Genomic DNA, 55,814 nt, shown 5'->3' on the forward strand with positions numbered 1-55,814 from the left:
AGACCTGGGGGCTGCGTGGGTAGCCCAGTGGGCCGTTTTCGAATCCGCTGGCCTGGTAGGCGGTGCGGATGGGGCCGTTCACACTGGCTTGAGCTCCTGTCGCTGGGGACCAGAGCACGGCACCGCCGGCAAAGTTTTGGTAGCACCCTCCGCCACTAAGCCCACAGACGACGCCGCCACGAGGTGCGCCAAGAGCTGGGTTGGCTGCTGCGGCGACACCAATGGCGTCAGCAGCCGGCGATCCGCTGCGGACAAACCGGTCCAGATCAGCAGTACTCCCGTTGAACACGTTTGAATCACCAGCGAAAGGCCCGGTACTGGAGTACTGCCAGACCTTGTATGCCGGCCAGCCATTCGGCAGGGCACCGGGGCCGGCCTGGCTGTAGGAAGCAATGTGCAGGGGATGGTTTGCAAAAGCGTTTGTGTTCCCGGTGCAGGTCCGCCACCAGTCAGCGGTGGTGTAGATCATCGGGACGCGCCCGGTGCGGGACTGGATGGTATTCGAGAAGTCCCTGATCCAGGCAATCATCTGGGCGGCGCTCATGTTGTAGCAGGTATTGCCCAGCTGAGGATACGGGTTGTACTCAATGTCCAGCAGCGGAGGAAGCGTCCGTCCGTCCGCCGACCAGCCCCCGCCGTTATTCACAAAATAATTCGCCTCGGCCGCGGCTGAGCCAACTGAGGGGATAGCGAAGTGGTAGGCGCCCCGCACCATTCCCACATTCCCCGAACCGTTGTACTGCTGGTTGTAGTAGGGGTTCTTGTAGTAGGTTCCTTCGGTTGCCTTGACGTAGGCAAAGCGGGACCCTTGGCGCCACGCGGAACCCCAGTCCACATTCTGTTGGTGGCTGCTGACATCCATGCCCTGGATGCCGGAGGGCATCCAGGTCGCGGCCAGCGCGGCGGCGGGAGCAGCCGCGGATGCTTCGCCGGACACCGCAGCGGCAGGGGCACCCGCCGCTGTGTCCGGAATCTGCAGCGGGTTTTCCAGCCCGGCTTCAGCATTAGCTTCCTGCTGTTCTTCCCCGGGGGTGGGGACCTGCGCATCGCCCGTAACCAGCAGCCGCTCCAAACCCTGACCCATGCGGGCCCCAAACACTCCCGCCTCCTCCTTGGCTGTCTCCGCCAGAGCGCGCGCGGCTGCAGTTGGGGATTCGGCAACGGAACCTTCTGCCGACGAATCTACGACGGGATCCGTAGCATCAGCCGAGGGCACCTCTGTGGCGGGCCCGACGGCAGATTCTAAAGGTGCCTGCACGGATTCGGAGCCAGTATATGCTGAGGACGGGGATGGTGCGGGTGAGGGCAGGGGCTCTGCTAAAGCGGGGGACAATCCACTGCAGACGAGGGCTCCGGTCAGGGCTGCACTCCCGAGCCAGCGGGTGAGCGATTTTATGTTCACAGTTACTCCAAATATTTGGCCCGCCATCGGGCCGGGGGTCATTGCAGACTATCGACAGCCGGGCGTTCATCGATAGGAACAACACGGGCATTTGATTCGGCGGGCCCTGTTTCGGACAGATAGACCTTTCCGCCGCTGTGACGCGCCGCACTCCCGATGTCTTGCAGGTTGCCGAAGAACGGCGTTATAGATCCTCACACCGAATCGTCGACCTCCACCCAGCTGGTTCCTGCAGTATTTCGACGCTTGAAAGTGTTGGGTCGGTACTGCAGGAAATTCGGGCAGCGCGCACTCCTTCGGCCCAGCTGGGCCCGCTGCTGCTAGCGGCATCAACTGGGAAGAAATAGATGGATTGGAGGATCAAGAACACCCCTGCCAATGCTGCGCGGAAGTGGGGGGTCTTGATAAACGAATCCCGCGTCCGTTGGAGATCAGAGCCTGAAGAGGCTGAAGTAGCCGCGATCAGCAGCGGTATGAGGGCCAGGAGGAACATCGACGGGGCCGTGCTGTAGCGGCTGAGGAAGAATTCCGACCATTTGTCAAGCGTATCGAATTCGGCGTATTTAAAATACGGTGCCGGATTGACAACGACGGCTGCTGCCCAAACAATACCGGAGGCGAGCAGCCATGTGATACCTGCAACCCGCTGTACACCAACTGAAAGCCGCATCACCAGGATAGCCACCACTGCAAAAGGTATGGCGCTGAGGATGATCGGGGCCGGACCGAAAGCCTGGATATGGTTTGAGATAACGGTACTGCTGCCAAAAGAGACCGCTGCACTGGAATTCAGAAAGTATCCATAAATAACCGACAAGATGTCCCAGTCTTGTCCCATGCCATCACGTTCTCTTGGGAACGCTAAAAGTGTGGTTATCTGACACACCACTCCGATGATGAAGCCGCCCTTAGCCCACCACAGGCTTTTGTCTTTAATGCGCCAGAGCAGGAGGGGGAGGAAGAGGACCGACTGAATCTCACTCAGTGCTCCCGCCAGCGCTGCTGCCGCCAGGACTAATTTCTGGGCAAACGTATCGGGATGCTTCAGGAGTACCCAAGGCATGAGCCAAAGCAGATACCAATGGAGATTGGCAGCGTTACCCATGGTTTCCAATGCGCCGGGTGCAACAAGCACGGGGATGGAAGCCCACGCAAGCCGGGCCGTCACATTAGACGTGAGAGCGGAAGTGCAGTAATACGTCAGAGCTGCGATGAGGCCAATGACAACACTGCACGCCGCCGTCAGTGCGACAGCATAAGCCTCCAACCCGAACACCGCCGCCACAAAGGCAACGATCAGCCGGGGCAAAAAGTGCAGATAACCGTCGTAGGGTGCAAGAAGGCCGGGTCCCTGCTCCAGGTACTCCTGCAGGAAAACGCGTCCGTCCTCAGCCCAAACTGTCCCGGAAGAAACGGCCGGGACACGGAAGAAGGCCAGCAGCGTCCCCGCGAGCCCGACTGCAATCAACATCATCCCCGGGGTGAGCTGGGGGGGACGGGTTCGCCGGCCTTTACCAGACACAGTACGGGGCCTCTCCTTGCGGTCGATTAACCCATTTACGACAGGGATCGGTGTCGGCATTCGGGCACTCGGACCTTTCGATAGCACCCGGACGCCCCAGGTTCAGTACTAGAGAATACCCTTTATGCTCCGCAGCGATGGCGCCGCACGGTCCGCGACGGGAGCGGCGAACCGCGAAGGCACGGCCGCAGCATTCCGGCCCACAGGCCGCGGAATCGCTGAACTGGGATCCAGATTCTTCCGGTGTGCGCCAAAACACTCCGCCTGCATTATGCTGGCCGGGGCTCATGATCCGCGCCCAGGAATCCAGCTGATGCCGCTGTTTCACAGCGCTGCACCAGGTTTTGTCATCACGTTGAAAGATTGATAAATGGCCGAATACGCACACCTGTCGGTGCAGGCAAAGCGAATTTCCCGCATAACACTGGGTGAGCTTTTCGACCCTAGAAGCAATTCCCTGAATGCAATCCGACTGGTTCTTGCGTCTCTTGTGGTCGTTTCACATTCATGGGTTATCGGCCGGGTTGGGGACGAGCCTTCTCTGGGCGGAAGACCCCTGGGAGCCTGGGCTGTCCTTGGGTTTTTCGGTATTTCCGGCTACCTCATTACCCGCAGCCGTTTCAATGGGCAGTCGGCAGCCCGCTTTCTCCGGGCCCGTTTCCTCCGGATATATCCTGGATTTCTGGCCGCCCTGCTCATGGTTGCCTTTGTGTTTGCCCCATTGTCGGTCGTTCTTGGGTCTGAGGGGTCACTCGAATTTAGTGACTCGCTGATGTACGTCGTTCGTAATCTGCTCTTATACCCACCGTTCCTCTCTCAGACCAGCATCGGTACCACGCTGGCGGAAGGAGAAATATGGAACGGTGCCCTCTGGAGCCTCTTCTGGGAAGCGTGCTGCTACCTCGGCGTCGGCGTCCTGGGTACCGCCGCGCTGCGGGCCCGAAGCAGCGCCCTGTTGCTGCTCATTTTCCTGGGTTCGACTGCCGCGGCATTGGCTGCACACATGGGACTGGTTCCGCCCAGCGAACTCACCCTCGCTCCTGCGCTCATGGCGGCCTTCAGCGGAGGTGCCCTGATGTACATACATGCGCGGAGAATCAGGGTTGTGCCTGCCGTGTCCATCTCTGCGGCCGTGCTCGCATTGTCCGTCGTCACCAACACTGCAACCGTTCTGGCGCCGCTTCCATTTGCAGTGCTTATCTTCGTCCTTGGCTCCGTCTTACCGCTGAGGCGGGTAGGAGCCAAACGCGACCTTTCCTACGGCATCTACATTTACGGGGTGCCGGTCCAGAACCTCTTCGAAGTTGCGCTTCCGGACCTTTCCCTGCCCGTCTATCTCTTCGTTACGTTTGCATGCGTCATACCGCTGGCGCTGGCAAGTTTCACGTGGATTGAGGCACCGGCGATGAGGCTCAAGCAAAAGGTAAGACCGGAAGCTGCCGTGGTTCTTCCCGCTGGCACCAGCAGATAACGCCTTTACCTGGGGCAAAACGCTCATGTCCTGAATCCGGTGCCCCAAGGCCGGTGACGAACCCAAGAGTTTTCCACATTAGGCGCCCTTCACTCTCGCCAGCCGTGACTAAATCTCCTATCCTCGCCCCCAACGGCCGCGATGATGGCCAGTCAGATTAGTCTCGTTGCTGCAGCTTCCAGCTGCGGAGAGCCCGGGGGAGCGCCATGGACGCTGTGCGTATTGTCGAGGATGAGGTTCGTGAGCTCATTCGCGTGCGCGGGCTGGACCCGGCGCGGCAGGTCCCCGAGGTCCGGCGCCTGGTTGAAGCAGCGGTCCAGGATTATGACGAACGCTCACTCCTGGGGTCGCTGCCGGCCCTTGGCCAACTGGACCAAGCACGGAAAAGGGTGTTCGACGCCGTTGCCGGGTACGGAGCCCTGCAGCCCCTTCTTGACGATCCCACGGTGGAAGAAATCTGGATCAACTCACCGGGCGAGGTCTACGCTGCCCGGGATGGCCGCTCTGAGCTGACCGCACTAACGCTCACCGCCGAACAGGTCCGCGACCTGGTGGAACGGATGCTGAAGTCCTCGGGCCGCCGCCTGGATCTATCCTCACCGTTCGTGGATGCCGCACTTCCAGACGGATCCCGCCTGCACGTGGTGATCCCGGATATCACCCGCAGGCACTGGGCCGTCAACATTCGCAAGTTCATTGTCCGCGCCAGCCGGCTGGAGCACCTGGTGGAGCTGGGGACACTCACGCCACAGGCGGCCCGGTTCCTGGCCGCCGCGGTGGCAGGAGGCCTGAACATCCTCGTGTCAGGCGCCACCCAGGCAGGGAAAACCACCCTGTTGAATTGCCTGGCCGCGTCCATCGGGGCCCGGGAACGGGTCGTGACGGTGGAGGAAATCTTCGAACTGCAGCTGCCCCTCCGCGACGTTGTGGGCCTGCAATGCCGCCAGGCGAACCTAGAGGGAACAGGGGAGATCCCCCTGCGCCGCCTGGTCAAGGAGGCGCTGCGGATGCGGCCGGACCGCTTAATAGTGGGGGAGGTCCGTGAGGCAGAAAGCCTGGACATGCTGATCGCCTTGAATTCCGGGCTGCCCGGGATGTGCACCGTCCATGCCAACAGCGCGCACGACGCAGTCACGAAAATTTCCACTCTCCCGCTGCTTGCCGGTGCCAATATCTCCAGCGCCTTCGTGGTTCCCACGGTGGCGTCCTGCATCGACCTGGTCGTGCACTGTGTCCGCACCTCCAGCGGGCGGCGGGAAATCGCGGAGATACTGGCGCTCGGCCGGCGCGTGGAAAACGGCATCATTGAGTCTTCACTGGTCTTTCAGCGTGAGAACGGCAGGTTGATGCCCAGCCTGACGTCCCTTCCGTCGCCGGAAAAATTTGCCCGCGCGGGGATGAACCTTACGGAGCTGCTGGAGCCGGCAGCATGAGTACCGTGGCTGGACTGACACTGGGCATCGGGCTGTTCCTCGTCTGGTGGTCCTGCTGGGCCCTGCCACCCCGCGCAGGAAAACCGCGGCGCCCAGGGAAATTGGGAGAGCTGCTGGCGGCGTCGGGGGTGTCGTGGGTGAGCCCCGCGGGACTGATCTCCAGCAGCGGTGTCCTCGGGATGCTGGTACTGCTGGTGGTGTGGCTGCTGACCGGATCGCCTGCCATCGGCGCCTGCTTCGGTGTGTTCGCCTGTGCTGTTCCGCTCACCGCGGTGCGGTGGCAGGCACGCAGGCGCTCAGCGTCGCTGTTAGAACTGTGGCCGGATGCCGTGGACCACCTGCGTTCGGCTATCCGCGCGGGCTTGTCACTGCCCGAAGCGCTGATCCAGCTCGGGGAGAACGGACCGCAGGAACTGCGCCCGCCGTTCCGTGAGTTTGGGGCGGATTACCGGGCTGGAGGCAATTTCGACGAAGCCCTGGGCAGCCTCAAGGAGAGACTGGCGGACCCGGTAGGTGACCGGATCGTGGAAGCCCTGCGTATTACAAGGCAGGTCGGCGGATCCGACCTCGGGCGGCTCCTTGGAACCCTAGCCGAGTTCCTGCGCGAGAACGCCAGGACTCGAAGCGAGCTCCTTGCCCGTCAATCCTGGACGATCAACGCTGCCCGGCTGGCCGTGGCGGCCCCATGGATCGTGCTGGTGCTGATGGCCAGCCGTCCCGAGGCCGTGGCCGCCTACAACACTCCCGCGGGAGCTGCCGTCCTCGTATCAGGAATGGTGATTTCGATCGGCTGCTACCGCCTTATGCTGCGCATCGGCGCCCTGCCACCCGACGAGAGGGTCCTGCGGTGAGTGCGGAGTGGCCGGCGGCGTTCCTCGCCGGAGCCGGACTCGGAATCGGATTATGGCTCACAGTTGTTCGGCTGCCCTTCCTTCGGCCGCGGACTTTTGCCGACCGGATCGCCCCGCAGCTGCGTGCCGGCACTCATGGCTCGCGCCTGCTCAAGCCCGCTGACGTCACACCCTTCGGACCCCTGGAACGGATCTTCCGTCCGGTACTCCACGACCTGGTCCTGAAACTGAACCGGCTCAATCCTGCTGCGTCGGCTCTGCACAAGCGGCTGGAGCGTTCGGGCAGAGGGCTGACCGTATTGGAGTTCCGCTCTGAGCAGCTGCTCTATTCCGGGGCCGGTTTGGTTGTTGGCGGGGCAGGGGCCGTATGGCTGGCCGTGAACGGCCGCGTTTCGGTGCCCGGAGCAGCGGTTCTAACGGTAGCCGGAGGGCTGCTGGGGTACCTGCTGCGCGACTATCTTTTGACCCGCTCGGTGACGCGGCGCGAGGCGCTGATGCTGGCAGAGTTCCCCAGCCTGGCCGAGATGATGGCTCTGGCGGTAGGCGCGGGCGAAAGCGCCGGCGGCGCTTTGGAGAGGATCAGAAGGACGGCGCACGGAGAACTGGCCGGTGAATTCGAAAGGGTCTTGGCGGAAACCCGCTCCGGGGTCCCGCTGCTGGGTGCCCTCGCCAATCTGTCCAAGCGGACACAACTGGCACCGCTGTCCCGGTTTGTGGACGGCATCTCAGTCGCCATCGAACGCGGCACCCCGCTTGCAGACGTTATGCGGGCCCAGGCCCAGGACGTCAGGGACCTCGCCAAACGCGAACTCATGGAAGAAGCAGGCAAGAAGGAAATCGCGATGATGGTGCCGCTGGTTTTCGGAGTTCTTCCGCTCACTGTCCTGTTCGCCATCTTCCCGGGCCTCGCCCTGCTGAAGCTCGGACTCTAAAGGCCAGGCCCAGCGCTGCTCATTTGCCGCCCCAAGAAAAGAAAGAAAGGGTTCCAATGCAAACAAGGTCCCAGATCCGCTCCTTTCCGGCCCGGCTTGCCGTCCGCCTGCAGCTCATGCTGCTGGCGGCACTTGCACCGGACAGAACCGACCGTGAACGGGGTGACGTTCCCGGTTGGGTAATGATCACACTGATGTCGGCTGTCCTGGTCGCTGCCATCCTTGCGGTCGCCCAGGAGCAGCTCGTAACACTCTTTGAATCTGCCATTGACCAGGTACGGCGGTAAGCCGGAGTCCGCTGCGGCCAGCGGCCGGGAGCGGAATGCCGGGGCAGCCCGCAAATCCGTCCGAACCGGCGAAGCTGGGTCAGCCGTCGTGGACTTTGTGCTGATTGGTGCCCTGCTGACGGTGATCGTCGTCGCGGTGATACAGCTGGCCCTGGTGCTTCACGTTCGCAATACGCTCATCGATGCGGCGGCATCCGGTGCCCGTTACGGTACTCTGGCGGACCGCAGCCCGCAGGAGGGGGTGGAACGTGCCCGGAACCTTATCTCCGGGACGCTGTCTCCGGCCTTCGCCGAAGACATCACCTACACCCGCATGGGAGACGGTGCTGCGGCCATGCTTCAGATCCGGGTAGCCGCCCCACTGCCGGTGATAGGACTGATCGGACCCAGCGGAGGGATAGAGGTGACCGGGCATGCTTATTGGCCTGACGCAGCGGATTAGGGCTGCCGCGGGTGACGACGGCGCTGAGCAGGGGAGTGCCGTGGTGGAGTTCGTGTTCCTGGGCGTCCTGCTGCTGGTTCCGCTGGTCTATCTCATTGTCGCCGCCGGACAGGTCCAGGGCGCGGCCTACGCGGTGGTGGGTGCCGCAGACCATGCCGCGAAGGTCTATGCAGCTGCGGGGCCGGACGGCAGCCCCGAAGCCCAGGTGCGCACAGCCGCCGAACTCGCACTCTCCGACTTTGGCTTCGATGGGGCGGGACTGGAGATGGCTGTGTCATGTTCAACCGGGTGCCATGCCCCCGGATCGACGGTGACCGTGACCGTGACCTTCGATGTTCCCCTGCCAGCAGCAGGCTCGATCCCCGGTCTGGACATGGCGCCGGTCCGGGTCGATGCCACCTCCATGCAGACAGTGGAGCGGTTCGGATGAGGACGGCGGAGAAGGTGCCGGAGGATGACGCCGGACAGGTCGGCGTGCTGATTATCGGCTATGTCCTGCTTGCGCTGCTGGTGATCACGGTTGTCGCCGCGGCATCATCGGTTTACCTCGGACATAAGAGACTTCTTTCGGCCGCTGACGGAGCGGCGCTCGCAGCAGCCGACACCTTTTCGCTGTCGCAGGTTCAGGGATCGGAGGCAGGGCCCGGAAATGTTCCTGCTGCCGTGCTTGATGCCGGAGCCGTGACCGCGGCGGTAGAGCGGTACCTGGCCGACAGCCGGGCATCGGAACGGATCGACTCTCTGAACGTGGCAGCCGAGACGGGAACAGTCGACAGCCGGACTGCCCGGGTGGTGCTGTCCGGCGTCGTTCACCCGCCGATCGTGAATTTCCTGGTACCGGACGGGATACCCATCACGGCCCAAAGCGACGCGCGGGCCCGCCTGACGAGGTGACCTGTCAGGGGGAGGCGCGCAGCAGGATTAGGACGCCTTTGCCTGCTCCTGCGGGGGATAGTGGCTCCATCCGCCATGGTCGACTTCCAGCAGCGCGCCGTCGTCGCCGAAGCACAGGGTCACACGCTCTCCGTACTGGTCGCAGGACGGATCGGGGCAACGGTCGCGGCGTGAACCCGCGTAGTCGGCAGCGGTGTACTGGTCCCAGTCATCGAGTTTGACCAAAGCCCACGGGTCGCCCTGGCCGGCCAGGTCTTCCAGCTGGTCGCGGCTGTACTTTCTGCCGGATTCGGGATGACGGACTGGAGAAACGGATTCTGGTTGCCGGTTCATGGAAATGACGTGGCTCCTTTCACTGCGGTGCTTCCTAACTGCGGTGGTTCCTTAACTGCTCGCTCCCCATCCCGCAAGGACAGCACCAATCTACTGCCAGCCACCGACGTTCCCTGGTTCATCCAAGGTGCGTCGGACCGCACCACCGGTCCCCGAACCGGGCCATGGCGTAGTCTGTAATCACCATGGCTGAAATTGATTTTCCCGCAGAAATCCGCGCGCTCCGCTCGACATTCGCGTCCATCGAGGACGTCTCCGACGTCGCAGCAATGAAGGAGGACATCGACGAACTGAGCGAGATGGCCGGGGAGCCCAACCTTTGGGACGACCCCGACGCCGCGCAGAAGATCACCTCCAAGCTCTCGCACCGCCAGAGCGCGCTCGAACGGCTGCAGAAACTCGAAGCCCGCATCGATGACCTTGAAGTGCTGGTGGAGCTCGCCCAGGATGAGTCCGACGCCGATAGCAAGGCCGAGGCCGTGACCGAACTCGCGTCACTGCGCAAGGCCCTGGCCGACCTTGAGGTTGTCACCCTGCTCTCCGGCGAGTACGACGAGCGCGAAGCTGTGGTCACGATCCGGGCCGGTGCCGGCGGCGTGGACGCCGCGGACTTCGCCGAAATGCTCCTGCGTATGTACCTCCGCTGGGCCGAACGCCACGGCTACCCGACCCAGGTCCTTGACACTTCCTACGCCGAGGAAGCCGGGCTCAAATCCGCTACCTTCGAGGTCAAATCACCGTATGCCTTCGGCACGCTGGTGGTCGAAGCCGGCACGCACCGGCTGGTGCGGATCAGCCCTTTCGACAACCAGGGCCGCCGCCAGACCTCCTTCGCCGCGGTCGAGGTCATTCCGCTGATTGAAGCCACCGACCACATCGACATTCCGGACAACGAGATCCGCGTGGATGTCTTCCGTTCCTCCGGCCCCGGCGGGCAGTCGGTGAACACAACGGATTCCGCCGTCCGCCTGACGCACCTTCCCACCGGGACCGTAGTCTCCATGCAGAATGAGAAGTCCCAGCTGCAGAACCGTGCCGCCGCTATGCGCGTGCTCCAATCCCGGCTGCTGCTGCTGAAAAAGGAGCAGGAAGACGCCGAAAAGAAGGCGTTCGCCGGCGATGTGAAGGCTTCGTGGGGTGACCAGATGCGCTCCTACGTGCTGAACCCGTACCAGATGGTCAAGGACCTTCGCACCGAACACGAGGTTGGCAACACGTCCGCAGTGTTCGACGGCGAGATCGATGACTTCATCGACGCAGGCATCCGCTGGCGCGCCAACGGCAGTGTCTCGGCCCGGAACTAAAGTTCCCGTCCGAACTACAATCCCAGGGAGTCCCGCAGCGGAATGGCGAGGGTCTTGGCGAAGGTGCCGGTGATGTGGTTATCCCGATAGACCAGAACGTTGCCAACTACGCCACGGCAGATACTCTCCGGGCAGAGGTAGTCCATTAGATCAACCACTGTGGCGCCCTCGATGGCGTCCGCCGCCTCAGCAAGCGGGCTGGTGGTCTGCGGGAGGTCAAAACTGCAGGCGCCGTCCCGGTCCTTGGCAACACATTCCGGCACGTTGAACGGCGGATAAGGTAAGTCGCTGATGACCGCCACCCGGATGCCGGCGTCAGCAAGCGGTGCCAAGGCTCCCGCGAAACCGCTGACAGCTTCGGCCTTATCGCCCCAGCGCCAGCCCAGCGCGTCCTCATATCCTGCGGGACTCAGGGCCGCGGTGACTACCAGGGCGGGCTTTATCGCCAGGATGTCCTTGATGGTCTGTTCGTTCTGACTGGAGCAATTGGTGTAGGTGAACGTATCTGATGTGAGCGGGTGGACACTGAAGGGACAGCCGTTGCGGGTGAGGACATACAGGCGGTGGCCGCTTTCGCGGGCCAGAATGCTGAGCGAGTCCATATATTGGGACGCGTGGGAGTCGCCCACGAGCACTATGCTCCGGCTGCTGGCCGGATCTCCGAAAACACAATCCGTGTAGTCGACCTTCGCCGGGTCATAGCTTGTACGGCATTCATCGGGAGCATGTGGCTGATCGGCGGTGGCAACCGCCGGGTCCGGCCGCACCGGCATGCGTGGGACTACCGCGTCAGGAGCACCGTAGGCCACCATTGCCCCGGGATATGACGCCAGGTCCAGCTCAGCGTTGAGCGCCTGTGTCTTCTCTTCCACAACCAGGTAGGGCACGGCAGCCACAGTCATTGGAACCACGGTCAGGAGCGCTCCCAGCACAAAGACAGAGCGGTACTCCGGCGTTGCTGCACGCCGCCGTCCTCTGGAACGGGATCGAAGCCGCCTTCTGAACCGAGCCGGATCAAATGTACGGAACGGTTGCTCCACAAAACGGGTTGAGAGTGCGGCCAGGGCGAGGCTGCCTGCGATGACGGCACCGCCGTGCAGCAAGCTCGGGGCAGGCCCGAAAACATACACCGAAAAGACGATCACGGGCCAGTGCCAGAGATAAAGCGAGTAGGAGATATCTCCGATATACGTCACCGGACGAAGCGAGTGCCAGCGCGCAGGAGCAGCGTACCCGAGGCGGCTCCGGGAACTGCCTGAAGCCAGCAGGGCCATGGTGCCGGCCACGGGCAGGAGCGCCACCCATCCCGGGAAAGCCATGGCGGTCGAGAACGCCGCGGCCGCAACGAGCACCATCAAGAATCCTGCCAGGCCCAGGACGGCGCTTGCGCGGGTTCCGAAACGGAGCCGTGGAACCAAGATCGCCAGAAGCCCGCCCAAGCCCAGCTCCCAGATCCTGGTGGTCGTGAAGAAGTAGGCAGGACCGGGAGCGGTGGCGGAATACAGGATTGAGTGGAGGAAGGAGGCCACGGTCAGTACACCGAGTACCGCGATGAGGACACCCCGAATCTGGCGCGTTCCGCGGGCCTTCCGGACGACACCGGCACACAGGAGCATGACCAGCGGAATGAAAAGATAGAACTGTTCTTCAACGGCCAAGGACCAGTAGTGCTGCAGGGGAGACACCGACGCTGTGGCACCTTCATAGCTGGACGCCGAGAAGGCCTGGTTCCAGTTTTGAATGTTCAAGCCGGCTGCAGCGACGTCACGGGCTACTGATTGCCAGCGTCCTTCCGGAAGGAGCAGGACGGTGGCGGCCAGGGTGGCCAGCAATACTGTGGCCGCGGCCGGCAGGAGCCGCTTGATGCGCCGGCTGTAGAACCGGGCGAGGGCCAATGTGCCTGTCGACATGATTTCGCGTGCCAGCGACCCAACGATCAGGTACCCGGAGATGACGAAGAAGACATCCACGCCCACGAAGCCGCCCGGAAGGGACAGCGGCCAGAGGTGGTACCAGATCACCAGAGTGACGGCCAGGGCCCTGAGCCCCTGGATGTCCGGCCGGTGGCCCGCAGGAGGCTGTTGGTGTCCCGCTGCTGCTGCCGGGTGCGTTGCCGGAGGCGGCTGCGCTGAAGACAGGGGAGACTCAGTCAGAGTGAGGGGTGGCACGAAGCGAAAGTATATGCGAACTACGCGGCGGCGCTTTGCCCTATGCTGCGGGACTGAGCCAGATAACGGGAGCCTGTCGGCTCATCTGATGGACGGCGGCTGGAGCGCCTGGAGGCCCAAATGACTGCGCTGTTCGAACGTGCCCGGCTGCAGGCCCGGCGACACACCCGCAAAGGCTCTGCCCGCCGCGGCATTCCGCTGGCTATAGTCGAAAGGCCGGTTACCTGCTCCCAAGCCCAAGGCCCTTGCCGTTCCGGTTGTTACGCGAGGGCATGAAACAGCGATGATCACTTTCGACAACGTCACCAAGGTCTATGACCGCAATTCCCGGCCGGCCCTGAACTCGGTCAGCCTCGACGTCGACCGCGGTGAGTTCGTTTTCCTGGTAGGAGCATCCGGTTCCGGGAAATCCACCCTCATCCGCCTGGTGCTCAAGGAAGAGCACGCGACCCGCGGCACCGTGTATGTGGCCGGCTCCAACGTCGCCAAGATCCCGAGCTGGCGCGTACCCCGCCTCCGCCGCGGCATCGGCGTCGTTTTCCAGGACTTCCGCCTGCTTCCCAACAAGACCGTCTTCGCCAATGTGGCTTTTGCCATGCAGGTCATCGGCCGCAGCCGCGCCGTCATCCGGGAGACCGTTCCGGAGGTCCTGAAGACCGTTGGCCTGGAAGGCAAGGACCAGCGGCTCCCGCATGAACTCTCCGGCGGCGAACAGCAGCGTGTGGCCATTGCCCGCGCCATCGTGAACAAGCCCGGCATCCTGCTCGCGGATGAACCGACCGGAAACCTGGACCCCACCACGTCCCTGGGCATCATGAAGGTCCTGGACCGGATTAACCAGAACGGGACCACCGTTGTGATGGCCACGCATGACCACGACATCGTTAACGCCATGCGCAAGCGGGTCATCGAACTGCGCAACGGCAAGGTGGTCCGTGACGAACGTGAAGGGATCTACCTGGCGACGGCGATGCAGCCGGTGGTCCCGGCGGCCGGAACCACATCGGCTCCGGCGGACGACGGCGGAAACTCCGGTGCCGAAGCGCCTCCCGAGACCGTCGACGCCGCGAAACCCAACGGCCTGGCCGGTTCGGAGGTCTCCGAATGAGGATGGCCTTCGTGATGGGCGAGATCGGTTCCGGGATCCGCCGCAACCTCTCCATGGTTGTCTCAGTCATCCTGGTGACCTTTGTGTCCCTGACCTTTGTCGGCGCGGCTGGCCTTCTGCAGCTGCAGATCAACCAGATGAAGGGCTACTGGTACGACCGGGTGCAGGTGGCTGTGTTCCTCTGCGTTGACAATGACACGTCCCCGTCATGCGCCTCGGGCGCGGTGACCGACCAGCAGCGCAACGCGATCGAAGCCAAGCTGAATTCCCCGGAGTTCGAGCAGTACATCGACACGGTCCAGTTCGAAGACCAGCAGACCGCGCTGGGCCACTTCCGCGAACAGTTCGCCAACTCCCCAATTGTGGACAGCGTGACCGCGGACCAGCTGCCGGAGACCTTCCGGGTGTCCCTGGTGGATCCGGAAAAGTATGAAGTCATCAACGAGGCCTTTTCTTCGATGCCCGGCGTCGAGTCCGTCAGCGACCAGCGGGAGCTGCTCGAAAAGGTCTTCTCCTTTATGAACATCGCCTCGCTCGTTGCGTTGCTGATCGCCGTCCTGATGCTGGTGTGCGCCATCCTGCTCATCGCCACGACAATCCGGCTGTCCGCCTTCAGCCGCCGCCGGGAGACCGGTATTATGCGCCTGGTGGGTGCGTCCAAGGCGGTGATCCAGCTGCCCTTTGTCCTGGAAGGGGTCATCGCGGCGCTCATCGGGGCCGTGCTGGCCTCGGGTACACTGTGGGCCGTTGCACACTTCTTCATCGGGATGCTGGCACGCCAGTACCCCGCGACTGCCTTCATATCTGCACAGGAAGTACTCATACTGAGTCCGGTATTGCTGATTCTTGGCGCGTTGCTGGCGGGCGTGTCCTCGCTGCTGACGCTCAGACGGTACATCAAGGTCTAGAGTGTGGGCACTTGCGAAAGGAAAGCTGAAAAGTTTCATGGAAAGTCCCGCCAATGATTGACCGTCAGGTTTCACGGCCGCGCCGTGCCAAACGGGCGGCAGCCGCTGCCGCTGCGATGGCGCTTGCCCTGGTCCTCGCGTTCAATTCCACCGCCAACGCGGATGACCTCACCGACCGCAAGGCAGCGCTCGACGCCGAGCAGCAGCGGGTACAGGAACAGTATGAGTACCTTGGCGAGGACATTGCCAAGACCGTGGCCCAGCTGAACATTTACCAGAACGAAGAGCTTCCCGCTGCCCAGACAGTACTGGCCGACGCCGAGGGCCGGGTGACTTCCGCATCAGCCAAGGTGGGTGCCCTGACCGACCGCGTGGCCCTGGCACAGGAAACCCGCAATACCATCAGCGCCCAGATCGACGAGGACAAAAAAGCGCTGGATGAAACCCAGAAGGTGATTGGGCAGATCGCCAGCCAGGCGTACAAGAGCGGGGGCGTGCCCTCGAGCCTCAGCCTGCTGTTTGGTGCCGAGGGAGCAGACAGCCTGACGGACTCCCTGGGTATGGCCGGGCAGGCACTGCGCGGGCAGAACGCTGCGGTGGAGCGCCTCACCCAGCAGTCGGCCACCAATGTGAATTCCGAGGCACGGCTGGCTGCGGTGGAAGAGGAGATCTCCACGCTCAAGGCCCAGGCCGAGGAAGCGCTGAAAGCCGAGCAGAGCGCCCGCGATGAAGCGGCCGCTGAGAAGGCCAAGGTTGATGAGCTGATTGCCAGCGCCGAAGCCCTCAACAATGAGCTTGAGGCGCAGAAGCCCGTTGTTCAGGCCAAGCTGTCCTCCATCCAGTCCGAGCAGGCAGCGGTCCAGGCTGAGATTGCCGAGCGCCAGCGCATCCTGCTGGAGGAAGCACGCCGGGCAGAAGAGGCACGGATTGCCGAAGCCAACCGGATAGCTGCCGAGCAGGCAGCGCAAAACAACCAGCCGGCACCGCCGCCACAGACTGTGGTTCCCACCAATCCGTCTGCCTTTGGCCTCCGGTACCCGGTCAGCGCGCCGGTAACTTCAGGGTTCGGCTGGCGCCCGACGCCGGCGGGCACCATCGATTTCTCCGGAACCGGCGGCTACCTGCACTCCGGCATCGACTTCGGTGCCGGCTGCGGAACACCGATCTACGCCGCTGCTGCCGGCGAGGTATGGCGCTCGGATATGGGCGGCAACGAAATGATCGGTACCGGAAACCGGATTGTGCTCAACCACGGCGTGATCGGTACCAGTGCCCTGGCAACGAACTACTACCACATGAGCAGCCGGGTGGTCTCCGCCGGACAGTGGGTCAACGCCGGACAGCTGATCGGCTACGTGGGCTCCACCGGCAACTCGACCGGCTGCCACCTGCACTTTGAGACCATGCTGAACGGTCAGCTGGTTAACCCCTCGGGGTTGCTCTAGGCCTACAATGGTTGTTCCGCGTCCTGGATCCACCCTAAGGAGTTGAACCGTGCCCAAAGAAAGTGGCCGTAAAGTTGTGGCCACCAACCGCAAGGCCCGGCACAACTACGAAATCCTCGATACCTATGAGGCCGGAATGGTGCTTATGGGGACCGAGGTGAAGTCCCTCCGGGAGGGGCGGGCTTCCCTGGTGGACGGCTTTGCGACGTTCTACAACGACGAACTGTGGTTGGAAGCCGTCTACATCCCTGAGTACCTCAACGGGAGCTGGACTAACCACGCGGCACGGCGGCGCCGGAAACTGCTGCTGCACCGCGAACAGCTGAACAAAATCTCGCAGAAAATCCGGGAGTCAGGGTTCACGATTGTTCCGCTGCAGCTCTATTTCCTGGACGGACGTGCCAAGGTGGAAATCGCTGTGGCCCGCGGCAAGCGCGACTATGACAAGCGCCAGACACTGCGGGAGAAACAGGATAACCGGGAGGCGCTCAGGGAGATGCGCGCCAAGAACCGCGGCGCCTGAGGTCCTTGCGGCGGCAGCTGCTCCGGAGGGACGGTCGTGAGCGTTCCGTCAACGCTGCGCGGCTGACCAGTGCGGTGCGGGCTGACCAACGCGCGTGAAGATGCGCTATAGTTAACGGTCCGGTGGTTAAACTGCCGGAAGATCAGTTGGTAACTGAATATGGGGATGACAGGTTTCGACGATGTTAGTCGCGACAGGTGAAGCGGGCCGAGGATGCAGGGTTATCTCGTAAACGCTCCTTGCAAACCAATAAGTGCCGAATCAAAGCGCACTGACTTCGCTCTCGCTGCCTAAGCAGCGGGCATAGTCCGTCAGACCGGGAATGCTCTCGTCCCGGATCCTGGCGTCATTTAGAGGGCCACTGCTGAGCACTTTCGCCGTTGGAGTGCTCGGGACTTTTAGACGGCTGGGCCCGGATCAGCCACTTGTTCACATGATGGCTGGGGCCGAGAAACTCCGACGTGAACTGCGCCCGGAGAAGCCCTGACAACACGACATCGGACGGGGGTTCAATTCCCCCCATCTCCACACTGCGAAAAGCACCTCGGCCTGCGGGCCGGGGTGCTTTTTGTGTGCCCGGGAACTGGCGGGAGAGCGGCAAGGAGCCCTCCGGCCGTGGATGGCTGGCACGGGGGCCGTGCCTGACCTTGGTAAGCTTGGGGGAAGCCCTCCGCCCGCCGTCCTGCGCTCTGCAGTGTCCGGATTCAGGTGTGGAGGCGCCCCTTTCCACCGCACCCACCACTGACCTGCTGCTCCGCTGCCCGCGGCCCTTGAAAGCCGTGCCGACCGGAGCGCTGTGCTGTGCCCCAAAGCCCGGCGGCGGGAAGAACCGCAATACCGTAGGAGAAGCGCCACCCCCATGCAGTCCGCCCCCGCAGAAACAGCCCTTAAAACACCCGCAGCGCTGGAGACACCCGCTGAAACAGCCCTAGAAGCACCAGCAGAAACAGCGCTGGAAACACCCGCAGAGACACCCACCGAAGCACTGTCGCTGTTCGACCGCCGCTACGAACCCAACGTCGCCGAGGTGAACCAGCTCTGTGACTCCCTGATGGAACTCAAGCCCGGCAGCCAGGTGCCGTACATCGACCCGCAGCATGATGTGGACGAAGCCAGGATCGTCAGTCTCTTCTCCAACAACGGTCCGGCGCACCCGTCAGGATTCATTACCGCCGGAAGCGACGAGGCGATGACCCGCCTGCTGGGGGTCCACTGGCAGGTGGGCCTGCGGCCGGAGTACGTGATGCCGTGGAACGTGCACCCCTGGTACACGCCGGGGGAGCCGCACACCAAGCTGACTAAGGAAGAAGTCCAGGAGGGGCTGCGGCCGCTGCTGCGCTTCCTGGCGCTGGTGCCGCGTGCCTCGGTGATCGTGGCGCACGGCACAGAGGCCCAGCGGCTGTGTGCGGCGTTCCTGAAGACCGAGAACCGCATGATCTACCGGCGCAGCTTCAAGATCTACAAGGCCCGGTCCGCGGAGGGACGCTCCTTCGGGGCCACGGAGGAACGCCAGCAGGAGTCACTCGCAGAGATGCGGCTGGCCTACAAGGACGCGATGGCCCGGACCGGACTGGCTGCCACCGGACGCTAGCCGCACCCGGGAACAAACCCGGCCCGGGCTAGCCAGCCGCCGGCCCGGGCATCAGCCGGCTGACACCGGAACATCGACGATTCCGGTGAAACGGCTGCCAACGCCTTCGTACTCGCTCCGAACGCAGCCCGCGGGAACCGGGGGAAGCTCCCGCACACTGTGGTCGAAACAGACCGTGTGGGTGAACTCCGGCCACCACTTTTTTGGCCGTGCCGTCTCGCGGTAGCCGCAGACTGAGCACTCCAGGGAGACCCAGACCGGGCGCTTACCGGTCCGGTTGGCGCGCGACTGGACAAGCCACTGCGGCGGATTTGCTTCGAGTTCATCGAGCTCGGAACGTTCCAGCTTCGGCGGAATGCCGTGACGGGTGGCCATTTCGAGCGGAATATCAAGGATCTGTGCGGCAAGGCGTCTGGTAATCATCGCCTTTAACGATACGGCAGGGCACGACGGCGGGTTCCCGCCGCCGTGCCCTGCCGTATTAATCAGCCGGTTCAGTCCGCCTCGGCAAAGGCCTGCCGGAGATTCGCCTCCTGCTCCTTGGAGAGGTTGGTGGCGATCAGGGTCGCGTTCGGGAAGCCATCCTTGAAAGCATCAAGAACCCGGTCTTCAACAGCATCCGATGACAGCACAAAGAGTGCCGACGTTCCCGGCGTGACTTCCTGCCGGACCTGCTTGATGAAGTTATCGTCAATGCCGACATCCACCATCGACGCCGACAGGGCACCCACAGCAGCACCAACGGCGGCCCCGATCAGCGGAATGAAGAAGATCAGCCCGAAGAGCAGCCCCCAGAAACCGCCGCCCAGTGCCCCTGTGCCAACCAGATTGTGCTCCTGGATGGTCCGGGGCTTCTTCTTGTCGCGGGGCCACGTGATGATCGCCTCGTCCTGCACATTGATCAGGTTCTGGGACTGGAGGCTGGCGAGGGTTTGCGTTGCCCGTTCTGCGGCATCCGCGTCGGGGAATTTCCATACGGTCAGTGTTGCCATGGCAGATACTCCAAACGGTTGTGATCCAGGCACCGCCTGCTGCGCCAGGGGCGCAACAGGCAGAGTAGACGTCACGTTAGCCAGCGCAATACACCGAGATCAAGGAAAGCCGGGCCCCGGAGCCGGGTCAGCCTCAGATCAGTTTCCTACCGCCCGGAATCACCGTCGCCGGACAGGCTGGACCGGTAAAGCTCCAGCAGGCCGGCGGTGCCGCCCGTTTCCCTGGCCCGGCGCTGCCGTTCGGCGCCCGTGCCGTTCTCCCAGAGACCGGCGAGGCCTGCCTGAACCCATTCCGTGTCCTTCTCCGCTTCCAGCGCCGCTCCGGTGAACTCGAGCAGGGCACGGATCCGGTCCTTGGCCGGAACCAGCTCCGCGCTCACCGGGTCAACCAGTGTGCTGGTCAGGCCCTGACGGGCGGCCTGCCACATCGCGGCGTCGAGCAGCTCGGCTTCCGGGACGGGCCGGTGCACATCCCGCTCTGCTTCCTCCACGGCGGTGCTGACCAGCCCGCGGATCAAAGCCGCCAGGAGGACAGAATCACGGGCCTCGAGCTGGGCATCGCCGGCACGGACCTCCAACGTGGGGTAGGAATCCGAAAGCCGGGCCATCCAGGTCAGGACTCCGCGGTCAATGATCGCTCCGGTTGCCACCAGCTGTTTCACCCGGCGCTCGTAATCTGCCGCATCCTGGAAGACCGGCGGGCAGCCCTGGACGGGCCAGCGGCGGTAGTGCACTACCCGCCAGCTGCCGAAACCGCTGTCCCGGCCCAGCCAGTAGGGCGAATTGGTGCTCATGGCGACGATCACCGGCAGCCATTCCCGGATTCGGTTCAAAGCCTGGACCCCGGACTCCCGGTCCGGAATCGACACGTGCACGTGCAGGCCGTTGACGAACTGGTCGCCGACTATGCCCGGTGCACTGTCCCGCAGGTCCCGGTACCGTTCCTTGTCCGTGAGCTCGGGGTAGTGGTCCTCGATAAACGGTGCGGACGCGGTTCCGGCGGCCACCACTGAAGCCTTTCTGGCTGCTGCCTCAAGCTGGGTGCGGAAATTGAGCAGGTATTCCTCCGCCTCCGTCAGCGTGGAAGAAACCGGGGTGGCGGTTTCAAGCTGGCAGCTGAGCAGCTCACGCTGGATTTCATCCTCGGTCACCCGCGGGGACTGGTGCAGGTATCCGGCTACCTCATCAGCCTTGTGCACCGGCAGCCCGGTGGACGGATCCAGCAGCAGGTACTCTTCCTCGATGCCCAGTGTCGCCATGCATCCCTCCAAGATCGTGTTACGGCCAGGGGCGCAGGTAGCGCTGAGCCTGTCTAAAAGCCTAGGTCCAAAATCCTTGCCGGCACCAAATAAGAAGTAACCTGAGGTTTTTCTCACGTCCGCTACGCGGCAGCGAGTGACCGGCGGAACAGGTCAGTGAGTCCGGACCAGCCGGCTTGTGCCACGGCGGCCCGCTGGCGGGCGGCTCCAGTGCCGGTCCGGTGCAGCCGCTCCAGTCCGTGGACAACATAGGGAAGATCGCCGGCGTCTTCCAGTGCGGGCCGGATGTAAGCCAGGAGGGTGTCCAGCTGGGCCTGGGCCGGGGAAGAGACACCGTCCAGTCCCATCAGGTGCGCGTCGAGGCCGTAGCGGGCGGCCTGCCACAGGGCGGCGTCGTGCATCTCCGGGTCGGTGGGAGAGGCTTCCGGTTCCCGCAGGACAGTTGTGACCAAGCCGCGCACCAGGGCCGCCAGCAGAACTGAATCCTGTGCCTCCAGCTGCGCGTCGCCCACCCGCACTTCCAGGGTGGGGTACTGCTGCGAAAGCCGGGCTGCCCAGCCAATGTGGCCGGCGTCCAGCACGACGTCGGTGGCGAGCAGGTGCTCGAGCCGCCGGTCATAGTCGGCGGCATCAGCAAAGTACGGCGGGCAGCCCTGGACAGACCAGCGCCGGTAATGAATAAGCCGCCAGCTGGAAAAACTCGAATCCCGTCCCCGCCAGAACGGAGAGTTGGCGGACAGCGCCGCGAGCGTTGCGAGCCAGGGGCGGATGCGGTTCAGGGCGGCTACCCTGTCTTCCCGGTCGGGAATTCCCACATGGATATGCGTTCCGTTGAGGTAGTGCTCGCCCGCTACGGCGCCTGTCACCTCTCCCATGAGCAGGTACCGCCCGGACTGGGTGATCTCCGCGGGCGGCTCCGGGATGAGGGGAGCTGCCCCCGTCAGCGCAACACCAACTCCGGAAGCAGAAGCCGCCTCGGCAATATGGGCACGGGACAGCAGGAGCGCGTCAGCCGCCTGCTCCAGGGACTCGCAGACAATGGTGGACGTCTCCAGCTGTGAGGCGAGGAACTCTGCGCTCGCCGTCGTCACCAGCGCGGATGTTTCCGCCAGCTTCCCCGAAAGTTCAGCCGCGCGCGCGGCGGGCATACCGCTGAGTGGATCGATGAGCAGGAATTCCTCCTCAATGCCGAACGTCACCATGCATTTCCCCTGTTCGCTGCGCTGGCGGAGGACCTAACCGGTTGGATTAGTTTAGGTCAGTGCCCGGTGCTGAAGGCAGGGGAAAGGAAGAAGTGCAAGTCTGCTCTGCCCAAGGTTGCCCCCGCCGCGCTATCCGGCGGCAGCCAGGTGGCCCAGCGCGACCGCGCACACGGACAGCACCAGATTCAGGGCGACGTTGGCGACGGCGAGCCGGCGGCTGCCCTCCGCCCACAGGAGCACGGTGGCGGTACTCCAGGAACTGAAGGTCGTCAGGCCTCCGGCCAGTCCGGCGGCCGCCGTGTCATAGACGGCACCGTCAATGCTCCCGCGCTGCAGCAGCCCGAACACCATACCAATCAGGAAGGACCCGGCGACGTTGACGATCAGCGTGGCCAGGGGCAGGCGCGGACGCCCCGCCCGCTGTGATCCCGTGAACGCGGTGTCCAGGGCGAACCGGAGCAGGGCCCCGGCCATCCCGCCCAGCGCAACGAACAGTGCCGTCACTGAGGTGCTCCGCGGCGGCGGGCCAGGCGGCGGCCTGCTGCCAGCCCGGCACCGGCCGCAGCCAGCCCGGCGGCTGCGCTCAGGCCCGCATACAGCAGCCAGGTGCCATGCCTGCCGGAGGCGAGCAGGGTTTCGACGCTGAGTGCCAGTGCCGAGAAGGTGCTGAAGGACCCGAGCAGGCCCGGGCCCAGCCCGGCCCGGAGCCAGAAGGGGACTGCGGGATGGAAAAGCCACCAGGAGGTCAGGAAGCCCAGCGCGGCACTGGCCGCAACGTTGATGGTGAACGTCATGGTATCGAAGGTGCCGGGAAGAGGCGGATACAGCTGGGTCAGCAGATACCGTGCCTCGGACCCGGCCAGGCCGCCCACGGCCACAGCTGTCCAGACCCGCCACCCGGGCAGGGCATTTTCACGGGTCCTGCCTCCCGTCATTCCCGGACAGCCCGCCACGTGAGTGTGAGGTAAGGCAGGTTCAGCACGTCCGAGGCGGTATGTCCCAGGTGCTCGTGCAGATACCAGGTGAGATTTGCCAGGACCTTTTCCCGTGTGGTCTCTGAGGCGGAGAGCCAATAGGCCCTGGATTTGGCCAGCTCTGTGAGGTCCGCCGGTGTCATCGGCTGCGTCCAGGCGCTGGTGTGGGAATCCTCCAGCCGGAACGGCGGCCCGAGCTCCGGCCGGAAGCCCGGCCGCAGGACGTCTCCGGCATGGATGATGCGGGCGAAACGGTGTACCCACGGAACGCTGACGTCCAGCTGGTTCCAGATCAGGCCGACCATGCCGCCGGGTTTGAGGATCCGGTCGAACTCACGTGCGGAGGCCAGCGGATCGCACCAGTGCCAGGCCTGGGCGACGGTCACGGCGTCGTAAGACGCCGGTGCCAGGCCTGTCTGTTCAGCTGTCCCGGACGTGACGGGCACCGCCGGCAGCGTGCGGCTCAGCTGGTCCAGCATGTCCTGGGACGGGTCCACGGCATGAACCGCAAAACCGGCAGCGGCCAGGGCCCGGGTGTACTTTCCCGTACCGGCGCCAATATCCGCCACGGTCACCGACGACGGTGTACGGGCAGCCAGACCGGGAGTCTCAAAAAGCCAGCGGACGGCGTCGTCGGGGTATCCCGGGCGCACCCGGTCATAATGTTCTCCGCCGCTGCGGTAACTCTGCCCCAGCTGCTGCCGGCGCAGTCCGGGAAGCCTGGGTCCGCTGAACGCCACTTGTATCCGGGAACCTAAAACAGGTCGTCGAGGCCGGGGGTCAGCCGCTGCAGTACTTCATTGTGCAGCACGCCGTTTGTCGCGAGCGCGTTGCCGCCAAACGGACCGTCTTCACCGTCCAGGGAAGAGAAGCGTCCACCGGCTTCGGTGATGATGGGGACCAGGGCTGCCATGTCATACAGGTTGAGCTCCGGTTCGCAGGCAATGTCCACGGCTCCCTCGGCCACCATGCAGTAGGACCAGAAATCGCCATAGGCCCGGGTGCGCCAGACAGACTCGGTGAGCCCAAGGAATTCCTCGAGATTCCCGCGCTGCTTCCAGCCGGACAGGCTCGAATAGGAGAGGGACGCGTCCTCCAGCCGGGAGACATCCGAGACCCGCAGCCGGGTGGCGGCTGCCAGCGAACGGCCCATGTAGGCCCCGGTTCCGGTGGCAGCCCACCAGCGCTTGCCCAGGGCGGGTGCGCTGACGACGCCGACGACGGGAACGCCGTCGTCAACCAGCGCGATCAGGGTGGCCCACACCGGGACACCTCGGACGAAGTTCTTGGTGCCGTCGATCGGGTCGATGATCCAGCGCCGCGGACCGGAACCGGTGGAGCCGAACTCCTCGCCGAGAACGGCGTCGCGCGGGCGGGCCCGGGAGAGCTGCCCGCGGATGGCTTCCTCGGCGGCCTTGTCGGCGTCGGTGACCGGGGTCAGGTCCGGCTTGGTCTCGACCCGCAGGTCCTGCGCCTTAAACCTGGACATGGTCTGGTCGTCCACGGAGTCGGCCATCACATGGGCGAGACGCAGATCATCGTTGTAGTTCTGAGCGAACGGCATACCTCAACTTATCGCTAATCCGCAGGCAGTGCCCACGTTTACGCAGGTGCGCCGCGTGCACCAGCGGTATCAGTGGACAAGTCCCCGTCCTTACTGGCTGCCGAGCTCCTTGGCATGGGCCCGGTTCTCCGTGCGCATGCCGGAACCGAGCAGCCGGCGCAGGGACGCCAGGCGGGCGGGTCCGGCGGCGCCGGCCTGGCCTGACTCCACCCAGGCGTCCAGCCCGCAGTTCACTGCGTCGGCGTCGTGCCGGCATCCGCGTTCGCAGGCTTCGGTGCCGGGCTCCAGATCGGGGAAGGCGCTGAGGATCCGGTCCGGATCCACATGCGCCAGACCGAAGGAACGGATGCCGGGAGTGTCGATGATCCAGCTGCCGGCCGGGGCATCGTTGACCTTCAGCGCCAGGGCCGAGGAGGAGGTGTGCCGGCCGCGTCCGGTGACTGCATTAACGCCGCCGGTTGCACGGCGGGATCCGGTCAGGGCGTTCACCAGGGTGGACTTGCCGACGCCGGAGTGGCCTACCAGGACGCTGACCCGGCCCAGCAGATGTTCATGGAGTGCGGAGACGGCGTTGCCGGCGAGCCGGGCGGACAGCCCATCGTCGGATTCCGAGTCGACGCCGGAGTCCTCTTCCTGCGCGGTCCGGCTGATGATGACTTCGAGATCCAGATGCTCATAGTTGGCCAGCAGCTCTGCGGGATCCTTGAGGTCCGCCTTGGTGACGCACAGCAGCGGGGAAATCCCGGCGTCGTACGCTGCAACCAGGGCCCGGTCGATGAACCCGGTGCGCGGTTCCGGGTTGGCGGCCGCCACCACGATCACCAGCTGGTCCGCGTTGGCTACCACCACCCGTTCCACCGGATCGGTGTCATCGGCGGAACGCCGCAGGAGGGTGGCGCGCTCATTGACCCGGACCAGGCGGGCCAGGGTGTCCGGGGCGCCGCTGACGTCGCCGACAAGTCCCACCAGATCGCCGGCGACAACGGGGGTGCGGCGCAGTTCCCGGGCCCGGGCTGCGGTGACGATGCGCTCGTTGGGCGTATCTTCATCCACGATCGCCGTGTACCTGCCCCGGTCCACGGTGATGATCCGGCCGGTCACGGCGTCGTCATGGGCGGGCCGGTCCTTGGTGCGGGGACGCGACCCCTTTTTGTTGGGGCGGACCCGTACATCGGATTCGTCCCAGCCTCCGGTGCCTCGTGCCACCGTTAGCCTTCCTGCGCTGCGCCGGCGGGCTGGGATGCGGCCAGGTCCGTCCACATCCTGGCGAAGTCCGGCATGGTCTTGGAGGTGGCGCCAATGTCCTCGATCACTACGCCGGGGACAGCCAGTCCGATGATCGCTCCGGCCGTGGCCATCCGGTGGTCGGCATAGGTGCCGAACGTGCCACCGTGCAGCGGAGCAGGTTCGATCCGCAGGCCGTCTTCCGTTTCGGTGACGGAACCACCGAGCCGGTTGATCTCCGTGCTGAGCGCAGCCAGCCGGTCCGTCTCATGTCCGCGCAGGTGGGCGATGCCGGTCAAGACCGACGGCGAATCCGCCAGGGCGCACAGCGCCGCGACAGTGGGCGCCAGTTCGCTTGTGTCCGCGAAGACTCCGCCGCGGATCCGTCCCCGGCCGGTAATAGTCAGGACGCCGTCTGCCAGCTCAGCATCGGCTCCCATCTGCGGCAGAATCTCCCGCCATTTGTCGCCCACCTGGGTGGTCGCTGCCGGCCAGCCCGGTATCCGCACCGTGCCGGCGGTGGCCAGGGCCGCAGCCAGGAAGGGGCCGGCATTGGAAAGGTCGGGCTCAATCTCGACGTCGAAGGCCCGGATGGTGCCGGGGGAGACCTTCCACTCGTTCGGCACGGAATCATCAACCTCAACACCGGTTTCCCGAAGGACCTGGACAGTCATGGCAATGTGGTCAAGGCTGGGCACGGACTCGCCGCGGTGCACCAGGTGCAGTCCGTCCACGAAGCGGGCAGCGGTGAGCAGCAGTGCTGAGACAAACTGGCTGGAGGCACCTGCGTCAATCTCCAGGCGGCCTCCCTGGACTTCCCCGGTTCCCGTGACCCGGAACGGGAGCGCCCCGCGGCCGCCGTCGTCAACGGTGATGCCCAGCCCGCGCAGCGCCTCAATGGTCGCGCCCATGGGGCGCTGCCGGGCATGGGGATCGCCGTCGAAGGACGTGCTGCCGTTCGCCAGCGCTGCGACCGGCGGGACAAAGCGCATCACCGTCCCGGCCAGACCGCAGTCGACGTCCGCATCTCCGGCCGCACCGGCGGCAAGAGGCTCCACCAGCAGGTCCGGCCCGAAGGGCCCGGACCCCGGAACCTCGGTGATCTCCGCGCCAAGGGAGCGCAGCGCAGCGATCATCAACGCGGAGTCCCGCGAGTGCAGCGGTGCCCGGAGCCTGGAGGGCCCGGCTGCCAGTGCGGCGAGTACCAGGTACCTGTTCGTGAGTGATTTGGAGCCGGGAACCTGGACGGTTGCGTTAACGGGCCGGGCCGGTGTCGGAGCCGGCCAGCCGCCGGTGACGGACTGGAGTGCGGAGGGTGAAGTCATGGTGCCTAGGAACCTACGATGTCAGTCGCTGCGCTGCGAACGGTGCGATCCGCCTTGGCCAGCTGCTTTTTGGTCTGTTTGGTGATTTTCCGGGAACGGCGGCCGGCATCCTTGCCCAGTGCGCGCACATTCCGTCCGGTATCGGAGACCAGGTGCTCGGCGCGCCAGGCCAGTCCGGGACGCCCGTTGGTGTCCACCGCGGCCAGCAGGACCCCACCGATCAGGGAGAGGTTCTTGAGCAGCTGCGTGCGCCGGATCTTCCGGCCTTCCTGTGTGGTGGCGTCAGCGTTGCGGTACTCCACCAGGGTGTTCACCCCTGCCGTGCCGGCCAGGACCAGGCCGGCAAGCCGGGAGAACTTGCCCAGCCCAAGCATCGCAGCGGCGCCCAGCTGCGTTGCGCCCAGGACACGTGCCACGGCCACGGGATTGTCTGCGAGCCCCGCTGCGGACGGCGCCACGGTGCCGAGGCGGCTGAGCGTGGGGGAGAGCTGCTGTGCGGTCTGCTCTGCGTTCCGGAGCCTCTCCACTCCGGCCGCGACAAAACCGGCGGCGAGGAGCGGGCGGGCTAGGGTTCGGACAATCGTCATGCGTTCCTCCTGGAATACGCCGGATGCCGGCGTGAAGTACTGGGATGATACGGCTGCGCCAGGCGCGCCGTAAGCAAACGGATATCCCCTAGTCTGGCACCTTTGGCACCCTTATACACTGTCCGCCGCCGCGGGGGTAGGAATAACCGGGCGGCCGCAGTGGTTATGTTCTTCACCGGCGGCACCAACCTGTGCGGGCCGGAAGCCACAGGGAAGGGGCGGAAGCAAGGAATGGCGAACACGCTGCTGGACCCCGGGACGCAGGCGCCCACGGACCAGCCCCGCTTGCTGGTACGCACACGGCCCTTAGACTTGAACTTGATGAGAACTGATGTGCCGGAAGGCAGCCCACAGGTGGAAGATCCGGGCCTCGACGTCGGGACAGAGTCCGAGCAGGCCCGCAAGCTGAGGTTCGAGCGGGACGCAATGCAATACGTGGACCAGCTGTACTCGGCTGCCATGCGCATGGCCAGGAACCCCGCTGACGCAGAGGACCTGGTTCAGGAGGCATACACCAAAGCCTTCTCGGCGTTCCACCAGTACAAGCCCGGAACCAACCTCAAGGCCTGGCTCTACCGCATCCTGACCAACACGTACATCAACCTGTACCGGAAGCGGCAGCGGGAGCCGCTGCAGTCCAACTCCGACGGAGTTGAGGACTGGCAGCTGGCGCGGGCTGCGGAACACAGTTCCTCCGGCCTGCGGTCGGCGGAAGCGGAAGCCCTGGACCATCTGCCTGATTCCGATGTTAAAAGTGCACTCCAGGCCATCCCGGAAGAGTTCCGCCTGGCCGTGTACTTCTCCGACGTCGAAGGGTTTGCGTACAAGGAAATCTCGGAAATCATGAACACGCCCATTGGCACGGTGATGTCCAGGCTGCACCGCGGGCGCAAGATGCTCCGCGAGCTGCTGGCCGAATACGCCCATGAGCGGGGCATTAAAGCGAAGGTACGGCCGGCAGCAGCCGGTGCCGGTGAGAAGAAGAATCAGGGGAATACACTATGAGCGATTGCCAGAGCCTGGGCGATTGCGAGGACGCGCGCATCGAGAGGCTGTACGAATACCTCGACGGCGCGCTCTCCCACGACGATCTGGTCGAGATTCAGGACCATCTGAAAGGCTGCCCGGAGTGCGCAGAGGAACACGACCTGGAGTGCGTGATCCGTTCGGTGGTGAAGCGGTCCTGCACCGAGGCCGCCCCGGCGACGCTGAAGGCAAGCATCCTGGCGCGGATCAGCCAGATCCAGTCCGTGGACCACTAGCCCGCAGCGCCGTCACACGACAGCGGCACAGACACGCTGTTGACGGGACCTGACCAACACAAAAACCCCCGCCGCCGTGAGGCTGCGGGGGTTTTGTGTTTGCTGCGGGTGAACCGCGCAGGCGTCCTGATTTAGGTGTTGGGACGCTTGCCGTGGTTTGCGCCGCCGCGCTTGCGATCCTTGCGCTTGCGTGCTCGCTTGCTCATGGCTGCCTCCTTCTTTTTGACAACAAGTTTTGCCCTTCAGTCTCCCACAGGATGCACCATTGGCGTAAATGCGGGCCATCCTGCGCGGGTGATGTCCGGACGCTCTGCCAGGCAGGTCACCTAGGATGGAGCAACCAGCGACCAAAGGAGTTCCGCATGCGAGCGGTGTACGCGCAGTCCCAGTCCCAGGAGGACCCGCTCAGCGGCTTGGTGGTCGGCGAGCTCGACCGCCCGCAGGCCGGTCCCGGGTTCCGGCGGGTCCGGGTCCGTGCTTCAGCATTGAACCGGCACGACCTGTGGTCCCTGCAGGGTGTTGGGCTTGCGGCAGAGAACCTTCCAATGGTGCTGGGCTGTGATGCGGCCGGGATCGACGACGACGGCAACGCCGTCATTGTCCATTCGGTGATCTCCAGCCCGGGCTGGGAAGGCGACGAGACGCTCGATCCGCGCCGCACCCTGCTCTCCGAACGTTACCCGGGGACGATGGCTGACGAGGTCTGGGTGCCGGCCCGCAACCTGGTGCCCATGCCTGCCCAGCTGAGCTTCGAGGAGGCTGCCTGCCTTCCCACTGCCTGGCTCACGGCCTACCGGATGATTTTTACGGTCTCACCCGCAGCACCGGGATCGACTGTCCTGGTTCAGGGCGCCGGGGGAGGGGTCGCCACGGCGCTGGTCTCCCTGGCATCCGCTGCCGGATTCCGGGTCTGGGTCACCGGACGGAGCCGGGAGAAGCTGGATCAGGCCCTGCGGCTGGGCGCGGACGCGGTGTTCGACGCCGGTGCGAGGCTGCCGGACCGTGTGGACACGGTCTTTGACTCAGTGGGCGAGGCTACATGGGCTCATTCGCTGAAGGCGCTGAAGCCCGGCGGAGCCCTGGTGACCTGCGGTGCCACCAGCGGACCGAATCCTTCCGCGGACCTGAACCGGGTGTTTTTCCTGCAGCTCAAGGTGCTGGGATCCACCATGGGAACAAAACCGGAACTGCAGCGGCTGGTCCAGTTCCTGCTGGCCACCGGTGTGCGGCCCGAAATCGATTCGGTCCTGCCCCTGGAGGATGCCGCGAAGGGTTTCAGGCGGCTGCACGACGGCGCGGCCACCGGCAAAATCGTCTTCCGGCACTGAACTTCCGGCAGGCACTGTGGAGCATTCCCGGCCTCTGGCGGGATTACTTCGAATCCACAGGACAAGGAACACAGGGGTCCCCGTTAGAGGACCCCTGTGCCAACCTTGTTATGGGTTGCCTCGTCCATTCAGAGGAGCCGCGTCTCTACACTGCTGGACGATTTTTCATTGCTGGTTAGCGGTTTTGAGGCACGCTTACGACGACCTTGCCGATTTGTCCGTTGGACTCCAAATACTGGTATGCCTCTGCGATGTTCTCCATTTCAAAGACCTTGTCCACGGTTGGTTTCAGCGCCCCGCTATTGAGGCCGTCCCGGACGAATGCCACGGCGCCTCGGAGCCGTTCGGGGTCGGTCGTTACCTCGAACAGTTCGTAGCCGCGAATCGTGATGTGTTTGCCCAGGACCGCCAGCACAGGCAGTGCTGTGTCGTCGGTGCTCAGGGCCCCATAGATGACTACGGTGGCGGCGGTCGATGCGGCGTCGATGAGCCGAGGCAGCAGGGGCCCGGCAACCGGATCGAAAATCACCTGCACACCCGCCCCATCCGTGATTTGGTCAAGGCGTTCGACGACGTGTTCTTCCTCGGTGGCAATTACAGCCGCCGCACCCGCGTCGATGAGCTGCTGGCGCTTGGAACTGGTCCGTGTCAGGGCGACGGGTTTGGCACCGATCATGTTGGCGATCTGGATAGCAGCCAGGCCCACGCTGCTGGAGGCGGCTGGGATTACAACGGTGTCACCGGCGCTCAGTCCTGCCAGATCGATCAGGCCGCCGTAGGCGGTGATGAACGGCATCCAGACTCCCGCAGCTTCCTCCCAGGTCAGCTGTTCGGGATGCTTGACCACTGCATGGGCGGGGGCGAGCACCAGTTCGCCGTGCAGGGCATACTCTGTCATGGCGAAGGCGGGAACGACGCTCACGGCATCGCCGACAGTCAAACCGGAGACTTCTGCGCCGACGGCCTCGACCGTTCCCGCAGCCTCGTATCCAAGCGCTTGCGGGAAAACGGGCTCAACGACGTAGTTGCCGGTCCGGAACATTATTTCGGCCCGGTTCAGGCCCAAGGCGCGGGTGCGGATCCGCACCTCGCCTTTTCCAGGAAGGGGAACGTCCACTTCGTCGAGGCTGAGGACTTCGGGTCCGCCGAGGTTATGGAATCTAACGGTCTTGGGCATGGGTCTCCTTGGGATTTCGTAGTGGTGTGTGGTTGCAGCCCATTGCGGGCAGTGCCTGCAAATTCGCCTGTTGGCTCCCGGGGCCCCAGGTGGCCGGTGGAGTGCAGCCAGGCATGGCAAACCCGGCGGAGGGCAGGGGGTGGTAGGGCATGGTCGCTTTACGTGGCTGAAGTCCCTTGTGCTTCCGGCAGTTGCCGAGCCTGCCGGCCGCTCCGGGCTAGGTGGCGGCGTTCCCTGTTGTAGCGGATGGTTGCTCGTTGAGCGGGGTGATGCCGCGCTTGGCGAGCCATTGCCGTCCCCACGTGTTGAGGCTGTGCAGCAGCGGGGCGAGGTCCAGCGCCTCTTCGGTGAGCGCGTACTCAACCTTCGGCGGGACAACCGGGTAGACGGTCCGCGAGACGAGTCCGTCCTCCTCCAACTCACGCAGCTGCTTGGTCAGGAGCCTCGGGGTGATTCCGTGCGTCTGGCGGTGGAGTTCGTTAAACCGCAAGCTGCCGTCGAGCAGGTGGAAAAGGATCACGCCTTTCCACTTTCCGCCAATGATCGCGACACTCGCCTCCATGGCGCATCCTGGAAGGTCATCCGATAAGCGGGTCCGGCTCATTTTCCCTCTTTCGGGGGTTGGTCTTGCCACATTCTGCTGCTGCCAAAGCGGCGCACGCTTTGTCGACGATTCGGTCAAGTCGCCGCCGTCACATCGTAGTTTACGCTGCGCGTCCGACCGTGTCCGCGGGCGCCCGGTAGTGGACGACGTGGAAATCCGTCGCGAGCCCCTCCGGGGTCCCGGAATTTATGCACATGGGGGACATGGCCATGCGGTTGGGGAACTCCGCACCGCGAATCGAATGCGGTTCATTCAACGTGGTAATCAACTAAAAATCTCCCGTCAGTGATGCCAGGGGAACCTGGTACCTCCACTCTAGACCATATAGAGATCCACTGATAGTACGCACTTTTTTTATAGGTACTACCCTTTTGCGTAGTGTGCTGGGGTTATGCCGATTCGAGGACTGCCAGATCCCTAAGCGTCCGGCCCGCGCTGAGAACCGGCCGGCATCGGCCCCGGGAAACGCGAAAGGCGCCCGCGGTAGGCGGGCGCCTTTGATGCGTGTGGGTCCTGGGCCGGTCAGTTCATGTCCGGCAGGTCCAGCCAGCGGTACCAGCCGCGGTGCAGGACCAGCCAGGCAATCAATCCGTAGCCGGCCTGTCCGGGAGCCCCGCCGTTCGAGGCGAGGTCCGTGCGCCACTGCTCATGGTTGAGCAGCGGGGTCAGCGTGTCGACGTAAACGTGCTTGCGGCGGGTCGTTACATCGCCGAAGGCAGCCGAGAGATCGGCCAGTCTCCGGTTGCGTTCCTGGTCCAGGCCGGGCGGCGGGCCCACCACCAGAACCTTGATGCTCATCTGCGCGGCCCCGTCCAGGATGTTGGCCAGGTTCAGCCGGCTGCGCGCGGTGGAAAGCTCCAGATCCAGGTCCCGGTCGGAGAGACCGATCACCAGACGGTTCTCGCAGGTTTCGTCGAACCTGCGGCCGGCCTCCATCAGCCAGCGGTTGGCGAGTGCTTCAGTGCCCTCGCCCGGGGCGGCGAGGCTGTAGGCCTCGAGCCTTACATGTTCCGGCGTCGTGCGTGCCAGCACGCGTCCCAGCCAACCCAAAGCGCGGGGATCACCGTGACCGGCGAGCAGTTCGTCACCGACCGCAGCGAGCCTGATTCTGCGTTGTTCCACGAGTTCCCTTTTCCAATAGCCGAAAAGTCCAGATGAAGGGTGCGTTAAAAGGCGGGTGGGGCACCAACGGTGCCCCACCCAAACCTAGCCTACTATCGGCGTTCGAAAGCCTTCTTGACCAGGATGTCCTGCTCCACGGCATGCCGTTTGGCCGAACCGGTGGCGGTTGAGGCCGATGCCGGACGCGAGACCAGCGTGAGCGGACGGTCCAGGACCGGCGGCAGGTTCAGGCCAATGAACGGCCACGGTCCCTGGTTTGCCGGCTCGTCCTGTGCCCACACCAGCTCGGCGTTCGGGTACTTAGCCACTGCCTCGTTGATCTCCTTGGCGGGCAGCGGATACAGCTGCTCCACGCGGATGATGGCCGTCTTCTCGTCGCCCGTTTTCTGGCGGTTGGCCAGCAGGTCATAGTAGAGGCGGCCGGAGACCAGCAGGACCTTCTCGACGGCGTTGGCGTCAAGTTCGGCATGCTCGCCGATGACGGGCAGGAACGAACCCTGGGTGAAGTCCTCCACACCGGTGGCAGCGGCCTTCAGGCGCAGCAGCTGCTTCGGGGTGAAGATCACCAGGGGCTTCCGCGGCCGGCTGTACGCCTGGCGGCGCAGCAGGTGGAAGTGCGACGCGCCCGTGGTCGGGTTCGCCACGATCATGTTGTCCTCGGCGCAGAGCTGCAGGAAACGCTCGATGCGCGCCGATGAGTGGTCCGGACCCTGTCCCTCGTAGCCGTGCGGCAGCATCATAACCAGCGAGGAACGCTGGCCCCACTTCTGCTCGGCCGAGGAAATGAATTCGTCGATGATCGTCTGGGCGCCGTTGACGAAGTCGCCGAACTGGGCTTCCCAGAGCACGAGTGCGTCCGGACGTTCCACGGAGTAGCCGTATTCGAAGCCGAGGGCCGCGAATTCGGAGAGCAGGGAATCGTAGATCCACAGCTTCGCCTGGTTCGGATCCAGGTCCCCCAGCGGCATCCATTCGGCACCGGTGGCGCGGTCATGGAAGACGGCGTGGCGCTGGGTGAACGTACCGCGCCGGGAGTCCTGGCCAGCCAGGCGGACCGGGACACCCTCCATCAACAGGGAGCCGAAGGCCGCGATCTCCGCGAAGCCCCAGTCGATGTTGCCCTCGCGGGACATCTGCTCGCGCTTCTCCAGCAGCGACTTGAGCTTCGGGTGCACGGTGAAGCCTTCCGGCGCTGCCACGTGGGCCTTGCCGATGCGGGCCAGGGTGTCAGCGGAAATGGCAGTGCTGGCCGGCGCGACGACGGTCGAACCCTCCTGCTGTGCCACGGGACGCTCGAGGTCCGAGACAGCTTCCGAGTCCTTGGTGATGACCGGGATCGGTGAGGTCTGCGCGGCATGGGTCTCGGCGAAGACCCGCTCCAGGCGGCTCTGGTAATCGCGCAGCGCCTGCTCTGCTTCTTCCTGGCTGATGTCGCCGCGCCCGATCAGGGACTCGGTGTAGAGCTTGCGCACGGAGCGCTTGGCCTCGATCAGCGAGTACATCATCGGCTGGGTCATCGAGGGATCGTCGCCCTCGTTGTGCCCGCGGCGGCGGTAGCAGACCATGTCGATGACGACGTCCTTGTTGAACCGCTGACGGTAGTCGAACGCCAGCTGGGCAATCCGGACAACCTGCTCCGGATCATCACCGTTCACGTGGAAGATCGGAGCCTGGACCATCTTGGCCACATCGGTGGCGTACACCGAGGAGCGGGAGGAAGACGGCGCCGTCGTGAAGCCAACCTGGTTGTTCACGATCACGTGGATGGTGCCGCCGGTGCGGTAACCGCGCAGCTGGGAGAGGTTCAGCGTTTCCGCCACCACACCCTGGCCGGCGAAGGCTGCGTCGCCGTGGATCAGGATCGGCAGGACGGGGAATTCATCGCCCCGGTCCAGACGGTCCTGCTTGGCACGGACGATGCCTTCGAGGACGGAGTCCCCGGCTTCGAGGTGCGAGGGGTTGGCGGCCAGGTAGACCTTCGTCTGGTTGCCGTTATCGGAGGTGAAGGTTCCCTCGGTGCCGAGGTGGTACTTCACGTCGCCGGAGCCCTGCACGGAGCGCGGATCCTGCGTGCCTTCAAATTCGCGGAAGACCTGGGCGTAGGTCTTGCCGGCAATGTTGGTGAGCACGTTCAGGCGGCCGCGGTGGGCCATGCCGATTCCGACTTCTTCCATACCGTTGTCGGCAGCACCGGAAATGATGGTGTCCAGCAGCGGAATCAGGGATTCGCCGCCTTCAAGGGAGAACCGCTTCTGGCCAACGAACTTGGTCTGCAGGAATGTTTCAAACGCTTCGGCGGCGTTGAGCTTGCCCAGGATGCGCAGCTGCTCCTCCCGGGAGGGCTTGCTGTACGGGGCCTCGAGCCGGTCCTGGAACCAGGTGCGCTCTTCCGGATCCTGGATGTGCATGTATTCGATGCCGGCCGTGCGGCAGTAGGCATCGCGCAGCACACCGAGGATCTTGCGCAGCTTCAGCATCGGCTTGCCGCCGAAACCGCCGGTGGGCCATTCACGGTCCAGGTCCCAGAGGGTAAGGCCGTGGGTGAGTACGTCGAGGTCGGCGTGCCGGCGCTGGACGTATTCCAGCGGGTTGGTGTCTGCCATCAGGTGACCGCGGACCCGGTAAGCGTGGATCAGCTGCTGGATGCGCGCAACCTTGTTGATCTGCTCATCCGGGTTGACCTGGATGTCCGGGCTCCAGCGCACGGGCTCGTAGGGGATGCGCAGCGACTCGAACACGTCGTCGTAGAAGTTCTGCTCACCCAGCAGCAGCTGGTGGATGATGCGCAGGAACTCGCCGCTGCCTGCACCCTGGATGACCCGGTGGTCATAGGTGGAGGTCAGGGTGATGACCTTGGAGATGGCATTCCGGGCCAGGATCTTCTCGTTCGATCCCTGGAATTCTGCCGGGTACTCGAGGGCGCCGGCACCGATAATGCAGGCCTGGCCCTTGGACAGGCGGGGAACCGAGTGGACCGTGCCGATGCCGCCGGGGTTGGTCAGCGAGATCGTGGTGCCCTTGTAGTCGTCCGCGGTCAGCTTGCCGTTGCGGGCGCGCTTGACGAGGTCTTCATAGGCGTGCCAGAACTCCGAGAAGTTCAGCGTTTCGGCCTTCTTAATGTTCGGAACCACCAGCAGGCGCGTGCCGTCGGGCTTCGGCATATCGATCGCAAGGCCGAAATTGACGTGGGCAGGCTGGACGGCAACGGGCTTGCCATCCACCTCGTCGTAGTAGACGTTCTGCGAGGGGAACTGGGCTGCGGCGCGGATGATGGCGTAGCCGAGCAGGTGCGTGAAGGAGATCTTTCCGCCGCGGGCCCGCTCAAGATGGCTGTTAATAACAATGCGGTTGTCGATCAGGAGCTTGGCCGGGACCGCACGGACGGTGGTGGCCGTCGGGACGCTCAGGCTGAGGTCCATGTTCGTGGCGATGGCTTTTGCCGGACCGCGCAGGACAGTGACCTTGTCGTCTTCGGTGTCGGCACTGGGCTTGGTCTTGGGCAGCTGGGCCGGAATGGGCGCGGACTTGGTTTCCGGCTTGGCATCCTGGGCGGCGGAGGCGGCAGCGGACTTCGGCTCATCCTTGGCCGAAGCTGCTTCCTTGGCAACCGGCGGCTTTCCGGACTCCTGGGTAGCGGCCGGCGACTCGCCGGAAGCCTTGGGAGCCTGGGGCTCGGCGTTGACCACCGGCAGCTGCCGGGTTGCGGGATTGGCTCCGAGCTCACTCGGGGGAGTGGTGCCGTTGCCCGAAACGGTGCTTCCGGAAGCGTGCTTGGCGTCTTCGGCCTTAAAAGACTCGAAAATGCTCCACCACTTCTTGTCGACTGAGTCCTTGTCCTTGAGGAACTGCTCGTACAATTCGTCGACAAGCCATTCGTTGCCGCCGAATTCCTCCGGCAGGCGGTGGTTGGGTTGGTCTGGCACTTGTTATACGCCTCTTCCATGAATTGCCGTTTGCCCTGATGGCACCATGATCTGAGCGTTTCCGCCTCAAGACTGGCTGGTGCGGCCCGGTGCGCAGTGACCGAGACTTGGTTGCAAGTCTAGTTACAGAAGACCTGAAGTGGCCAATCTCGCCGGCGTGTGGTTGTGGGATTGGACACATAATGCCATCCGGCCCGCGCAGGGGGACCCCCGTGTTCCTCTGGTGCAGTGAAGCGAAAGCTGTAAACTGAAATTTCTATGGACAGCAACTCTAGGCGCCGGCCCGCCTCCTCGTCCGCGGTCACCGCGGCGAAGACGCACAGAGCCGGCAACGCCCGCACCCGTTCCCCGCATTCTCCGGCAGAGTCATCGGAGCCTTCCAGTCCGGCCTCGGCCGACCATCCTCCGCCGGGCACTAACCCGCCGACCCGCTTCCCGCAGAACCTGATGCTCCGCCGCGCTGCGGAGGTGGCTTGCTGACATGGAGTGGCTTTTCCTCCTGGCAGGCCTGCTGCTTATCTGCGGCACCGGCTTCTTTGTCGCCGTCGAGTTTGCCCTAGTAGCTCTGGACCAGCCAACGGTCCGCCGGGCAGTCGAAAACGGGGACCAGAAAGCGGTGCCCCTGCTGCACTGCCTGACCACCCTGTCCACCCAGCTTTCCAGCTGCCAGCTCGGCATCACCATGACCACCCTTCTCACCGGGTTTGTTATGGAACCGTCGGTGGGCCGGCTGCTGCAGGGCCCGCTGGCCGCCCTGGGGCTGCCGGAGGCAGCGGCATTGTCCGTTTCCGTGGTGGCTGCCATGCTGCTGGCCACCCTGCTCTCGATGCTGCTGGGTGAGCTGATCCCGAAGAACATGTCGATCGCCCTGCCGTTTAAAGTCGGAAGGGCGCTGGCCCGGCCCCAGCTCGGGTTCACTTTTGTTTTCAAGCCCGCGATCCTGCTCCTCAACGGATTTTCCAACAAGGTCCTGCACCTGTTCGGCCTCGAGGCCAAAGAAGAGGTGTCCGGAGCGCGCACTCCGGCTGAACTTTCCTCCATGGTCCGCCGCTCGGCTGAGATGGGCACCCTGGACCGCGGTACCGCCACCTTCCTGGCCCGCACCCTCTCCTTCTCCGAACGGACCGCAGCGGACGTTATGACTCCCCGTATCCGGCTGGAAACCATGGACTCGGAACAGCCTGTCTCGGATGTCATCGAGGCCGCGCGCCGTACCGGTTTTTCCCGGTTCCCGGTCCTGGGCGACTCCCCGGATGACATCCGGGGCGTCGTGCACGTGAAGAAGGCGGTGGCCGTACCGCGGAGCAAACGCAGTGGACTGCCCGTGGCGGCCATTATGAGCGAGGTTCTCCGCGTGCCGGAAACGGTGCATCTGGATTCGCTGCTCTCGGAACTGCGCGGGGCGAACCTGCAGCTCGCCGTCGTGCTTGACGAGTACGGCGGGACAGCCGGCGTCGCCACGCTGGAGGATCTTGTCGAGGAAATTGTCGGCGAGGTGTCCGATGAGCACGACAAGCTGAAACCCGGGGTTCTCCAAAGTGCATCCGGCTACTGGTACTTCCCGGGCATCATGCGGCCCGACGAGGTCAGCGAACTGATCCCGTCGCTGCACGTTCCGGACGATTCCGGCTACGAAACGGTCGGCGGCTACATCATGGCCGGACTGGGCCGGATCGCTGAAGTAGGAGACACCGTGCCGGTTCCGGGCGGAACCCTGGAAGTGGAGCGGATGGACGGACGCCGGATTGACCGGGTCTGCTTTGTTCCCGCAGTGGAGGAAGACTCGGGATCTGATCAGGACTCCGGGAAGCGGCCCGGCGCCGCGTCCTCCGCCGCCCAGGGAGCGTCTGCCGCCGGCGGCCAGCCTGTCCACGGTTCGACGGCGGCGGCACCGCTGCGGAAAGAAGGTGCCCAATGAGTGACCTGGCAGGGATTTTCTGGCTGGTGGTCCTCCTGGTGGGCAACGCGTTCTTTGTCGGCGCCGAGTTTGCCGTGATGTCCGCCCGGCGCAGCCAGATTGAGCCTCTCGCGGAGGCCGGATCCAAGCGGGCGAAGACCACCCTGTGGGCGATGGAACACGTCTCGCTCATGCTGGCGTGCGCACAGCTGGGTATCACCGTGTGCTCCCTGCTGATCCTGTATGTCGCGGAACCGGCAATCCACCATCTCCTGGCTGCCCCGCTGACCGCGTTCGGTGTGCCGGTGGAAGTGGCCGACCTGGCTGGTTTCCTGGTGGCACTGCTGTTCGTGACGTTCCTGCACGTAACTCTCGGCGAGATGGTGCCCAAGAATATTTCGGTTTCGGTGGCCGACCGCGCCGCCCTGGTGCTGGCCCCGCCGCTGGTGATGATTTCCCGGGTTGTCCGCCCGCTCACGGCAAGTCTGAACTGGGTGGCGAACCATTCCCTGCGCCTGGTCGGGATCACGCCAAAGGATGAGGTCACCTCCTCGTTCACGCTGGAGGAGGTGCAGTCAATCGTGCAGGAGTCCACCCGCCACGGGCTGGTGGCTGACGACTCCGGCGTTATTTCCGGGGCGCTGGAGTTCTCCGGGCAGACCGCCGGTGAGGTGATGATCCCGCTTGATGAGCTGGTGACGCTGCGCACCGACTGCACGCCGGCGGAGTTTGAGAAGGCCGTTGGCCGGACAGGCTTCTCCCGGTTCGTACTGATGGACGATGACGGGAACTTCACGGGCTACATGCACCTGAAGGACGTTATGGCGATCCCGCAGGAAGCCTACGAGCGGCCGATCACCGAAAACAAGGTGCGCACCCTGGCGAACCTGCGGCTGGAAGACGGCATCGAGGATGCCCTGGCGGTTATGCAGCGCACGGGCTCGCACGTAGCCCGTGTCCTGGGCCCGGACTCGCAGACCCGGGGAGTGCTCTTCCTGGAGGACATCATTGAGCAGCTCATCGGGGAGATCCGGGATGCCACGCAGGCGCAGGGCTTCCGCCGCTCCGGGGAGAGCTTCAGCGGGTAGAAACCGGGCCGGGACAAACCCAGATGCGAATGATTCGCGTTTGCGTTATGCTGGGATTTCACCGGGCATTTCCGGATCCTCCACTGACACCCGCAATTTACACCTGAAACGGGGAGCTTGACTCTATGCACCGTCTGCCCATTCGATTGACCGGTACCCTCATTGCCGCCGGCCTTGCACTTTCAGCGTGCTCTCCGGACAGCGGAGGCAGCGGTGAAGGCAATGGCAGCGGCGACGGGACCATCCGGGTAGTGGCCTCAACCGACGTCTACGGCAGCATTCTTGAGGCCGTGGGCGGAGAGCACGTCAGCGTGGAGTCGATCATTAACCGGCCTTCACAGGATCCGCATTCCTATGAGGCCACTGCCCGGGACAAGCTTGCTGTCTCCGAGGCTGGCCTTGTGGTGCTCAACGGCGGCGGATACGACAGTTTTATGGAGAGCCTCGTCAAGGACGAACAGCTGCCCGCCGAGGACGTGCTGAATGCCGTCGAGATTTCCGGTCTCGAGGAGGAGTCCGCCCACGCTCATGAGGAGACCGAAGCGGACGCCGCCCATGACCACGACGGACACTCGCACGGAGAATTCAACGAGCACGTCTGGTATGACCCGGCAGCGATGGGCCTGCTGGCCGAAGCCGCCGCTGAGCGCCTCGCCGAACTGGATCCCGCAAATGAGGCGTCCTTCCGGGACAACGCAGCAGAATTCAGTGCTGGCATCAACGAACTGGAATCCAGGCTGGAAGCGCTTCAGCCGGCAGCGGAAGGGCGCGGCGTCGCGATGACCGAACCGGTTCCCGCCTACCTCCTGGAGGATGCCGGGCTGCACAATGACACACCCGGGGACTTCACCCAGGCAGTGGAGGAAGGCTCGGACGTGCCGCCCGCGGTGCTGAAGCAGATGCAGGACCTGATGTCCTCGGCCGACATCGCGTTCCTTGCCTACAACGAGCAGACCTCCACCTCCCAGACGGAGTCCATCCGCAGCACCGCCGAATCCGCCGGCATCCCCGTGGTGGACTTTTCCGAAACCCTTCCCGAAGGGGAGGACTACCTCAGCTGGATGAGCCTGAACATCGATGCCATTGAGGGCGTCCTGCAGTGAACCGCCCGGTTGTCCAGCTCCGCGGCGCCTCCATGGCGTTTGGCGGGCGGACACTGTGGCAGGGACTCGACCTTGATATTCACGCCGGTGAATTCCTGGCCGTCCTGGGTCCGAACGGTACCGGCAAGACCACTCTCCTGAAGGTGCTCCTTGGCCTGCAGCCACTGAGCGCAGGCTCGGTGACCGTCAACGGACGGAAAATCGAGCGCGGAAGCAGCGACATCGGCTATATCCCCCAGCAGAAGTCCTTCAGCCCGGGTACGCCGCTGCGCGCCCGGGACCTGGTGGGCATGGGAGTCGACGGCGACAAATGGGGGCTGCGCCTGCGGCGGGCACCTGTCCGCCGGCGCGTGGATGACCTGCTGGCCCAGGTCGGGGCCACCGCCTACGCGGACGAGCCGGTCGGAACGCTGTCCGGCGGGGAACTGCAGCGCCTGCGGGCTGCCCAGGCGCTGGCCACCGATCCGGACCTGCTGCTCTGTGACGAGCCGCTGCTCTCTCTGGACCTGCACAACCAGAAGGCCATCAGCGCGCTCATTGATGAGCGCTGCCACGTCCACAACTCAGCCGTGGTGTTCGTGACCCACGAGATCAACCCGATCATCGACTACGTGGACCGCGTCCTGTACCTGGCGGGCGGGCAGTTCCGCACCGGCACACCGGCCGAGGTCCTGCGCTCCGAGGTTCTCTCCGACATGTACGGATCCCACGTGGAGGTACTGCGCAGCCACGGCCGGATTGTGGTGCTGGGCGTCCCCGATGCGACAACCCATCACCACGGTGAAAGCGAAGGCGACCTTGGACCTTTCTGATTTCTTTTCCTCCGTCTTCGACTTCAGCGACTACGGACAGCTGCTGCCGCTGGTGACCAACTCCCTGTGGGCTGCGGCCATCCTGGGGCTGGTAGGCGGGCTGATCGGCATTTTCGTCATGATGCGTGATCTGGCCTTCGCCGTGCACGGCATCGCCGAACTCTCCTTTGCGGGCGCAGCGCTGGCTCTGCTCATCGGCGCCAACGTCGTCGTCGGATCACTGGTTGGTTCCATCACCGCAGCGCTGCTGCTGGCAGTGCTCGGCCTGCGTGCCAGGGACCGGAACTCCATCACCGGAGTCATTATGCCCTTCGGGCTAGGACTGGGAATCCTGTTTCTGGCCCTCTACGAGGGACGTTCGGCCAACAAGTTCGGGCTCCTGACCGGACAAATCGTTGCCGTGGACAGCGTCCAGCTGAACCTGCTGGCCATCTGCGCGGCAGTGGTGGTTATTGGACTGGTGGTGGTGTGGCGTCCGCTGACCTTCGCCAGCGCGGATCCGGACCTGGCCGCAGCCCGCGGGGTTCCCGTGGGTGCCCTGTCAATCGTTTTTATGTTCCTGCTCGGGCTCTCCGTGGCGCTGTCCATCCAGGTGGTTGGCGCCCTGCTCGTGCTCTCCCTGCTGATCACCCCGGCTGCCGCCGCGCTGCTGGTGACGTCCTCGCCGAGACTGGTGGTGGCGCTGAGCGTAGTTTTTGCCCTGGTTTCCGCCGTGGGCGGGATTCTGCTGGCCCTGGGCGGACGGATTCCGATCAGCCCTTACGTGACCACGATTTCCTTCGCGATCTACGTGGTCTGCCGCATCATCATGAGGGTGCGGGGACGCAGCCGCACCTTCCGCGCTGACAGCTCCGCGGTGTCAGCGGGCTGAACCCGGTTCCCGGCAGTCTCCGCAGGCCACGTCCGCGTCCGCCGGCAGCGTCCGTGAGTGTTACGGCTGGCGGGAGCAGTCGGGGCAGAGCCCGAAGACTTCCACCGTGTGTGCAACTTCGGTGAAACCGTGTTCTTTGCCGAGCCGTGCCGCCCAGCTTTCAACAGCCGGAGCCTCGACTTCCACGGCTTTTCCGCAGTTCCGGCAGACCAGATGGTGATGGTGGTGGGCGGCCTCGCAGCGGCGGTAAAGGACCTCGCCGTCGGCGCCCCGGAGCACATCCACCTGTTCCTCGTCTGCCATGGACTGCAGGATGCGGTAGGTCGTGGCCAGCGAGACCGGCTCACCGCGGTCCTGCAGCAGCCGGTGGAGTTCCTGGGTACTGACAAAGTCTTCCAGTGAGTCCAGGGTGCGGCCCACCGCGAGACGCTGACGGGTGACCCGCGGCTCGGCCGTCCGCCTCGAGGGCGAGGGCTGCGCTGACATGGGAGCCTCCTGCGGCTTCGGGATGATCGGGCTGCTCCCCAGATTATCAGCGATGCGCCGTCCAAGCCCCGCCGTCCTGCCCCGCCGGCCTGCGCCGCCGTCCGCACCCCGCCGTCCTGGCGGGCGGCCGGAGTATCGTGACCGTATGAAAATGACGAAGTACTCCCACTCCTGTGTCCGATTCGAAAAGGACGGCGCCGTCCTGGTCCTTGACCCCGGAAATTTCTCCGAAGTTGAGGAGGCGCTGGAGGGCGCCGCTGCGATTCTGGTGACGCACGAACATGCGGACCACCTTGACCGGCCACGGGTGCTTCCGATTCTCTCGCGGCGGGAGGAGCTGCAGCTGTACGCTCCGGCACCGCTGGCAGCGTCACTGCGCGAGGCCGTGGAGGAGCCGGTCCGGGGCCGGATCCACGATGTCCAGCCTGACACCGCGTTTGAGATTGCCGGCATCGGGGTGCGTTCCTTCGGCGGACAGCATGCCCTGATTCATCCGCTGATCCCCATGGTCGGCAACCTGGCGTACCTGATTGAGGGCCGCATCTACCATCCGGGGGATTCGTTCGTTGTCCCGAACGGTCTCACTGCCGCCACCCTGCTGCTGCCGATCCATGCCCCCTGGTCGAAGGTGGGTGAGGTGATCGACTTTTTGATCAGCTGCGGCGCTGACACGGCGTATCCGATCCATGACGCACTCCTGAACGGCAACGGCCGCCCGATTGTCGAGAAGCATCTGGAACGCTTCGGCAAAATGTACGGCACCCAATATGTGCGGCTGGCACCCGGCGATGTGGTGGACGTGTGAACCGGGTCCTGATCGAAGCCGGGGAGCTGCGCGGGCTCCTCGCGGAGGGCCGCCCCGTGCGCCTGCTGGACGTGCGGTGGGAACTGGGGTGTACCGACGGGCACCGGCAGTATCTTGCCGGCCACCTGCCGGGCGCTGTCTTCGTGAACCTCGATACCGAGCTCTCCGCCCCGCCCGGGCCCGGGGGACGGCATCCGCTGCCGTCCCCGGAGGGGTTCAGTGCTTCGGCCCGGAGCTGGGGAATTAACGACGGCGACCTGGTGGTTGCGTACGATGCCTCCGGCGGTTCTGCCGCGGCACGCGCCTGGTGGCTGCTGCGCCATGCCGGCTGGCCGGAGGTCCGCCTGCTCGACGGCGGCCTGCGCGCCTGGCAGGAAGCCGGCGGCAGCCTTGTGGAGGGCAGCGAGACTCCGGCTCCGGGCACGGCCGTCCTTTCCTGGGGGCACCTTCCGGTGGTGGACCGGGAAACGGCCGGAGAGCTGGCAACCTCGGGGGTGCTGATTGATGCCCGGGCTCCGGAGCGGTTCCGCGGAGAGCATGAACCCATCGATCCGCGGGCCGGGCATATCCCCGGAGCCATCAACCTGCCGGCAGCCGGGAACCTGGACGGCAGCGGCCGTTTCGCCGGGGCGCAGGTGCTTCGGTCCCGGTTTGAAGCGGCCGGAATCGACGGCCGTGCACCGGTTGCCGCGTACTGCGGCTCCGGGGTGTTTGCGGCGGCAGAAGTGGCCGCCCTGGCAGTAGCCGGGTTCGATGCCGCCCTGTACCCGGGCTCGTGGTCCGAGTGGTCGTCCACCCCGGGAGCGCCGGTGGAAACCGGTGCCGGTGACGGGTAGCGTCAAAGTCATGTTTACCGGCCGTCCCGTCCCGCCGCCGCTGCCCGTGCAGCGCCGCAGCCAGGACGCAAGCAGCTTTCACCGAGGAGAACGCATGAGCACACTATTCACCAGGATCATCGAGGGTGAAATTCCCGGCCGTTTTGTCTGGAAGGACGACGACGTCGTTGCCTTCCTCAGTATCGGCCCGCTCGCGGATGGACACACCCTGGTGGTTCCGCGCCAGGAGGTGGATAAGTGGACGGACGCGCCGGCAGACCTGCTGGCGAAGCTGACCGCCGTGGCGCAGGAGATCGGCAAGGTCCAGGTGGAGGTTTTCGGGTCCGAGCGGGCGGGGCTGACCATCGCCGGCTTCGAGATCGACCACCTGCACGTCCATGTGTGGCCGGTGAACTCCCTGCAGGACTTCGACTTCAGCCGTGCCGACACGAACCCCGACCAGGACCGGCTGGCAGCCAACGCGGACAAACTGCGCGCCGGCCTGCGCGCCGCCGGGCACGCGGAGTTCGTGCCCGAAGCCTAGCCCCCGGGCCCTTCGCCGGCCCCGGCGGCTATGCCGGGGCCAACGCCTGGTTCAGTGCGGTCCGGATCCGTTTTTCTGAAACGGTCCGGGCCGTTCCCAGTTCCTGGGCAAAGAAACTGATCCTCAGTTCCTCGATCATCCAGCGGACCTCAGCGAGGGCCGGGGGAGTGCCGGCCCCGGGCAGCAGGGCCGCGACGGCGTCGTCGTAGTCATCTTCGAGCCCCTGGACCACTGCCATGTTCAGCGAATCCCGCTGGATGTTCGTCGGCAGCTTCTCCAGCCGCCGCTCAATTCCGGCAAGGTAGCGCGGCAGCTGGGCCAGCTGGGCGTAGCCGGTCCGGGCCACGAACCCGGGGTAGACCAGCTGCTCCAGCTGGGCCCGGATGTCGTTCAGGGCAGAAATCAGTGCAAGGGATGTGGTGCCCTTGAGCTGTTTCTGGATCCGCCGCGTGCTGGAAAGCACCTTTTCCACGATCGCCGTCACGGTGAACACGGTGTCTATCAGGTCTGCCCGTACGCGCTCGTAGAGCGCATCGAACTCTTCCCGGGACCAGGGCAGTTTCTCCGGCGTGAGCTTGTCGACCGCCGCCAGGGTGCAGTCCTGGATCAGCGCTGCAACGCTGCCGTGCGGGTTCTGGCTGAACGTCAGTTTCTCCGCGTTGCTCAGATGCTCCAGAACGTATTTCGCCGGGCTGGGCACCCGCAGCGCCAGCAGGCGGATCACTCCGGACCGCATGGCGGCTTCCTGCTCGGAGACATTCTGGAAGACCCGCAGGCCCACGCTGGCGCCCTCATCAACCAGGGCGGGATAACCGGTGACGGTGTGTCCGGCCACCTCCCGGGCGACCTGCCGCTCAATGGTGCCGAAGGTCCATTCAGTCAGCCCGGACTGTTCCCGGAACGACGGCGGGCCGCCGTTGGGGGAGGCTGCAGCGCCCGGTGCCTGGCTGCCGGACGGCGCGCCTGGTTTGCCCCGCTGAGGCTTGCCCGCGGGCTTGATGGTCCCCGGCGTTGCCCCGAGGGATTCCGCGATCGCGCGGCGGTTGGCCGGTGCCAGGGATTCCTGCAGCGCGGCCAGGTCCTTGCCCTCATCCAGGATGCGTCCGGCGGAGTCCACCACGGAAAAACTCATCCGCAGGTGCTCGGGCACCGCGTCCCAGTTCCAGGAACCGGGCGGAATGATGTGCCCCTTGAGCCGGCGCAGGGCCAGCTCCAGGGACGCTTCCAACGGATCCGAGGCCGGATCAAAGTCAGCTGCCAGGGCGGCGGCAGCCGCCCGCGCCACGTCCGGCGCCGGAATGAAGTTCTTCCGCACGGCCTTGGGCAGGGACTTGATCAGCGCGGTAATAAGTTCGGCGCGCAGCCCGGGAATCTGCCAGCGGAACGGCTCCGGATCCAGCTGGTTCAGGAACAGCACCGGAACCTGGACCGTCACGCCGTCGTTCGCTCCCGGAACCCCCGGGGTGAACTCATAGGAGAGTGGCAGGTCAAAGTCCGCGAACCGGAAGGCCTTCGGGAAATCGTTCTCATCCAGGTCCGCGGCGTCGTCGGTGCGCAGGGCGTCGGGGTCGAAATCCAGCAGCCCTGGGTTCTCGTGCCGGGCGTGCTTCCACCACTTGTCAAAGTGCCGCTCGGAAACAACCTCGGAGCCAACGCGTTCGTCGTAGAACTCGAAGAGCGTCTCATCATCCACCCGCAGGCCGCGGCGGCGGACCCGGGTTTCAAGTTCTTCCAGTTCCGCCAGCAGGGCACGGTTGCGGTGGAAGAATTTGTGATGCGTGCGCCAGTCGCCTTCCACCAGGGCGTGCCGGATGAACATCTCGCGTGACAGCACCGGGTCGATGCGTCCGTAGTTCACGCTGCGCCGCGGAATCACGGGCACGCCGTACAGCGTGACCTTCTCATACGCCATGACCGAACCGTTGCGCTTTGACCAGTGCGGTTCACTGTACGTGCGCTTGATCAGGTGCGGCGCCACTTCCTCCACCCAGAGCGGATCAAAGCGGGCAGCGATCCGGGCCCAGAGCCGGGAGGTTTCCACGAGTTCAGCGGCCATGACCCAGTCCGGGGACTTCTTGAACAGGGCCGAGCCCGGGAACACCGCGAACCGGGTACCGCGGGCACCGGCGTACTCCCGCTTGCGCTGGTCGTAGAGGCCGATGTGGCTCAGCAGCCCGGAGAGCAGGGAAATGTGCACGTCTTTTTCGCGGCCCACGGGATCAACTTCCCCGGGTGCGAGCGTGATGCCCAGCGGCTTGGCCAGCTGCCGGAGCTGGGCGAACAGATCCTGCCACTCCCGGATGCGCAGGAAGTTCAGGAACTCGTTTTTGCACAGCTTCCGGAACTGGGAGGAGGAGAGCTCTTTCTGCTTTTCCTGGATGTAGCGCCAGAGGTTGAGGAAACCCGTGAAGTCTGAGTTCTCATCCACGAACCGCTTGTGCAGTTCAGCCGCTTTCTGTGCCCGGGCCGGATCGTCCTTCGACGGACGTTCCCGCGGATCCTGAATGGTGAGGGCAGCGGCCACGACCATGACTTCGCGCGTGCAGTTGCGGGCACCGGCTTCCACGATCATGCGGCCGAGCCGCGGATCAACCGGCAGCTGGGCCAGTTTGCGTCCGACGGCGGTGATGCCGCCCTTGGGCTCCAGGGCACCCAGCTCACGCAGCAGCAGTGCGCCGTCGTTCACGGCCTTGGGATCCGGCGGCTGGACGAACGGGAAGTCGGCCACGTCCTTGGGGCCCTGTGCCACGCCCATGGCTGCCATCTGCAGGATCACGGCGGCCAGGTTGGTCCGCAGGATTTCCGGGTCGGTGAATTCGGGGCGGGACTCGAAGTCCTCCTCCGAATACAGGCGGATGGCGATGCCGTCCGAGACACGGCCGCAGCGCCCGGAGCGCTGATTGGCCGAGGCCTGGGAGATCCGCTCGATCGGCAGACGCTGGACCTTGGTGCGGTGGGAGTACCGCGAGATCCGTGCCGTGCCGGTATCGATGACGTACTTGATGCCCGGAACGGTCAGGGAGGTTTCAGCAACGTTGGTGGCCAGCACAATCCGACGCTGCTTGCCCGGGGAGAAGACCCGGTGCTGCTCGGCCAGGGACAGGCGGGCATACAGCGGCAGGATTTCGGCATTCGCCAGCCGCGGATTGCGCTGCAGTGTCCCGCGCAGTGCATCGGCGGCGTCGCGGATTTCCCGCTCTCCGGAGAAAAAGATCAGGATGTCGCCGGGGGCTTCCCGGGAGAGTTCGTCAACGGCGTCGCAGACGGCGTCGAGTGGATCGCGGTCCTCCTCGAGCTCGTCCTCGTCATCGTCCAGGGCGCCGAGGGCCGGCTGGTTCAGCGGCCGGTAGCGGATTTCCACCGGGAAGGTGCGGCCGGAGACCTCGATAACAGGGGCCGGGGTGCCGTCCGGAGCAGCGAAGTGCCGGGCGAAACGCTCCGGATCGATGGTCGCGGAGGTGATGATGATCTTCAAGTCGGGGCGTTCGGGCAGCAGCCGCTTGAGGTAGCCCAGGATGAAGTCGATGTTGAGGCTGCGCTCGTGCGCCTCGTCAATGATGATGGTGCTGTACTTCTTCAGCTTCCGGTCATGCTGAATCTCGGCGAGCAGGATGCCGTCGGTCATGACCTTGACCTTGGTACCGCGGCTGACCTGCCCGGTGAACCGGACCTGGAAGCCAACCTCGTCGCCGATTTCGACGTCGAGCTCCTCGGCGATCCGCTCAGCGACGGTGCGGGCGGCGAGCCGGCGCGGCTGGGTGTGGCCGATCATTCCGTTCTCGCCGAGTCCCAGCTCCAGGCACATCTTGGGGATCTGGGTGGTTTTGCCGGAACCCGTGGCGCCGGCAATGACCGTCACCTGGTTGGCGGCGATGGCCGCCATGATGTCTTCGCGGCGTTCCGAGACGGGAAGCTGTTCGGGGTAGGAGATTGTCAGTGCCATAGTTGGCACCAGTCTAATGCGTCGGCGGTCCCTGCCCGGCGGCCCTGGCCAGGCGTCCCGCTGCCTCCAGGGCACGCTGGCGCATCTCCTCCGGCGCCAGGATCTCGAACTCAACGCCCAGGGCGGCCATACGGATCAAGGGCAGGTCCAGGGAATCCCATCCGCTGCGCAGCACCGTATGACCGGGGCCGTCTGCTTCCAGGACGGCGACCTCCGCCGGTACCTGTTCGGCAACCGCCGCCAGCGGCGCCGCGATCCGCAGTACGACGTCGTACCGGTAGGGGCTGCGGGTGATGGCGTCCTGGACGTAGGCAGCGAGGTCCTGGGCCGGCAGCGGCCGCGGGGCAAACCGTTCACGGGGCACCGGAATGGACTGGCACCGGTCCACCCGGAAGGTGCGCCAGTCCTGCCGGTCCACATCCCAGGCGACCAGGTACCACCGCCGGCCGGTGCTGACGAGTTTGTAAGGTTCCACGATCCGCCGGCCTTCGGTGGCTTCAAAGGCCTGATAGCGGAAAGCGGAAACCCGGCGCTCCGAAATAGCGGTGGAGAACGCGGTGAGGATGTCCGGGTTCACGGCGGAGGCGGCGGGTGCGGGACCCGCCAGGACGCTGACCGACTGGCGCAGGGCGGAGAACTTCGGCCGCAGGCGTCCGGGCAGGACCTGTTCCAGTTTGACCAGCGCCCGGATAGAGGCTTCACCGATGCCGGAAACCGGGCCGGAGGCGACAGCGGTCAGGCCCAGTGCAACCGCCAGGGCTTCCTCGTCGTCAAGCAGCAGCGGCGGCAGCTGTGCGCCGGCGCCCAGCTGGTAGCCTCCGGCGATGCCGGGGGAAGCCGAGATGGGGTACCCCAGGGTGCGCAGCTTGCCGATGTCCCGGCGTACTGTCCGCTCGGTGACGGACATGCGGTCTGCGAGCGCCGCGCCGGTCCACTCGCGGCGCAGCTGGAGCAGGGAGAGCAGGTGCAGCAGCCTGGCGGAGGTTTCGAGCATGAGTTCAAGCTACTCCGATATGCGGACAGAAGCTGTCCTGATGTGCAAAGAGCTGACGTGTAGAGCGCCTGATGCGCCGAGGGCTACCGGAAACGCGGCTGGTACGGCTGGTCGAGGTAAAGATCCCGGGGGTCACTGACATCCCAGAGCGCATTGCCGTGCCAGGGCCGGCCGGAGTGGACCGGGGGAAGATGGCCGCGTCCGTCGTTGCGGATGCTGTGGACGACGGCGGCGATGCTGGCGATAAGGAGAGCGGTTACAAAGCTGATCAAAAGGAGTTCCATACCTCTAGGCTCGTCCTGCCGCGGGGAAAAAATAAGTGGCAGAAATGACCATCACCAACAAAAAACTGCCATACTTGAGGCATGCTCAAATCTGTGGCGGTCATCACACTTGACCGGGTTGGAATCTTCGAACTCGGCCTGCTGGGGGAGATCTTCGGATTGGACCGTTCCGAGCGCGGAACCGGCGTCCCCCGCTTCGACTTCACCGTTGTTACACCGGTTCCAGGGCCCGTGCGGACCGGGCCCGGGTTCACCATCGACGTCACGCACGGCCTGGAAGCGGCGGCAGACGCGGACCTCGTGGTCATGGCGCCGTTCGGTACCACGGACGCCCGCGAGATGCCCGAAGCGGTGCTGGAGCTGCTGCGGGACACGATGCGGCGGGGAGCGTGGGTGATGTCCGTCTGCTCGGGGGCCTTCGCCCTGGCCGAAGCCGGCATCCTGAAGGGACGGAAAGCAACCACCCACTGGAGGTACTCGGCGGAGCTGGCGGCCTCCTACCCCGAGGTGAGCGTGGACGAGGACGTGCTCTACGTTCAGGACGGCACCGTGATCACCAGCGCCGGAACGGCGGCCGGAATTGATGCTGCCCTGCACCTGATCCGCCAGGAGCTCGGTGCCAAGGCGGCTGCTGCCATTGCCCGGGACATGGTGGTGCCCCCGCACCGGGACGGCGGCCAGGCGCAGTACGTTGACCGGCCGATGCCGATTACCGGCTGCGACACCCTGGAAGAGGTGCTCGTGTGGATCAATTCCCACCTGGAGGAGGAGCATTCGGTGACGGCGCTCGCCGCCCGGGCGCACATGTCCGAACGCACCTTCGCCCGCCGGTTCAAATCCGAGACGGGCACCACGCCGTCGGCGTGGATCAACGCGCAGCGGGTACTCCAGGCCCAGGAGCTCCTGGAAGATTCCGGGCTGACCATTGAGGAAGTTGCCCGGGCCGTTGGGTTTGGGCAGGCCGTCCTGCTCCGGCACCACTTCAACCGCGAAGTCGGCATCAGCCCCGCAGCGTACCGCCGGGCGTTCCGCGGTGCCGCTGCGCCCGGCACCGCTGGGGCCGGCACCGGGGCGGCCCACACCGGATCCATATCCGGTGTCTGACCGTCCGGCGCCCGCGACTTTCCTTAGGACCGCGGGATGTTGCGCAGATTGCTGCGGGCCATACTGACCGCCTGGCCTGCGCCCTTGTTCAGCACCACCTTGGACATGGCCGTGGCAAATCCCAGCACCTGGTCGGTAGTGATCTTCGGCGGTATGGACAGGGCGTTCGGATCGGTGATCAGCTCCACCAGAGAAGGACCCGGGTGTGCGAACGCCTCCCGGTAGGCGTTCATGATCTCTGCCGGGTCGGTAACCCGGACGGTATGGAAACCGATGGCGGCGGCAATGTCCGCGTAGTTGGTTTCGGGGACGTCCACGGCGTAGTCGGGGAGTCCGTCCACCAGCATTTCCAGCTTGACCATGCCCAGAGTGGAGTTGTTGAACACCACCACGTTCAGCGGCAGGTTGTACATCCGGGCGGTAATCAGCTCGCCGAGCAGCATTGACAGGCCGCCGTCGCCGCAGACCGCGACCACCTGGCGGTCCGGATGCGAGATCTGGGCACCCAGAGCGTGGGGCAGTGCGTTGGCCATGGTGCCGTGCAGGTAGGAGCCCAGGAGCCGGCGGGTCCCCAGCGGATTGATGTACCTGGCGGTCCAGACGTTGCACATGCCGGTATCGGCGGTGAAGATGGCATCCCTGGATGCGGCTTCATCCAGGAGCGAGGCAGCGTACTCGGGATGGATGGGGCGCAGCTTTTCCGCCTTCTGCGTGTAGGCGCCCACCGCCTTGTTCATGAGGCGGTCGTGCTTTTTCAGCATGTCGTCCAGGAATCTGCGGTCCTTCTTCTGCTCCACGAGGGGCATCAGCGCCTGGAGGGTGGGCAGGATGTCTCCGTGGACGGCAATATCGACGTCGGTGCGCCGGCCCAGGTGCTCGGCGGCCCGGTCCACCTGGGCTGTTTTAGTGTCCGGAAGGAACTGGTTGTACGGGAAATCCGTACCCAGCAGGATCAGCAGATCGGCGTCCTTGATCCCCTCCGCGGCAGCTCCGTAGCCCAACAGTCCGGTCATGCCCACATCGGTGGGATTCTCGTATTGGATGAAGTCCTTGCCCCGGAGGGAGTGGCCCACCGGAGCGTTGACCTTGGCCGCGAACTCCACCACTGCATCGTGGGCGCCCTCAACACCGATTCCAACGAAGACCGCCACCTTGCGTGCCTCGTTGACGGCGGCGGCAAGCTTTTGCACACTCTCGGCTGCGGGTACCACGGAAGCGGGGAGGAAGTCCGCGAGGGCGGGGGTGGGCGCCGTCGCCTCCTGGCCGGCAATATCGCCGGGAATCGTGACCACCGAGACACCGCGCAGGGCGAGCGCGTGCTGAATGGCGCTGTGCATCACGCGCGGAGCCTGATCCGAGGTGCTCACCAGTTCCGAATACACCGAACACTCGGTAAACAGCCGGTCCGGGTGGGTCTCCTGGAAAAAGCCGCTGCCGATCTGGGAGCTCGGTATGTGTGAGGCAATGGCCAGAACCGGGGCGCCGCTGCGGTTGGCGTCATAGAGCCCGTTGATCAGATGCAGGTTCCCCGGACCGCAGGAACCGGCGCAGACGGCCAGCTTTCCGGTCAGCTGGGCTTCAGCGGAAGCAGCCAGTGCAGCAGCTTCCTCATGCCGGACATGGATCCAGTCGATTCCGCCGCGCTTGGACCCCCCGGTCCGGCGGACGGCGTCCACGATCGGGTTCAGGCTGTCTCCGACGATGCCGTAAATGCGCTGTACTCCGGCGGCGCGAAGCTGTTCTATGAGTTGAGTGGCAAGCTGCTTGGCCATGGGTGCTCCCGGCTACCGGGGCTCAGTCGTCCGGCTGGCACCCGGTGGGTGGTTAGGCGGATTGATAGAAAAACCCGGCCAGCACCATGCCCTTTCCAATAACAAGCATGCTGACGGCCGGACTTTCATGCTACGCACCGCCGCTGCGGCCTCCAAGTCCGGCCGGCGCCGGCAAGACTCAGCCCTGAAGATGAAAAGCCTCAGCCCAGGGGATGGAAAACGCCAGGCTGCGCCGTTTCAGCGCCGAAGTAGCCGTTGCTGCTGGTAGCGTCCATCCCAGTCAAACCGGGGACCGCAGCGCATCCGCAGGGTGTGGTGCCGGGACCGGACCACAGTACGCGGCTGGCCCCACCCGGCAGCGGTCTCTATCCACAATTGGAGAGCCCACATGGGTGTTGCCAGGCGCATTGTTTTTCCTGTTCTGTGGCTGGTGGTTTTCGCCGTCATCGCTGCAGCCCTGTTCAAATTAGCGTTCCTCGACGGGCTCAGCGCCCAGGCGGAGACGCAGGTGCCCTCCGCGGCACTGCAGACTGCAACGGTGCAGGCTGTGCGCGGGAGCATCACCAACACCGTGGACGTCCAGGGCTCCGTGGTCTCGGACCCGGCGGTACCCGTCCGGAGCACCACTGACGGGATGGTCGTCTACCTCGACGCCGAGCCGGGACAGCGGATCGAAAAGGGCGAGCGGCTCTTCCAGGTGCGCAAGCCCGTGGAAGAGCAGCTGGTTCCGGAACCGGCGCCAGCGGAGGATGCCGCTCCGGTCCCTGCGGCCCCGCGTTACACGTACGTCGACGTCACTGCGGCGGCGTCCGGAACCCTGGCCAGCTTTCCGGTGCTGCTCAACCAGCAGGTGAGTGTCGGTACGGAAATCGCCTCGATCGACCCCGGCACGTTCTCCGTTCAGGGCGCCCTGACCACTGACCAGCAGTTCCGGATCATGGATCGGCCGAATACGGCCGAAGTGAGCATCAACGGCGGACCCGCACCGTTTGCCTGCAGTGACGTGACCATGGGGAAGACCACGCCGGCGGCAGAGGGTATTTCCACCCAGGCCCAGGCGCCGGCCCAGCCCGCCGCCGGACAGCCGGCAGCCGGGCAGGGCTCGGGAACCGTGAGCTGCTCCGTCCCGGCCGGTGTCTCGGTCTTCGCCGGACTCGGCGCAGGTATCACCATCACCGCCGGCCAGTCGCTGGACGCCGTGACGGTGCCGACGACGGCGGTGCAGGGAGCGGTGCAGAACGGCGTCGTCTGGGTTGTCACTGCTCCGGGTGCCTGGGAGGAAAGGGCAGTGACCCTGGGCCTGACGGACGGCCAGACCGTGGAGATCATCGACGGGCTGACCGAGGGGGAGGAGATCCTGTTGTTCGTTCCCGGTGCTGAAGCGCCGCAGGACGGACAGCAGATGATGTACGGGCCCGGGGTGATGGGCGGATGAGCGGGATAACCCTGCCCGTCGATGGTCCGGGAGCGCAGGAGCAGGCACAGTGGGAGGGCCCGCCCGCAGCCGGGGCGCTGGTTTCCATGTCCGGGGTCACCCGCAGCGTCCTGCTGCCGGACGGAACCCAGCTCACGATCCTGGACGGCGTCGATCTCCAGGTCCACCGCGGTGACCACGTTTCCGTGGTCGGCCGGTCCGGATCCGGTAAGTCCACGCTGCTCAACATCCTGGGCATGCTGGATCTGCCCACCACCGGCAGCATGGAATTCGACGGGATCCCCGTGGAATCCATGAGCGGGAATGCCCGTGCCGTCAAACGGGGGAGCTCGGTGGGGTTCATCTTCCAGCAGTTCAACCTGCTGGCCGAACGGACCGCCCTGGAAAACGTCATGACACCGCTGCTCTACGCGCGGGGCCGCTCCTTCTGGCAGCGGGAGAAGATTGCCGCGGACATGCTGGAGAAGGTCGGTCTGGGCAACCGGCTCAAGGACAAACCGCAGAAGCTCTCCGGCGGCGAGCAGCAGCGGGTAGCCATCGCGCGGGCCTTGGTGCGCAGGCCGTCGCTGATCCTGGCTGACGAACCCACCGGTGCGCTGGACATTGCCACCGGTCAGGCAGTCATGGCGCTCCTGGCCGAGGTTGTGGCCGAATCCGGAGCCGCGCTGGTCACCATCACCCACGATCCGGGCGTAGCCGCGCTC

The 55,814-nt window shown here is 64.9% G+C and carries 54 protein-coding genes and 1 other RNA gene (1 of these 55 only partly in view); 29 read left to right on the forward strand and 26 right to left on the reverse strand.

The genetic code is table 11. From position 1 onward, the window contains the following. Both H9639_RS08870 and H9639_RS08875 read right to left on the reverse strand, forming a co-directional pair. Positions 1 to 1,099 (reverse strand): GH25 family lysozyme (locus tag H9639_RS08870; RefSeq protein ID WP_318242039.1); only part of this gene is annotated, 1,099 nt, incomplete at its 3' end. A 487-nt stretch (positions 1,100 to 1,586) separates the two neighbouring features. Further along, on the reverse strand, positions 1,587 to 2,876 hold the full coding sequence (locus H9639_RS08875) for a hypothetical protein (RefSeq protein ID WP_191807714.1): 1,290 nt from the start codon (positions 2,874 to 2,876) through the stop codon (positions 1,587 to 1,589). Between the two features lie 418 nt (positions 2,877 to 3,294). On the opposite strand from H9639_RS08875, the gene H9639_RS08880 reads away from it, so the two are divergent. From H9639_RS08880 to H9639_RS08915, 8 genes are all read left to right on the forward strand, one after another. Further along, on the forward strand, positions 3,295 to 4,395 hold the full coding sequence (locus H9639_RS08880; RefSeq protein WP_191807715.1) for an acyltransferase family protein: 1,101 nt from the start codon (positions 3,295 to 3,297) through the stop codon (positions 4,393 to 4,395). A 206-nt stretch (positions 4,396 to 4,601) separates the two neighbouring features. Beyond that, the gene (locus H9639_RS08885; RefSeq protein ID WP_191807716.1) at positions 4,602 to 5,828 is read left to right on the forward strand and encodes a CpaF family protein; all 1,227 of its coding nucleotides are present in this window, start codon (positions 4,602 to 4,604) and stop codon (positions 5,826 to 5,828) included. Beyond that, the gene (locus tag H9639_RS08890) at positions 5,825 to 6,679 is read left to right on the forward strand and encodes a type II secretion system F family protein (RefSeq protein ID WP_191807717.1); all 855 of its coding nucleotides are present in this window, start codon (positions 5,825 to 5,827) and stop codon (positions 6,677 to 6,679) included. The genes H9639_RS08885 and H9639_RS08890 overlap by 4 nt, the downstream gene beginning before the upstream one ends. After that, positions 6,676 to 7,611 (forward strand): type II secretion system F family protein, encoded by a 936-nt coding sequence (locus H9639_RS08895; protein WP_191807718.1) that lies wholly within the window; start codon positions 6,676 to 6,678, stop codon positions 7,609 to 7,611. Before H9639_RS08890 ends, H9639_RS08895 begins: the two co-directional genes overlap by 4 nt. 56 nt (positions 7,612 to 7,667) lie before the next feature. Next, positions 7,668 to 7,898, forward strand: coding sequence for a hypothetical protein (locus tag H9639_RS08900; RefSeq protein ID WP_191807852.1), 231 nt, complete (start codon positions 7,668 to 7,670; stop codon positions 7,896 to 7,898). After that, the gene (locus H9639_RS08905) at positions 7,879 to 8,340 is read left to right on the forward strand and encodes a TadE/TadG family type IV pilus assembly protein (RefSeq protein WP_191807719.1); all 462 of its coding nucleotides are present in this window, start codon (positions 7,879 to 7,881) and stop codon (positions 8,338 to 8,340) included. The genes H9639_RS08900 and H9639_RS08905 overlap by 20 nt, the downstream gene beginning before the upstream one ends. After that, entirely contained in the window at positions 8,312 to 8,770 is a 459-nt protein-coding gene (locus tag H9639_RS08910) for a hypothetical protein (RefSeq protein WP_191807720.1), read from the forward strand. The genes H9639_RS08905 and H9639_RS08910 overlap by 29 nt, the downstream gene beginning before the upstream one ends. Next, positions 8,767 to 9,234, forward strand: coding sequence for a pilus assembly protein TadG-related protein (locus H9639_RS08915; protein WP_191807721.1), 468 nt, complete (start codon positions 8,767 to 8,769; stop codon positions 9,232 to 9,234). The genes H9639_RS08910 and H9639_RS08915 overlap by 4 nt, the downstream gene beginning before the upstream one ends. 27 nt (positions 9,235 to 9,261) lie before the next feature. On the opposite strand, the gene H9639_RS08920 is transcribed toward H9639_RS08915, so the two are convergent. Beyond that, complete coding sequence (locus H9639_RS08920) at positions 9,262 to 9,567, reverse strand: hypothetical protein (protein WP_191807722.1); 306 nt, start codon at positions 9,565 to 9,567, stop codon at positions 9,262 to 9,264. Positions 9,568 to 9,752: 185 nt separating this feature from the next. Here H9639_RS08920 and prfB point away from each other — a divergent pair, with 185 nt between their 5' ends. Next, positions 9,753 to 10,871 (forward strand): peptide chain release factor 2, encoded by a 1,119-nt coding sequence (prfB, locus tag H9639_RS08925; RefSeq protein WP_191807723.1) that lies wholly within the window; start codon positions 9,753 to 9,755, stop codon positions 10,869 to 10,871. 14 nt (positions 10,872 to 10,885) lie between these two features. Here prfB and H9639_RS08930 read toward each other — a convergent pair whose 3' ends face one another. After that, a complete protein-coding gene (locus H9639_RS08930; protein ID WP_318242040.1) occupies positions 10,886 to 13,039 on the reverse strand; it encodes an acyltransferase family protein in 2,154 nt (717 codons plus the stop codon). 283 nt (positions 13,040 to 13,322) lie between these two features. Between H9639_RS08930 and ftsE the strand changes: the two genes are divergently transcribed. The 6 genes from ftsE to H9639_RS08960 all read left to right on the forward strand — a co-directional run bounded on the left by ftsE (position 13,323) and on the right by H9639_RS08960 (position 18,614). Next, complete coding sequence (gene ftsE, locus H9639_RS08935; protein WP_191807724.1) at positions 13,323 to 14,147, forward strand: cell division ATP-binding protein FtsE; 825 nt, start codon at positions 13,323 to 13,325, stop codon at positions 14,145 to 14,147. After that, complete coding sequence (gene ftsX, locus H9639_RS08940; RefSeq protein WP_191807725.1) at positions 14,144 to 15,055, forward strand: permease-like cell division protein FtsX; 912 nt, start codon at positions 14,144 to 14,146, stop codon at positions 15,053 to 15,055. The genes ftsE and ftsX overlap by 4 nt, the downstream gene beginning before the upstream one ends. A 53-nt stretch (positions 15,056 to 15,108) precedes the next feature. Continuing rightward, positions 15,109 to 16,500 carry a peptidoglycan DD-metalloendopeptidase family protein gene (locus H9639_RS17180; protein ID WP_318242041.1) on the forward strand — a complete coding sequence of 464 codons (1,392 nt, stop codon included), beginning with the start codon at positions 15,109 to 15,111 and terminating at the stop codon, positions 16,498 to 16,500. A 49-nt stretch (positions 16,501 to 16,549) separates the two neighbouring features. Continuing rightward, a complete protein-coding gene (gene smpB / locus H9639_RS08950; protein ID WP_191807726.1) occupies positions 16,550 to 17,023 on the forward strand; it encodes an SsrA-binding protein SmpB in 474 nt (157 codons plus the stop codon). Positions 17,024 to 17,184: 161 nt separating this feature from the next. Next, positions 17,185 to 17,554: a transfer-messenger RNA gene (gene ssrA / locus H9639_RS08955) on the forward strand. Between the two features lie 328 nt (positions 17,555 to 17,882). Further along, on the forward strand, positions 17,883 to 18,614 hold the full coding sequence (locus tag H9639_RS08960; protein ID WP_225219371.1) for a uracil-DNA glycosylase family protein: 732 nt from the start codon (positions 17,883 to 17,885) through the stop codon (positions 18,612 to 18,614). A 51-nt stretch (positions 18,615 to 18,665) separates the two neighbouring features. Here the strand turns inward: H9639_RS08960 and H9639_RS08965 are convergent, their stop codons facing one another. From H9639_RS08965 to H9639_RS09015, 11 genes are all read right to left on the reverse strand, one after another. Further along, positions 18,666 to 19,037: a hypothetical protein gene (locus H9639_RS08965; RefSeq protein WP_191807727.1), complete on the reverse strand. Its 372-nt coding sequence runs from the start codon at positions 19,035 to 19,037 to the stop codon at positions 18,666 to 18,668. A gap of 71 nt (positions 19,038 to 19,108) precedes the next feature. Continuing rightward, entirely contained in the window at positions 19,109 to 19,510 is a 402-nt protein-coding gene (locus tag H9639_RS08970; protein WP_404799660.1) for a DUF1269 domain-containing protein, read from the reverse strand. Between the two features lie 242 nt (positions 19,511 to 19,752). After that, positions 19,753 to 20,865 carry a carboxylate-amine ligase gene (locus H9639_RS08975; RefSeq protein ID WP_191807728.1) on the reverse strand — a complete coding sequence of 371 codons (1,113 nt, stop codon included), beginning with the start codon at positions 20,863 to 20,865 and terminating at the stop codon, positions 19,753 to 19,755. Positions 20,866 to 20,987: 122 nt separating this feature from the next. Further along, complete coding sequence (locus H9639_RS08980; RefSeq protein WP_191807729.1) at positions 20,988 to 22,067, reverse strand: carboxylate-amine ligase; 1,080 nt, start codon at positions 22,065 to 22,067, stop codon at positions 20,988 to 20,990. A gap of 129 nt (positions 22,068 to 22,196) precedes the next feature. After that, the gene (locus H9639_RS08985) at positions 22,197 to 22,571 is read right to left on the reverse strand and encodes a fluoride efflux transporter FluC (protein WP_191807730.1); all 375 of its coding nucleotides are present in this window, start codon (positions 22,569 to 22,571) and stop codon (positions 22,197 to 22,199) included. Further along, the gene (locus H9639_RS08990; RefSeq protein WP_191807731.1) at positions 22,568 to 23,002 is read right to left on the reverse strand and encodes a fluoride efflux transporter FluC; all 435 of its coding nucleotides are present in this window, start codon (positions 23,000 to 23,002) and stop codon (positions 22,568 to 22,570) included. Before H9639_RS08990 ends, H9639_RS08985 begins: the two co-directional genes overlap by 4 nt. Continuing rightward, entirely contained in the window at positions 22,999 to 23,781 is a 783-nt protein-coding gene (locus H9639_RS08995) for a class I SAM-dependent methyltransferase (RefSeq protein WP_191807732.1), read from the reverse strand. Before H9639_RS08995 ends, H9639_RS08990 begins: the two co-directional genes overlap by 4 nt. A 14-nt stretch (positions 23,782 to 23,795) precedes the next feature. After that, complete coding sequence (gene hisN, locus H9639_RS09000; protein ID WP_191807733.1) at positions 23,796 to 24,605, reverse strand: histidinol-phosphatase; 810 nt, start codon at positions 24,603 to 24,605, stop codon at positions 23,796 to 23,798. A gap of 90 nt (positions 24,606 to 24,695) precedes the next feature. Continuing rightward, positions 24,696 to 25,811: a ribosome small subunit-dependent GTPase A gene (gene rsgA, locus H9639_RS09005; protein ID WP_191807734.1), complete on the reverse strand. Its 1,116-nt coding sequence runs from the start codon at positions 25,809 to 25,811 to the stop codon at positions 24,696 to 24,698. A gap of 2 nt (positions 25,812 to 25,813) precedes the next feature. Next, on the reverse strand, positions 25,814 to 27,154 hold the full coding sequence (gene aroA / locus H9639_RS09010; protein WP_191807735.1) for a 3-phosphoshikimate 1-carboxyvinyltransferase: 1,341 nt from the start codon (positions 27,152 to 27,154) through the stop codon (positions 25,814 to 25,816). Between the two features lie 5 nt (positions 27,155 to 27,159). Continuing rightward, positions 27,160 to 27,741, reverse strand: coding sequence for a DoxX family protein (locus H9639_RS09015; RefSeq protein ID WP_191807736.1), 582 nt, complete (start codon positions 27,739 to 27,741; stop codon positions 27,160 to 27,162). A 231-nt stretch (positions 27,742 to 27,972) separates the two neighbouring features. Here H9639_RS09015 and H9639_RS09020 point away from each other — a divergent pair, with 231 nt between their 5' ends. Further along, positions 27,973 to 28,746, forward strand: coding sequence for a sigma-70 family RNA polymerase sigma factor (locus H9639_RS09020; protein ID WP_404799743.1), 774 nt, complete (start codon positions 27,973 to 27,975; stop codon positions 28,744 to 28,746). After that, entirely contained in the window at positions 28,743 to 29,003 is a 261-nt protein-coding gene (gene rsrA, locus H9639_RS09025; RefSeq protein ID WP_191807737.1) for a mycothiol system anti-sigma-R factor, read from the forward strand. The genes H9639_RS09020 and rsrA overlap by 4 nt, the downstream gene beginning before the upstream one ends. Positions 29,004 to 29,134: 131 nt before the next feature. Here the strand turns inward: rsrA and H9639_RS17275 are convergent, their stop codons facing one another. Further along, positions 29,135 to 29,209: a 50S ribosomal protein bL37 gene (locus tag H9639_RS17275; protein WP_370664980.1), complete on the reverse strand. Its 75-nt coding sequence runs from the start codon at positions 29,207 to 29,209 to the stop codon at positions 29,135 to 29,137. Between the two features lie 156 nt (positions 29,210 to 29,365). On the opposite strand from H9639_RS17275, the gene H9639_RS09030 reads away from it, so the two are divergent. Then, a complete protein-coding gene (locus H9639_RS09030; protein WP_191807738.1) occupies positions 29,366 to 30,331 on the forward strand; it encodes a zinc-binding dehydrogenase in 966 nt (321 codons plus the stop codon). A gap of 175 nt (positions 30,332 to 30,506) precedes the next feature. Here H9639_RS09030 and H9639_RS09035 read toward each other — a convergent pair whose 3' ends face one another. The 5 genes from H9639_RS09035 to H9639_RS09055 all read right to left on the reverse strand — a co-directional run bounded on the left by H9639_RS09035 (position 30,507) and on the right by H9639_RS09055 (position 37,157). Further along, positions 30,507 to 31,508, reverse strand: a complete 1,002-nt coding sequence (locus tag H9639_RS09035; protein ID WP_191807739.1) for a zinc-dependent alcohol dehydrogenase family protein — start codon at positions 31,506 to 31,508, stop codon at positions 30,507 to 30,509. Positions 31,509 to 31,725: 217 nt separating this feature from the next. Beyond that, entirely contained in the window at positions 31,726 to 32,070 is a 345-nt protein-coding gene (locus tag H9639_RS09040; RefSeq protein WP_225219373.1) for a winged helix-turn-helix transcriptional regulator, read from the reverse strand. A gap of 142 nt (positions 32,071 to 32,212) precedes the next feature. Next, complete coding sequence (locus H9639_RS09045; protein WP_191807741.1) at positions 32,213 to 32,368, reverse strand: hypothetical protein; 156 nt, start codon at positions 32,366 to 32,368, stop codon at positions 32,213 to 32,215. A gap of 266 nt (positions 32,369 to 32,634) precedes the next feature. Further along, positions 32,635 to 33,234, reverse strand: a complete 600-nt coding sequence (locus H9639_RS09050) for a GDSL-type esterase/lipase family protein (protein ID WP_191807742.1) — start codon at positions 33,232 to 33,234, stop codon at positions 32,635 to 32,637. A 92-nt stretch (positions 33,235 to 33,326) separates the two neighbouring features. Beyond that, positions 33,327 to 37,157, reverse strand: coding sequence for a multifunctional oxoglutarate decarboxylase/oxoglutarate dehydrogenase thiamine pyrophosphate-binding subunit/dihydrolipoyllysine-residue succinyltransferase subunit (locus H9639_RS09055; protein WP_191807743.1), 3,831 nt, complete (start codon positions 37,155 to 37,157; stop codon positions 33,327 to 33,329). Between the two features lie 481 nt (positions 37,158 to 37,638). Between H9639_RS09055 and H9639_RS09060 the strand changes: the two genes are divergently transcribed. The 5 genes from H9639_RS09060 (at position 37,639) to H9639_RS09080 (ending at position 42,928) form a co-directional block, all read left to right on the forward strand. Beyond that, positions 37,639 to 39,075 (forward strand): hemolysin family protein, encoded by a 1,437-nt coding sequence (locus H9639_RS09060; RefSeq protein ID WP_191807744.1) that lies wholly within the window; start codon positions 37,639 to 37,641, stop codon positions 39,073 to 39,075. Then, a complete protein-coding gene (locus H9639_RS09065) occupies positions 39,072 to 40,142 on the forward strand; it encodes a hemolysin family protein (RefSeq protein ID WP_191807745.1) in 1,071 nt (356 codons plus the stop codon). Before H9639_RS09060 ends, H9639_RS09065 begins: the two co-directional genes overlap by 4 nt. Positions 40,143 to 40,267: 125 nt before the next feature. Next, positions 40,268 to 41,245: a metal ABC transporter solute-binding protein, Zn/Mn family gene (locus tag H9639_RS09070; RefSeq protein ID WP_191807746.1), complete on the forward strand. Its 978-nt coding sequence runs from the start codon at positions 40,268 to 40,270 to the stop codon at positions 41,243 to 41,245. A gap of 32 nt (positions 41,246 to 41,277) precedes the next feature. Further along, a complete protein-coding gene (locus H9639_RS09075; RefSeq protein ID WP_191807847.1) occupies positions 41,278 to 42,057 on the forward strand; it encodes a metal ABC transporter ATP-binding protein in 780 nt (259 codons plus the stop codon). Then, positions 42,005 to 42,928, forward strand: a complete 924-nt coding sequence (locus H9639_RS09080) for a metal ABC transporter permease (protein ID WP_191807747.1) — start codon at positions 42,005 to 42,007, stop codon at positions 42,926 to 42,928. Before H9639_RS09075 ends, H9639_RS09080 begins: the two co-directional genes overlap by 53 nt. A gap of 60 nt (positions 42,929 to 42,988) precedes the next feature. Here the strand turns inward: H9639_RS09080 and H9639_RS09085 are convergent, their stop codons facing one another. Beyond that, positions 42,989 to 43,414, reverse strand: a complete 426-nt coding sequence (locus H9639_RS09085) for a Fur family transcriptional regulator (RefSeq protein ID WP_191807748.1) — start codon at positions 43,412 to 43,414, stop codon at positions 42,989 to 42,991. A 145-nt stretch (positions 43,415 to 43,559) separates the two neighbouring features. Here H9639_RS09085 and H9639_RS09090 point away from each other — a divergent pair, with 145 nt between their 5' ends. From H9639_RS09090 to H9639_RS09100, 3 genes are all read left to right on the forward strand, one after another. After that, on the forward strand, positions 43,560 to 44,219 hold the full coding sequence (locus H9639_RS09090; RefSeq protein ID WP_191807749.1) for an MBL fold metallo-hydrolase: 660 nt from the start codon (positions 43,560 to 43,562) through the stop codon (positions 44,217 to 44,219). Further along, on the forward strand, positions 44,216 to 45,055 hold the full coding sequence (locus tag H9639_RS09095) for a sulfurtransferase (RefSeq protein ID WP_191807750.1): 840 nt from the start codon (positions 44,216 to 44,218) through the stop codon (positions 45,053 to 45,055). The genes H9639_RS09090 and H9639_RS09095 overlap by 4 nt, the downstream gene beginning before the upstream one ends. Positions 45,056 to 45,149: 94 nt before the next feature. Next, on the forward strand, positions 45,150 to 45,578 hold the full coding sequence (locus tag H9639_RS09100; RefSeq protein WP_191807751.1) for an HIT family protein: 429 nt from the start codon (positions 45,150 to 45,152) through the stop codon (positions 45,576 to 45,578). A gap of 28 nt (positions 45,579 to 45,606) precedes the next feature. Here the strand turns inward: H9639_RS09100 and hrpA are convergent, their stop codons facing one another. The 3 genes from hrpA to H9639_RS09115 all read right to left on the reverse strand — a co-directional run bounded on the left by hrpA (position 45,607) and on the right by H9639_RS09115 (position 50,799). Next, on the reverse strand, positions 45,607 to 49,521 hold the full coding sequence (gene hrpA / locus H9639_RS09105) for an ATP-dependent RNA helicase HrpA (protein ID WP_191807752.1): 3,915 nt from the start codon (positions 49,519 to 49,521) through the stop codon (positions 45,607 to 45,609). A 13-nt stretch (positions 49,522 to 49,534) separates the two neighbouring features. Continuing rightward, positions 49,535 to 50,515, reverse strand: coding sequence for a helix-turn-helix transcriptional regulator (locus tag H9639_RS09110; protein WP_191807753.1), 981 nt, complete (start codon positions 50,513 to 50,515; stop codon positions 49,535 to 49,537). 83 nt (positions 50,516 to 50,598) lie between these two features. Beyond that, entirely contained in the window at positions 50,599 to 50,799 is a 201-nt protein-coding gene (locus H9639_RS09115) for a hypothetical protein (RefSeq protein WP_191807754.1), read from the reverse strand. Between the two features lie 81 nt (positions 50,800 to 50,880). Between H9639_RS09115 and H9639_RS09120 the strand changes: the two genes are divergently transcribed. Next, on the forward strand, positions 50,881 to 51,903 hold the full coding sequence (locus H9639_RS09120; protein ID WP_191807755.1) for a helix-turn-helix domain-containing protein: 1,023 nt from the start codon (positions 50,881 to 50,883) through the stop codon (positions 51,901 to 51,903). A gap of 23 nt (positions 51,904 to 51,926) precedes the next feature. On the opposite strand, the gene H9639_RS09125 is transcribed toward H9639_RS09120, so the two are convergent. Continuing rightward, on the reverse strand, positions 51,927 to 53,675 hold the full coding sequence (locus H9639_RS09125; protein ID WP_191807756.1) for a pyruvate dehydrogenase: 1,749 nt from the start codon (positions 53,673 to 53,675) through the stop codon (positions 51,927 to 51,929). A 388-nt stretch (positions 53,676 to 54,063) separates the two neighbouring features. On the opposite strand from H9639_RS09125, the gene H9639_RS09130 reads away from it, so the two are divergent. Continuing rightward, positions 54,064 to 55,110, forward strand: coding sequence for an efflux RND transporter periplasmic adaptor subunit (locus H9639_RS09130; protein WP_191807757.1), 1,047 nt, complete (start codon positions 54,064 to 54,066; stop codon positions 55,108 to 55,110). Positions 55,111 to 55,196: 86 nt separating this feature from the next. Continuing rightward, positions 55,197 to 55,814 carry the 5' portion of an ABC transporter ATP-binding protein gene (locus tag H9639_RS09135; protein ID WP_225219430.1) on the forward strand. Its footprint extends 63 nt past the window's final position, so 618 of the gene's 681 nt are visible here — the first part of the coding sequence; the start codon lies at positions 55,197 to 55,199; its stop codon lies off the right edge, out of view.

This window comes from Arthrobacter gallicola, from assembly GCF_014836775.1.
In the GTDB taxonomy this organism is placed as follows: Bacteria; Actinomycetota; Actinomycetes; order Actinomycetales; family Micrococcaceae; genus Arthrobacter_B; species Arthrobacter_B gallicola.

Excerpts from the sequence above, each read along its gene's own strand:
- H9639_RS17180 (WP_318242041.1), top strand. The coding sequence starts at position 15,109 with ATGATTGACCGTCAGGTTTCACGGCCGCGCCGTGCCAAACGGGCGGCA.
- H9639_RS09040 (WP_225219373.1), bottom strand. The coding sequence starts at position 32,070 with ATGGAGGCGAGTGTCGCGATCATTGGCGGAAAGTGGAAAGGCGTGATC.
- ftsE (WP_191807724.1), top strand. The coding sequence starts at position 13,323 with ATGATCACTTTCGACAACGTCACCAAGGTCTATGACCGCAATTCCCGG.
- H9639_RS08990 (WP_191807731.1), bottom strand. The coding sequence starts at position 23,002 with ATGACGGGAGGCAGGACCCGTGAAAATGCCCTGCCCGGGTGGCGGGTC.
- H9639_RS08885 (WP_191807716.1), top strand. The coding sequence starts at position 4,602 with ATGGACGCTGTGCGTATTGTCGAGGATGAGGTTCGTGAGCTCATTCGC.
- H9639_RS08965 (WP_191807727.1), bottom strand. The coding sequence starts at position 19,037 with ATGATTACCAGACGCCTTGCCGCACAGATCCTTGATATTCCGCTCGAA.
- H9639_RS09085 (WP_191807748.1), bottom strand. The coding sequence starts at position 43,414 with ATGTCAGCGCAGCCCTCGCCCTCGAGGCGGACGGCCGAGCCGCGGGTC.
- H9639_RS08915 (WP_191807721.1), top strand. The coding sequence starts at position 8,767 with ATGAGGACGGCGGAGAAGGTGCCGGAGGATGACGCCGGACAGGTCGGC.
- H9639_RS09035 (WP_191807739.1), bottom strand. The coding sequence starts at position 31,508 with ATGCCCAAGACCGTTAGATTCCATAACCTCGGCGGACCCGAAGTCCTC.
- H9639_RS09020 (WP_404799743.1), top strand. The coding sequence starts at position 27,973 with ATGGCGAACACGCTGCTGGACCCCGGGACGCAGGCGCCCACGGACCAG.
- H9639_RS09120 (WP_191807755.1), top strand. The coding sequence starts at position 50,881 with ATGCTCAAATCTGTGGCGGTCATCACACTTGACCGGGTTGGAATCTTC.
- aroA (WP_191807735.1), bottom strand. The coding sequence starts at position 27,154 with ATGACTTCACCCTCCGCACTCCAGTCCGTCACCGGCGGCTGGCCGGCT.
- H9639_RS09100 (WP_191807751.1), top strand. The coding sequence starts at position 45,150 with ATGAGCACACTATTCACCAGGATCATCGAGGGTGAAATTCCCGGCCGT.
- rsrA (WP_191807737.1), top strand. The coding sequence starts at position 28,743 with ATGAGCGATTGCCAGAGCCTGGGCGATTGCGAGGACGCGCGCATCGAG.
- H9639_RS08890 (WP_191807717.1), top strand. The coding sequence starts at position 5,825 with ATGAGTACCGTGGCTGGACTGACACTGGGCATCGGGCTGTTCCTCGTC.
- ftsX (WP_191807725.1), top strand. The coding sequence starts at position 14,144 with ATGAGGATGGCCTTCGTGATGGGCGAGATCGGTTCCGGGATCCGCCGC.
- H9639_RS09070 (WP_191807746.1), top strand. The coding sequence starts at position 40,268 with ATGCACCGTCTGCCCATTCGATTGACCGGTACCCTCATTGCCGCCGGC.
- H9639_RS08980 (WP_191807729.1), bottom strand. The coding sequence starts at position 22,067 with ATGGTGACGTTCGGCATTGAGGAGGAATTCCTGCTCATCGATCCACTC.
- H9639_RS09130 (WP_191807757.1), top strand. The coding sequence starts at position 54,064 with ATGGGTGTTGCCAGGCGCATTGTTTTTCCTGTTCTGTGGCTGGTGGTT.
- H9639_RS09015 (WP_191807736.1), bottom strand. The coding sequence starts at position 27,741 with ATGACGATTGTCCGAACCCTAGCCCGCCCGCTCCTCGCCGCCGGTTTT.
- H9639_RS09115 (WP_191807754.1), bottom strand. The coding sequence starts at position 50,799 with ATGGAACTCCTTTTGATCAGCTTTGTAACCGCTCTCCTTATCGCCAGC.
- H9639_RS08960 (WP_225219371.1), top strand. The coding sequence starts at position 17,883 with ATGCAGTCCGCCCCCGCAGAAACAGCCCTTAAAACACCCGCAGCGCTG.
- H9639_RS09030 (WP_191807738.1), top strand. The coding sequence starts at position 29,366 with ATGCGAGCGGTGTACGCGCAGTCCCAGTCCCAGGAGGACCCGCTCAGC.
- H9639_RS09065 (WP_191807745.1), top strand. The coding sequence starts at position 39,072 with ATGAGTGACCTGGCAGGGATTTTCTGGCTGGTGGTCCTCCTGGTGGGC.
- hisN (WP_191807733.1), bottom strand. The coding sequence starts at position 24,605 with ATGCCGTTCGCTCAGAACTACAACGATGATCTGCGTCTCGCCCATGTG.
- prfB (WP_191807723.1), top strand. The coding sequence starts at position 9,753 with ATGGCTGAAATTGATTTTCCCGCAGAAATCCGCGCGCTCCGCTCGACA.
- H9639_RS08920 (WP_191807722.1), bottom strand. The coding sequence starts at position 9,567 with ATGAACCGGCAACCAGAATCCGTTTCTCCAGTCCGTCATCCCGAATCC.
- H9639_RS08880 (WP_191807715.1), top strand. The coding sequence starts at position 3,295 with ATGGCCGAATACGCACACCTGTCGGTGCAGGCAAAGCGAATTTCCCGC.
- H9639_RS09075 (WP_191807847.1), top strand. The coding sequence starts at position 41,278 with ATGGCGTTTGGCGGGCGGACACTGTGGCAGGGACTCGACCTTGATATT.
- H9639_RS09090 (WP_191807749.1), top strand. The coding sequence starts at position 43,560 with ATGAAAATGACGAAGTACTCCCACTCCTGTGTCCGATTCGAAAAGGAC.
- hrpA (WP_191807752.1), bottom strand. The coding sequence starts at position 49,521 with ATGGCACTGACAATCTCCTACCCCGAACAGCTTCCCGTCTCGGAACGC.
- H9639_RS08910 (WP_191807720.1), top strand. The coding sequence starts at position 8,312 with ATGCTTATTGGCCTGACGCAGCGGATTAGGGCTGCCGCGGGTGACGAC.
- H9639_RS09080 (WP_191807747.1), top strand. The coding sequence starts at position 42,005 with ATGCGACAACCCATCACCACGGTGAAAGCGAAGGCGACCTTGGACCTT.
- H9639_RS09125 (WP_191807756.1), bottom strand. The coding sequence starts at position 53,675 with ATGGCCAAGCAGCTTGCCACTCAACTCATAGAACAGCTTCGCGCCGCC.
- H9639_RS08975 (WP_191807728.1), bottom strand. The coding sequence starts at position 20,865 with ATGGCGACACTGGGCATCGAGGAAGAGTACCTGCTGCTGGATCCGTCC.
- H9639_RS09060 (WP_191807744.1), top strand. The coding sequence starts at position 37,639 with ATGGAGTGGCTTTTCCTCCTGGCAGGCCTGCTGCTTATCTGCGGCACC.
- H9639_RS08875 (WP_191807714.1), bottom strand. The coding sequence starts at position 2,876 with ATGATGTTGATTGCAGTCGGGCTCGCGGGGACGCTGCTGGCCTTCTTC.
- H9639_RS09110 (WP_191807753.1), bottom strand. The coding sequence starts at position 50,515 with ATGCTCGAAACCTCCGCCAGGCTGCTGCACCTGCTCTCCCTGCTCCAG.
- H9639_RS08900 (WP_191807852.1), top strand. The coding sequence starts at position 7,668 with ATGCAAACAAGGTCCCAGATCCGCTCCTTTCCGGCCCGGCTTGCCGTC.